Source organism: Halomicronema sp. CCY15110 (assembly GCF_016888165.1).
Classification (GTDB): Bacteria; Cyanobacteriota; Cyanobacteriia; order Phormidesmidales; family Phormidesmidaceae; genus Halomicronema.
Genome location: NZ_JACSWC010000421.1, coordinates 1 through 57,671 on the forward strand (window position 1 = coordinate 1; position 57,671 = coordinate 57,671).

The window sequence follows — 57,671 nt, forward strand, 5'->3', positions numbered from 1 at the left end:
AACCTAGCTGATTGAGCGGAGTCGAAATCAGCGACTGGTTCGACTGATTCGACGTTTAATTCGGCCCAGCTACTTACCACAGCTTTTTTTCGGCTGGAGTCATGTTTTTTCAAAGTTCCTTGGCTCTGGGGATGAGAGCAGGATTATAAGGTAGATGGAAGTCGCTTTCGTTGAGTTGGGTCATGGGATTCCCCGCTGTCGCCGCTCCCTTGAAAAAGGGGCTCTTTCAGATTTCCCCCTAGACAAAGATTCCCCCCTTTGGCTAGCGCAGCTATGCCCGGAGGGCTTTAGGGGGATCAGCAGTCGCTTGACGCTAAACAGATACCTTAAAGCTCCCCAGGCTGTCGCGGAAGATCCGGTTTGCCGCAAAAACTTAAAGGTACGGTGAGAGGAAAGTTGTTGGCCCAGGCTGTCTGTGGTTAGCGTCTAGCGACTGCCGATCGCGCTTTCATCACCGGGCCGCGCACCATGGTCAAAGCCTTGATCTGGGCGGGGCTGATCAGCGGCTGTGCTGCATTCTGCTATTCAGTGCCGTCGGACTTGATGCCCGTGCCTGCGGGGTCGCAGTCGCGATCGCTCGCTCACAGGAGCGATCGCACTTGCGCCATCAAATCGCTGGGCTCATGGCAGAGGCAATCGGCTCCAGCCGCCGTCAGTTCATTCACCGTGCCAAATCCCCAGGTCACGCCAATCGCCCGCACGCCGTTGTGCTTGGCCCCATGGATGTCGTGGCGGCGATCGCCAATCATGACCGCAGCTTCAGGGCTAATGCCCTCGGTGGTTAACAAGTGGGCGATCAGGTCGGCTTTATGGACGCGATCACCGTTCAACTCACTGCCATAGACGCCTTGGAAAAACGATGCCAGTTGAAAGTGCGCCACAATTTTTTTGGCAAAGACTCGTGGTTTGGAGGTACAAACCCAGGTCGTGTGGGGCGATCGCGCCAACTCCGCCAGCATCGCGGCAATGCCTTCATAGACTTCGTTTTCATACAATCCGACGGTCGCAAAGCGATCGCGATAGAGCCTGACCGCCTCAGCCGCTTGTTCTGCATTACCCAACACGGCGACAAAGGAATCCTGTAAGGGAGGGCCGATCCACTCGCTGAGGCTGCTCTCAGCGGGGAGCGGTTGTCCCAATTGCTGCAAGGCATAACCAATGCAGGCGGTGATGCCTTGATAGGGATTTGTCAGAGTACCGTCGAGATCAAACAGCAGATGCATAGAGCAACAAGACAATGAGGCGGCGACATGCGGGCAAGGTTACTGCAAAGGGGCCATGAGCCGGGCGGCCCGCACGGCCAGGCGAAACCCCAGGGAGCGGCGATCGTATTCCCTCAGATCCACCCGATCGGAATTGGCAAAATCGTCTAACAGCATGGCTTCCACCTGGGCTAATAAGGGGCCGTTGAGGGCAAACGCCATTACCTCAAAATTCAAATGAAAGGAGCGGTTGTCAAGATTGACCGTGCCCACCCCAGCGATCGTGTCGTCCACTAGCACCACCTTTTGGTGCATGAACCCTTGGCGGAAGCGGTAAACCTGAATGCCCGCCTGTTGTAGTTCGTTGTAATAGGAAAACGAGCAGAGATAAACCGTTTGATGATCGGGGTGAGCGGGGAGCAGGATCCGCACATCGACCCCCCGCAGGGCCGCCATTTTGAGCGTGGACAGGGTCGTTTCATCCGGCACAAAATAGGGGCTGGCAATCCACAAGCGCTGCCGGGCCAGATTGAACGCGCTGTTGAAAAACAAGGTGCAGGTGGGCAACTCGTCTGCCGGGCCAGAGGGCAAAATCAAGACCGATTCGGCGGTGTGGGGCGCAGGGGTCACTTGCCAGTTGACCTCGGGGATGGTGTCCGTGGCCCAATACCAGTCTTGCAGAAAGGAGATTTGGAGGCCCTGAACGGCGGGGCCTTGCAGGCTTAAGTGGGTATCGCGCCAATAGCCAAAGCGACGATCGCGCCCCAGATATTCATCCCCAATGTTGAGGCCGCCGACAAAGCCGATGCGGCCATCCACGACCATAATTTTGCGGTGGTTGCGAAAGTTGAGTTGAAAGCGGTTGCGGAGGCCTTTGGTGCTGCGAAAGGCGGTGACCTGAATGCCGCTTTGCTGGAGCCGTTGCGGGAGCGATCGCGGCAGCTGATGAGAACCAATTTCGTCATAGCTCAGATAAACCCGAACGCCTTGCTCCGCTTTGGCCCTTAAAGCCGCCATCACCTCCCGACCAATTGCATCATCTTTAATGATGTAAAACTGAAACAAAATATAGCTCTGAGCCGTGGCGATGGCCTGTAGCAGCGCGGCAAATGTCGCCTCGCCGTTGACGAGTAGTTGGGCCTGATTGTGGGACGTAAACGGCACCCTCGCTAGCGTCCGGATGAGCTGTTCTAATGGTTTGACGACCGCTGGCAAAGGCTGGACATAGGGAGCCAGATTTTGCTGAATGTAAGAAATCTTGGCCTGATACTCCGCACTGGCCCGACGAATGGCTTCGGGATAGCCGCGAAAGCGGGTGCGGCCCAAAATCCAATACAGCGGCATCGCCACCCAGGGAAAGGTGATCAGGGCGATGCTCCAGGCGATCGCACTCTGGGAGGATCGCACATTCATCACCGCGTGGGCGGCATTGAGCACCCCCAACAGTTGCACCAAGAGGACGAATACACTGATGACGGCGGTAAGTTGCATAGCAGCTCGGAGTCAGGAACGGGCGATCAAAATCGGGGCGGTGATGGCCGCGCTGTCCCGGTAGGCAACGGACAGAACCCTGGGGACAGTGTCTTCCCCAGCGATCAGCGGGGACTTATCGCGATGACACCGCGTAAAATTCCACCACCATGGGCACATGGTCAGAAGATTTTAACTTGTGCAGAACTTGGGCGCTGCCGGGCCGCACCGCTAACCCGCGATAAAAAATGTGATCCAGCGGGTCAGACCAAAGAAATCGCTTGAGGCGGCGATCGTGCGCTTGGGGAAACAGCACCGGCGCTAAGCCTAACTGCGTCATCAGCGATCGCAGCAACGTCATCCGTTGTCTGTTCCAGGTGTTGAAATCGCCCGCGACAATCATCGGCCCCGGATGGTGCTGAATGTGGTCAGCCAATTGCTGCAACTGGGCTTGAAATTTGCCCGTGTCCACAAAGTTCAGCCCGTGGACATTTACGGTCACCAGGGTTTGCGAACGGGTCACGAGGGGATATTCGGTAATGAGAGCGACCTTGGGCGTATTGAAGACGGGTTCGTAATGTTGAGTATGCAGGTGCTGATGGTCGAGATGCTGCACCTTGGCCGCCGTCAACACGCCAAAGGCATGACGGGTGTGCAAATCACGCAAATTGGGCGCAAAATGCCAGCCGTGATCAGCAAAGGGGACTGGAGCCAGTTCCGGCGAGGCAATGCGCACCTCTTGCAGAAAGAACAGGTCGGGATCGTATCGCTGAGCGATCGCTTCGGCCTCGGCCAACCATTCTGCTTGATGGTTATTTTTAGCAATATTCCAATTCACCACCGCGATCGAGGCGGGATCTAACACCGTGCGCGAAAACTGCTGACACTCGATGACGGCCTCAAAGGAGGGGCTAAAGCGATCGCGCATCGCCGCTGCATCGAAGGGCCATAACTGTGAACACAAATCGCTGAGTGAAGACATGTTAGCTGGGGGCAGTACATACCCACGATTGTGTCATTTTGGCGGCGGGTCAGGCTTCCACGGGCGTCGGCTCGTCCTCAGGGACGGGAGCCGCGATCGCCGCCTTGTCAGGCTTGCAAGTAAAGGCCAGCTTGCCGCCTTGAAGCCCGACCTGAATCGTGCCACTTTCCGGAAACGCTTCTTCCAAAATCTTGGTGGCGATGGGGTTTTCCAGTTCCTTTTGAATAGCGCGTTTCAGCGGGCGGGCACCGTAGACGGGGTCATAGCCGACCTTGGCGATGTGGTCGATCGCCGCCTTCGACAATGACAGCGACAGTTTTTGGGCTGCCAGCCGCTGCTCAATGCGCTGCACTTGAATCGACACGATGGAGCGCAATTGCGCTTGGAGCAAGGGATGGAAGAGGATCAGGTCGTCCACTCGGTTCAGGAACTCGGGCCGGAAGTGGCTACGGAGCGCCTTGAGCACGAGATCCCGCATTTCGTCGTAGCGATCGTCGTCGCCCGCCACCTCTAAAATGTGATCGCTACCGATGTTGCTGGTCATGATCACGATGGTGTTGCTGAAATCCACCAGGTGCCCCTGGGCATCGGTGATGCGGCCATCATCCAGCACTTGCAGCAAAATATTGAACACGTCGGGATGGGCCTTTTCCACTTCGTCGAGCAGGACGACGGAATAGGGGTGACGCCGCACCGCTTCCGAAAGCTGGCCGCCCTCTTCATAACCGACATAGCCAGGAGGCGCACCGACAAGGCGGGCGACGGCGTGCTTTTCCATGTACTCCGACATGTCAATGCGAATCAGGGCTTCTTCGGTGTCGAACATGAAGGCCGCGAGCGCCCGCGCCAGTTCCGTTTTACCCACCCCCGTTGGCCCCATAAAGAGGAAAGAGCCGAGGGGCCGACCGGGATCGTTCATGCCCGCCCGCGCCCGACGAATCGCCGCTGCGACGGCAGTAACGGCTTCTTCTTGACCAATCACCCGCTCGTGCAGGTGGCCTTCCAACCGCAGCAGTTTTTGCCGCTCGGACTCCATCAGGCGGTTGACCGGAATGCCCGTCCATTTGGCGACAATTTCCGCAATGTCCGCTTCCAGCACCTGTTCCCGCAGCAGGGTTTTGCCCTGGGCTTGAATTTCTAGCAGATGGGCCTCTTTAGCTTCCAGTTCCCGCTGCACGGCTTCGAGCTTGCCGTATTTAAGCTGGGCGGCTTTGTTCAGGTCGTAGGCGCGTTCGGCCTGATCCACCTGGAGGCGCAGATGCTCTTCTTCTTCCTTCAAGGCGTTGATGGCTTCCAGGGTTTGCTTCTCCGTCTGCCATTGCCCGCTGAATTGTTCCTGACGCTCTGACAGATCGGTAATTTCTTCTTTGATGCGAGCCAGCCGTTCCTGAGCGGTGCGATAGGCCGCCCCGGAGGAGGCGTCTTCGCTTTCTAGCGACAGTTGCTCCATTTGCAGCTGCATCAGGCGGCGATCAATGACTTCCAGTTCTTCCGGTTTAGAGGTGATTTCCATCTTGAGCTTGGCAGCGGCTTCGTCCACCAGGTCGATCGCTTTATCCGGCAAAAAGCGATCGCTGATGTAGCGATCGGACATCACCGCCGCCGCCACCAGCGCCGAGTCGGCAATTTTCACCCCGTGGTGCACTTCGTAGCGTTCTTTCAAACCGCGCAGAATGGAGATCGTGTCATCGGCAGTGGGCTGCTCAACATACACCTGCTGAAAGCGGCGTTCGAGAGCGGCGTCTTTTTCGATGTGCTTGCGGTACTCATCCAGCGTCGTCGCGCCAATGCAGCGGAGTTCGCCCCGTGCCAACATCGGCTTCAGCAGGTTCCCCGCATCCATGGTGCCTTGCCCCGCCCCCGCCCCGACGACGGTGTGCAGTTCGTCGATAAACAGGACAATTTGTCCGTCGGACTCGGTGACTTCCCGCAGGACAGACCGCAGGCGGTCTTCAAACTCGCCGCGATACTTGGCTCCGGCAATTAGCGCCCCGATGTCGAGGGAAATCAGTTGACGATTTTTCAGCGATTCGGGCACGTCGCCATTGAGGATGCGCTGGGCGAGTCCTTCCGCGATCGCGGTCTTGCCCACACCGGGTTCCCCAATCAGCACTGGATTATTTTTGGTACGGCGAGAGAGGACTTGAATCACTCGGCGAATCTCTTCATCGCGTCCGATCACCGGATCGAGATATCCCTCCCGCGCCAGCTCGGTTAGGTCGCGGCCAAATTTTTCCAACGCTTGGTAGCGATTTTCTGGGTCTTGATCGGTGACTTTTTGGCTACCGCGAATAGTTTTAATCGCCGTGACCAACTCAGCAGTGCTCACCTCAAAGCCCCGCAGCAAGCGCCGCCCGATGCGTTCATCTTCCGCAAAGCCCAACAGCAGGTGCTCCACTGAGATGAACTTGTCGCTCATGTCGAGCCGCGCCGCCTCGGATTGATCGAGCATGCGATCGAGACTTTTGCCCAAATACAAATTGCTATCGGCGGAAACCCGCACCCGCGCCTGCCGTTTGGCAAAGGTGTCCAGCTCTTTCAGCAGCACTTCTGGATTGAGGCTGGCTTTTTGCAGCACCGTGTTCCCCAAGCCATCTTTTTGCTCTAGCAACGCCATGATGACGTGCTCGGCTTCGAGATATTGATGGTTGTAGCGGCGAGCCACCGTTTGGGCTTCGACGATCGCATCCCATGCTTTGGTCGTGAATTTATCCGGGTCGGTGGGCTGCATAACGGGGTAAATATAGCGAGCGGGGATAAGTAGAAATTCCTAAGTACTTCAGTGTATCAGGGTATCTGAAAGGGGGCAGAAGGGTGGCTGGGTATGAGGGTAGCTGGGTGGGTTGGCGTTGGCGAAGCCACTCCTCAGGCGTTAGCCTGCCCAGAGGGCTGGGGTCGCGATGATGCGAGTTAGGCGAGCCGACTGGGCAGGTTAATCGACAGAATGAGCGTTTCTACCGCCGGAACAAGAGCCGAAACCATTGATTTCTCATGCGATCGCGTCGCGCAGATAGTGCCGTTCATCTCTCTGGCTTGAGAATAAGGGGCTTAAGCCCCTTGCCTGTCGGCACCTGACTGCGGATTGCGATAAAAACGGCTAACCTTCCCAGTCGTGTCGGCGAGCCAAAATTCCTGACTCAACATCGACCCTCACACCCTGCCACCCTCACACCCTCACACCCTCCTACCCAACCGCCTGGACTGCTGGCTCCTCCGACTTCTTCACCGAGCCCTGGGTGCCGAGTTGAATCAATTCAATTTTGTAGCCGTCGGGGTCTTGCACAAAGGCGATGACGGTGGAGCCATGCTTCATGGGGCCAGGTTCGCGGACGACGTTGCCCCCCTGCGCTTTGATGGCGTCGCAGGTGCCGTAAATGTCATCCACACCGAGGGCAATGTGACCGTAGGCGTCGCCCAGGTCGTATTGGTCGGTGCCCCAGTTGTAGGTCAGTTCCAACACGGTGTGGTCGGACTCGTCCCCGTAGCCGACGAAGGCCAGGGTGAATTCGCCGCCGGGGTAGTCTTTTTTGCGCAGCAGCTGCATGCCCAAAATGTCGCAGTAAAACTTCAGCGACTCGTCAAGATTGCCGACGCGGAGCATGGTGTGTAGCATTCTCATCAGTTCACCTCTTATGTTTCAACGGCTGTTTAAAAGTATAGGGAGAAGCCTGGGGGAGTGTGAGGGTGGCAGGGTGTGAGGGTGGCAGGGTGTTGTATGAAATCCATACCGATGGCGGCAAATCAGGGGACGGGTCCCTTGGCTGACCTGAACCACATCGGTGAGGCCGACAGGGACCCGTCCCCTAGACCCCCAGGGACCCGTCCCCTGGTGGCAAGCGATCGCGGCGGTTCGTTAGCTTTTACCGAGGCGGAGCCAGTATTTGAGGCCGTAGCCGATGAGGACGAGAAGGGCGATCGCGGCGGCCCCGATGCCGATGGGGCTGGGCACCCAAAAGTCAGCGGTGATGTCGTTCAGTGCTCCAGGCACCAGTGCCCATTGTTCTGAATGGGTCAGCTCACCCGTGGGCGATCGCACCCAGGGCGCGGTCAACCTGACGTTGCTTACCAGTAGCTGCTGCCCCTGCAACAACGGCAGTCGGGTCGCCGCCAGGTCAGGCACAGCGGTGAGATCAACCTGGATATCCACATGGTTGAAAATCACCCCAAACCAGTTGTGCTGCCGCAAAGACAAGTGTGCGGTGATGGTTTCGCCGCTGGGCAGGCTGAGCAGTCCGCTAGTGATCGTTTCAGGCTTAAAGAAGTCGTTGAATTTGCGCTCTAGCTCGGCACCATTGTTGAAGGGAATGGTGATCGTGAGGGTTTGCTCATCCACAAACCGAATGGTGCCATCCACGGCGGCGGTGCGATCGCGCAACTCGTTCAGCCGCTGCGCCCAGTCGGGATGGGTGATCACTTCAGCCCCACGCCAATGCAGTTGCTGCACCAGTTGACCGTGGGTTTGACTGTCGAACTGGATGTTGAGGTCATATTGCAGACACCCCGTCAGCAGCAACATGCAGCCGAGCATGGCTAGCCGCCCAAGGAGTTTGAAGCCGCGCATCATCAATTTATCTAGCTCGCAATGGTCACAGGCATTATCGGTGATGCGGGCTGGCAACACAACAAAGGCTCAGCCTGGGGAAACGTGTCAGGCACGTCCCGCAAACTGAGCCTTGGGCAAAACTGGCGCGAAGCTATGTTTGCCAAAGATGAAATGCTACTTGTTGAAGTGCTGAGTCGCAGTTTCAAAAGATTTTGCCAGCTCGTTCCAAGCGGTTTCAAAACCGGTTTGAAGATCCTGCCAGGCAGCTTCGCCAGCACTATTCATTTCCTCCCACTTGGCGAGCAAGGCATCGCGGCGGCTGGTGAGCTCCTCTAACGTGCTGTGATAGTTGATCTCAGCATTCGCTTTGGCTTGATCGGCCTTCGCCTTAAATTCTTCAATGCGAGCATTCAGCTTATCCAATTCAGCATTAACTTTAGCTTCGTAGGCATCGCGCTGATCAGCACTCGGTAACTTAGGAAGTTGTTCGGGGGTTTGAGTAGCCATATATTTGCTAACTCCATTACGGCAATCATGAATCTTTCCATGCACCGACAAGATTCATTCCAGCAAGTCGCTAACTTAGAAAAACTCATTAACTTAATTATCAGCAAAATAGCTGCTGTGAGCGTCCGCTAATGGGGGTAAATCATGCTCTCGAACTGTCCATCCTGGGATGGATTTCTAAGTAACGCTGGGCATAGAGCAGCAGCACAGCGTTGATATTGCGACATGAGATAAATTCAAAAAGCCGGATAGAATGCCAAGCGAGGCAGGTTTGAGGATCAAGAATGGGGCCATCATCACCGCAATTCAACCCGGAAGAGTTACGTCGATGGCAGTTTGGCCTGCGGCAGGCTGACGATAACAATGTCTTTTGTCATTGCCGCCAGTGCGATCGCGAGTGGGTAGCTTCGGCTCATAACGTGCAATGCACTTGCGGCAGCACCGATGTGGAAACGATTTCTTGTTGGCAATTTCCGGATGGTTAGGGCGGAAAAAACTAACCGCGATCGCTCGTTTTTTCTACTTAAAACGGAGCGATCGCGGCGACCATTGCTTCACCAGGGAGCGACTAAATTTGCTCCCACATGACCCGCAGGCCATCGGGTAAGGTCTTGCTAATTTCTTTGGCTTGCTCATCGGAAATGGATTCCCGCGCGGTCGAAAAGACCGCAATCACCACCGCTTCAGGCGTGACATTTTTGGGCACGCCGCCTTCTTGCTTAATCCGCCGGAGAAACAATTCCGAATCAATTTCGAGCGGCGGGCGAAACCGACTCAGAAACGACACGATCGGATTATCGTCCCGCCAGATATCGGCCATGTCGGCATTTTTGAAGGCCGCTTCCGTCTGTTGGTCGGTGTCGGTCGACATCAAGTCGCGCATCGTCCGAAAGACCACCGTAGTGAGATCCTTGGCGTCGTAAATATCGGGCAAGCTGGCTCGTTGCATAACTTTTTCATAAAAAGCTCGCTCGGTTGCGCTGAAACTTTCGGCCATGACGCTTAAAACCTCCGTTGATTCACAGACGATATAATTGCAGCCCCGTGGGGCTTGTGGCGATGCTATCACGTCCCCACCGGAGCGCCGCCTAACTTTTGTAATAGCCGCTACGAAATTTTTCTCTGGGGCACTGTCACTCAGTTCAAAGGTGGCATCTGGGCCATCGGCTGCCGCAGGGCGATCGCGGCCATGGCCTAGGCCCAGGGCGGAACGGGCCAGGCATCCTGCTACGACTTATCAAAAAACCGCTCAGGTGAATCGGTTGACCACCACAACAGGGTATTTTTGCTTTATTGTGTTGCAGCGTTTGGGGTAACTCGGGGGCGGGCACTGCGATCGCCCCTGTTGCCAAAGGACTCATCTCTATGCTCGATCGCTTTTGGTATGTCATTGGCTATGTGTTTGCCCTGAATAGCGAAGCTTTCCGAGTAGCGGCAACCCTCTCCCAGGGCGTGCAGTTGGCCTTGCTCATCGTGCTGTTTGCGGGGTTGTCGCGCAGCATTGGCCAGTGCGCCATTCTCTTTTTTAATCAGGTTAAACCGCTACGTTTTTTCCTGAGTCTGCTCATCAGTGCGGTGTTATTTGTGGGTGGGTTTTTGGCCCTGGTGGGGGCGACCTGGCTCATTACGCTGCTGCCCTGGTCGGTGCAGCTCTCGTTTAGCACCTTGGTGATTGTGCTGGGGGCCGCCTATGCGCCGCTGCTCTTTAGCTTTTTGGGCGCGCTGCCCTACGCCGGGCAACCCCTTCTCAATATCCTCTCGATTTGGCATCTCCTCGCCATGGTGGTGGGGTTTGGGGCGGTGACGGGGCTCAATCTGCCTGAGTCATTTGGGTATGTCGGATTTGGCTGGGTGCTGCTGCAAATTATTGAGCAAACGATTGGTCGCCCGATCGCCGCTTTTGCGCGCTGGCTGGCTGACACGGTGGCGGGGGTTGATCTCAAAACCGATCGCGACGAACTGACGGCCCATTTTCGCGATCGCGTCGAAGCGTCGACCCAGGAACTCAAAGCCGAAGTGGAATCGCACCTCAACACCCTCAACACCGTCAAACCAGAACTGCAAACAACCGGGCCCGTCACCGTGGCCGACTCCACCGACCCGGTACCGCCAGCGACCGTGGGCTTAGGCGAAGTGGTCACCACCGTGACCGCCCAACCGACCGTGACGAAAGGCGCAGAGCGGAGCCCGCGACAACTCTTGAGAACCCTCTTCGGGGTGGCGCTGATGGTGATCTTGACCCTGGTGGTCTTAGCCTTTTTAAAACCCGTTCGGGTCTGGTGGTTTGGCTGGTTTGGGCAATTGCCGACGCTGCTGCGGTTTGTGCTGCAACTCACGTGGATTGGCATTGTCGCGGTGATTGTAGCGGGTCTGTTGGCCCCGCTAGAGACCCTCGGCTGGTGGGCCGGTTGGTTTGACGATGAGGTCAACACCACGGTGAATACGGGGGATTTGGCACGCCCCGTGGCGGATACGCAGCAGATTCAGCGGTATGTGGTCTATTTAGACGGCATTGGCATCTCCAGCTTTGAATATTTGCCCGATGTGGAAACGTTTTTAGATGCCCTGGCCCCTCAGCTACCGGACGATGTGGCGCTGGTGCGGGGCATCATGCCCTACTCTGTGATGAATCGCCCGTTGGACGAAGACCGCACCCTGTCCTTCTTTTGGCGCTATGCGGACAAACTGCGGTTCGCCAACCCCGCCAGCATCCTGGGGCTGATTGTGAATATCCGCAATATTTTGATCGTCGGGGTGTCGGCGGATAAGCGCTATGGGCCGTTGTATAACCAGGGCATCGCGCAAATTGTCTTCAGCGGTCTGCTCAAAAATGGCTATCGGTTAGGCAGCGGTACCCCGGTCACGTTCATTGGCTACAGCGGCGGCGGCCAAATGTCTGGTGCCAGTGCGCCGTTTCTCAAGCGGGCGATCGCGGCCCCCATCGACGTGATTTCCCTCGGGGGCGTCATGAGTGCCAACAACAACTTTTTGCAGCTGGAGCACTTTCACCATCTCAAGGGCGATCGCGACGTGGTGGAGCCGATGGGAACCATCATGTTTCCCGGTCGGTGGAAACTGTTTTTTCTGTCGTTTTGGAATCGGGCCAAACGATTGGGCAAAATCACCCTGATCTCCCTGGGGCCAGTGGGGCATAACGTCCCCGGTGGCATCCTGGATCCCCAGGTCATCTTGGCGGATGGGCGCAGCTCGCTCCAACAAACCATCGACACGATCAACACCATCCTCAAAGGGGAGTTGACGAGTGATCAGGCGATCGCCCCGGCGAAACCGAGCAACTACACCCTGTATCGGGAGTCGCTGCTGTGTCAGCCCGGTTACTTTCCCATTGCCCAATCCCTTGATCCAGCCTTATATCAACCGGTTGGGCCGTGGCTAGGACGCTTGATTTTGCCCGCAAAAGAGGCGCGATCGCAGGTCAAAGGCACCCTGATCGAATTGCACCATGCGCCGCCCGCTTATGCTCACCTCGTCGGTCAAACAGTGCCCCTGCGGTGGAACCTAGAACAGCCCGAGGTGCAAGATTTCGTCAAAGCTGTGACGCGGGATGTGAACTTTAGCGCCGACGCCGAATACAACAGTAAATTTGGCGGCATGGTGCTGCCCGATCGCATCAATCGTTGGCGACAGGTCGATCCGCTGGAATCCTTAGCTGCCGGACATCCGGTTGATGACATCACCGTGATGTTGGAGGCGATCGCCGTGCGCACCGACTCAGCCGGTCAGACTGCCCTCTACACCCAGGAGCAACCTGTCGAGGTCAGCGGTCGCTACTACGCCCTAGTGCAGTTCATCGCGCCAGTGGGCACCGACCAATATCGGGTGCGCCATTTCAACCGGGCTACACGCCGCTTTGATGGCCCGGAAACGTTAATGGGCACGCCCCCGGTGCTCATCGCCAAAGACTACGGCAGTTACCCTTCCACCACCCACCGTGTCGAACAATCGCCCTGCAATGAACAGGGGTGGTACGTCTACGGTACTCAGGATGTGGCGGGGCAGTTTGTGGTGCAGGCGTGGATGCCGCGATCGCTCATGCGCCTCCAGCCCGATCGCGTCATTTTTGGCCCCAAAGTGACCTATCGCCACATTCGTCGAGAAACCTGGGCCAATGTCGCGGCGCAGAAAGGGCACGTTTCTTCCGTCTTAGGCACGCCGCGCGACAACGGTTCTTCAGCGGCGATTCAAGCCGCCATTGAGGATTGGCGGGAGGGCGATCGCGCCCTGGTGCTACATACCTACGGCGGCATCGGTGGGGCGAAAAAAGAACCCGCTGCGGCCACCCCGATTTTCTTTGGTCACTTCGCCTTTGGCGTGGCTGAAGTAATGCGCGACCCACTGGCGGATGAACTGCGGTTCGATATTCGCTATTACCAGGTCTACACCCAAAATACCGATGGCCTGGTGGCGGGCACCCTGCACTGGTCGCGTTACCTCGGCCACCGTCAACTCGGCTGGCTAGGCAATCGTCCCACCTGCGACATCGTGCTCAAGCTGGCCTGCTTTACCGAAGGGTATGGCTTGGTCGCCGCCGATCAGCGATCGCCCCTGCGCCGGATGGAAGCCTTTTTGATGGCCATGACCGCCCGCTACCGCATCGGTGACGGTACCGGAGCCACCTACGTTGGCCCCGCCAATAACTGTTCCCAGGATTCCAACCAAGCCCTCTTTGCCGCCATTCAGCAAATTGTGGAAGATATTGGCGATAACGAAGCACAGCTGCGGCAGTGGGCGCAAACCCAACCCGAGCAAGCCGCACGCTTTGCCGAACTCGCCCAGTTCGGCCATGACCTCAAAAAAGCCTTGCGACCCTTTGGCAAAACCCGCGCCGATTGGGAAACCAACGCCTTTAACCTAGGCAGCACCATCGAAGACAAGCCCTTGCAAAACCTGATGACGGGCATCACCAGCTGGCGCACCCTGCTACCCCGCAAAGCCAGCGACACCGTTGCCCGCAAGTTTCTCGACTATGGCGCTGCCGCCTGGATTCTGCGCACCAACCAAGTCGGCGGCCACGACCCCGATATCGAACCCATCGCCCCGATGACGCTCTAAAGTTGCTCCCGAGCAATTTCTGCAATCCGAAGAGTCTAAAAAAACGTGAGTTCGCCGAAACGTTGAAAATTTTCGCAGAGTCCTCTGCATTTGCAAGCCTCTCACCAGGGCATCAGGGTTTGAAGCCTTTTTCCCTTTGGGAGAGAGGTTTGGAGAGAGGGCAAAAGGCATCTGTCGAACTGACTTAAAAAACTTCCAGTCACGAAATCATCAGATGATTAAGCAATTTCCAGCAACAAAATCATCAGATGATGAGGTGTGAAATGGTGAAAATACCCCCAATGCGGTACTGCACTGGGGGCACTGTAGTCGACTAATTCAGCCTTCGCAAACCAGGAATCTATGGGCTTGTTCAGAACTCATAGAGTCTGCCTAAAGAATTTCAGCCGCCGTCGCATCTTCCTTTAATTCACGTTTGAACAGCGTCAGCAGCGAAGGCGTTACAAAGAAGCCGAAATAAATACCCAGCAAACCAGTCACACCGTGCAACAAGACATCAAATCCAAACAGTGGAAACAGGCCAAAGACCGTCTTGGTAAATGGAATAGTTCCCAGCAGGCCAAGGGCGGCATAATAGATGCCCAGTTGTCCGGAAAAGAAGCGGGAACTGTCTAGCGAGATCGCAGCCGCAATGCCAATCAGTCCAGTTGCGATATGGATGATGTTAATGGGCGCATTCACTGGCAAAATGCCTAACAAATAACCATATTCTGCCGCAATGCCATACTGCTTAATAGCAGCATCAGTGCCTGGGTGACCCACTAAGGCAGGCACAAACCCCATCGCTCCGATGACGACATAGACAATCCCGATAACTAAGGCAAACTTTTGGGCAGTTTTCATAGGGGTAGTTTTCATAACTTTAACTAACCTCGACAAGTGATGTTTCATCTACTTGAAAATTTAGCAAGCGGCTAGAGAATAAACTTCCCTTGAAAGAAGTAACTGGATCTACGGCTACGGATAGACGACTCTCCTGACTTGACGCTGCCGAGAGGCGTGATTATCTGCTCAAGTGCTTGTTCAGTCAGGGGTTGAAGTAGATGGCGGGAAAGAACTTAGGGATCTGCAACTAAATAAAGTACCGATTCAATCCGGTTTCGACTTCGCTCAACCTACCAGTATCGAGAGTTGAGCGGAGTCGAAACTCGGTTCCTGGGGATCTTTTTTGCGCGCAAGTCCCTTACTCGACGTTTGTGCTGAGGCCAAAGTTAATTTTCTGTGCATAGCCGACAATGCTGAGGTGGTCGTTCTTTTCAAGCGGAGATGACCTTGAAATATTGTGAGCGCCAGGTCTTCCTTGGTTGTGTTTTTTTGCGAGATGTTGGCGATCGCCCTCAAGATTCCCCAAGGCGATCGGGCGTTGCTAAAGACACAGAACCGGCGCGGGAGAGGGGCCAAAAGCGAAACCGGGCGATGCCGATGATGTTGTCTTGGGGGAGGATACCCCACACGTGGGAGTCGTTGCTGTCGTTGCGGTTGTCGCCCATCACGAAGAGGCCACCTGGGGGCACTGTGATGGAGCCCATGAGATAGTCGGGCGGCTCTAGGGTATAGCTTTCTTGCAGGGGCTGCCCATCGACCAGCACTTGATGATCGCTGACGGTGACGGTTTCGCCGGGGGTCGCAATCACCCGTTTGATGAAGGCTTGATCGCCCCGATAGCCATATTCCTGCAGCTGCGGCGGCGGTTGAAAGACGATGATGTCGCCCAGGTGGGGCGGGTGCAGGCGGGTGGAAATTTTGTCGACCAGGAGGCGATCGCCCACGTGCAGCGTCGGCTCCATGGAATTGGAGGGAATAAACCGGGGTTCGGCAATGAAGATGCGCAAAAAAACGGCAATGACGAGGGCGATCGCGAGAATCTGAATATTTTCGCGCTGACCCTTCCACAAACGCCGCCACAGCGGTTGTGGGGGCGGCGTGGCGGCGTCCTCTGAGGATTCAGTTGTCGATAACTCATCGGGCTTAGACTTCATCACACCATCGCTTAAAACCGCGTCTCATACTCTAACAGGACGCCGGTGCGATCGCGGAAGTCCTCATAACTGGTAGTGCCCCGCAGGACAAATTCATCGCTGAGGCGATAGCGAGTGTTGAACTGAAACGGCGTATCATTCGTCAACACCTTCAATACTGAAACCGAGATGGTGGGGCTAATTTCAAACCCCACTTCTGCGCCAATATCAGATCCCTCGTTGACGCCACCCGTCCCGTCTGACACTTGGAATAGACGCACCTCACTGATGGGCACGGTATCGCCCAGAAAATCACGCACCGTATTCAACAGCGCCGACCCGACAAACGTACCAATGCCCGTCAAGGCGTTATCACTGCCGAGGGCATCAATCGCACCAATGACGTTGCCGCTCAGCAACGCGACAATTTCGCCCTCCGAGCGAGGGGGCGAACTGCGGAGGGTTAAATTGCGTGAATCGGTCGTGAGATTGGCGAGTTCACTGGCGGGGCCGGTATAACGAGCGTTAATGCGCACTAACCGATTGCCTTGCTGAGTCAGGCCAATGGCTTCCAGGGTGGTGTTGTCTGGCACTTCATTGCGGGGAAAGGGACTGGTGGTGACCTGCACACCCGATGAGGAGGCTTCCGGTAATGAGGTTTGCAAGGTCACATCGAGTAGCGGATCAAAAGAGCCGCGAAAATCGGCGCGATCGTCATCACCGGCGAGCCGCAGTTCCACCGCAAATAGGCCGATGCGCCCCGATGGCAGCTGAATCGTGCCGGTGGGGCGCAGGGTTGACAGGGTGCCGTCTAGCCGCATCCCACCCTGGGCGTTCACATTGAGATAGTTGCCCTGCACAATATTGATGTCGCGCCGCAGCAAAATGCGCAGATCCGCAAACGCGAACGGCGGAAAAATGCTGTCTCCCCCATTTCTCTCAACCGTCGCCGGGGGCGTGGTGCCCCTCCCTTCGGGAATCGTGATGGTGCCACCCGATAAGTCAATGGCTCCAGTGAGCTGGGGCCCCAGCAGTAAACTGCCGACTAGCTGCATTTCGCCATTCACCTGCCCCTCATAGAGTCCCTGCAAGTCGAGGGCAATATTGTCGAGATTTAACGTCAGGGGCTGGTATTGGGGACTCGCTGCTTCAGCCGTCGTCGGCTCGTCGGGGGCGATCGCGGTGGGCGGCGAGGCGTCCTCATCTTCCTCAGGGGCGGCGGCGTCATCCGCAAAGTCGGCCAACGTATCGAGCGGCAGCAGCAGGGGAAACAGGCCACGAGCTGAGAGTTGCCCTTCGCTAAATTGTCCGGTGAGCTGTTCCACTTCGATCGCTTGAATGCTGGGCACCAGCCGAACGCGCCCGGTGACATTCGTCATGGGCACCGGCAGGGCACTGGCCGAAATGGTGGCATCGTCTAGGGTGATCAGCCCTTGAAATGTCTCAGGCAAACTATTGTTGGTTTGCAAATCGCCCGCAATGTCGAGGATGACTTCACCCTGACCGTCTTCCCAGGCCACTTGCTGGGTAAACAAATTGAGCAATGCCAAGCCTTCGTTTTTGACATTGGCCCGTAGCAAATAGCTTTGGTCGGCGGGCTCAATGTCCACAAATCCTAATCGATAGGGCACCGCCGCCGTCAGCGTCAGGGGATCATCCGCCCCAATTAACGACAGTTGTGCGTCCAGGCCCGCCCGGGCGTTGAGGTAAGAAAAGGTCGCCGTCGTGTTGGAAATGGCGGTGCCATTGAGGGTGCCGTCAATCACTTCCAGTTGCCCGGTGAGCTGGGGGTTGCCCAGGCGACCGCCCAAAGTCGCGGTACTGTTGAGGCGGCCATCGAGGTCAAAGGGCAAATTGGCAAAGTCTTCAAGATTGCTGATCGGGACGTTGGTGATTTCTAGCAGCATTTCTCGTGCGGTCTGATCTTGCGGATCGAGGGAAAAACTGCCAGTGAGGGCCGCTGAGGCCAGGCCGCCCTCCTCATTAGAGTTGAACTGCAAGGGGGCAAAGGTGACCAGCCCATTTTGATAACTCCCTTGGGCGACCATCTGGTCGGCGCTGATGTCCGGGCCCCAGGTCCAGTTTTCGCCCGCCAGGTCAAAGGTGGCGCGGAGATCGGCGGGTAGGGTCGCGGTCACATTAACGCGACCCGCAAAGCTGCCCTCCAACTCGCTCAGCGGTGGAATGGGGGCTTCTTGGGCAGCAATTTCGTCCAGAATTTGGATTTCGATGATTTCCGATAGTCGCCGCAGTTGGTTCAGCAGGGTGTCGTTGGGGCTGCCGACGGGATTGGTCGCCAAAATTTTGGCTGCTTCCAGGGTGGAGGCGGGAATGAAGCCTTCATTGGGTGCCAGTCCCCGGCGAAAGTCTGCGAGTTCCTGAATCTGGAGCATTTTTAAGAGGTCACGCAGTTCGCCCGCTTCCGCCGAGAAGGTGCCGACCAGTTGAGGGGTTTGCCCCAGACTATAGCGACCGGACACATTGTAAGTACGGGTGGCGATCGCCTGCCCGCGTTCATTGCGATCGGCCATGACGATTTGCCCGTTATCGAGCTGGGCTACGCCATCGGCATAGCGAAAGCCGCCATACAGCCGATCCACATTCAAATAGCCAAACCCGAGATATTCCACATCAAACTGACCGATCGCGTCCCCCGTGCGGAGATTGATACTCGCGTTGGCAAAGTCTACCCGCCCCCGCAGTGAGCCGTAGGCCGCCGGTTCAGCGGGGATATTCAGCACTGAAATCGGGAAGTTATAAAGCTGGGCTTGCAGCAGGTCACCTTCGGTGGTGGCGGTGGCGATCGCCTCCCCAGCGCGAATTTCCGCATTCAACTGGCGAGTTTGGGGCACATAGGTCGCGGTAATTTGGTCATTGTTGCCTAACAACTCGACCGCCAAGCCCGCTTGATTGGCGTAAGTCACCGGACCAGATAAGCGCGGGTCAAAGACTAAATCGTTGAGGGCCAGGTTCGCCAGGGCCAAATCGCCGGCAAAATTCAAATTGTTGGGGCTGCCGGTCAACCGTCCCTGCAAGTTGGCAATGCCTGCCAGCGCCAGGGCGGGTGGAAAATTGATGGGCAGGGTCGCCAGGTTATAGTTGTTGGCGGCGAGGTTCAGGTCGATCGCGGCAATGCTGGGCGCGCCCGCCCCCGAGAGCTGCGGCGTGACGGTGCCACTGGCAAACAGGCCGCCGGTTTCTAAACTATCGATGCGTAGTAGACGACCATCCCAAGCCAGACTGGCGTCCAGGGGGGCGGGCGATCGCCCCAACGCCGGATTCAGCACCCGCGCCGTCGCTAAGCCATCGGACAGCCGGACATTGGCCCGGCCTTGGATCGCCGTGGGCGACAGGTTGGCTAAGCTGCCTGCCAGCTGAAAGGTTGCCGACCCGGTGCCGCGCAAATCCGGCGACAGCTGTTGCAGTTGCAAATTGTCGCCCCGACCGTCCGCCTGCCAGGTGCCATTCGCCAGGCTAAAGGTACTGTTCAGCGTGCCGCCAGCCAGCGTCGCGGCTAGGTCGCCATCGCCCCGGAGTCCCGCGAGCGAAAAATTGCGCGTGCTGCCCCCCAGGCGCACCTCCCCCCCCGCCGTCACTCCGCGCAGCGCGGCATTAAAGAAGCCCAATTGCAGCCCTTGCGCCTGCACGTCTGCCGTCCATTGCCCCGGTGTGAGTCGCCCCACCCCCGTGACGGTGCCGCCCGCAATTTCGGCCCGCCGCAGCGTTAGGACGTTGCGTTCAATTTCAGCCGTGCCCCGAGTTGGGTAGGTGCCGTTGGGGGCATCCCACGTGACTACGCCATTGAGATCATTGACGGGACCCGCAATGTCGGCTTCTAGGGCCAGGGTGCCAATGGCAACGTCGTCGGGCAAGCCATAGAGACGGGCGATCGCATCCGCTGGCAGATCCGTGCCGAGGACATCAAACGCGATCGCCACAGGTCGCCCAAACCGCAGCTCACCATTGCCGGTTAATTCGCCCCCCGCGCGGGGATTCGCCACCAGGTCGGCAAACTGGAAGCCGCCGGAACTATAGGTAACCTCAGACGCCACCCGCGCAAACTCCACCTGGTCGATGCGGCCACCGTCCACGGTTTCCACCAGTCCCGTCACGGTGGGTTTTGCCAGCGGCCCCGTGAGTTTTACACTCGGGGCCTGTAGCGTCCCCGCCATCGCCACGGGATACTCAAAGTTAAAGGTGTCGGCAATACTCTCGAGAGTCACCGGCGCGATCGCCCCCGTCAGGTTGTAGCCATTGCGGGGATCGATGGTGCCGCTAGCCTGGGCTCTCAAATCGCCAAAGGTCGCTGTGGTGTCTTCGAGAACCACCCGATTGCCCTGAAATCGGGCTTGGGTGTTGATCTCCGAGAATGGCGTCGCCAGACCATTAATAGACAACTCGCCATCTTCGAGGCTGGCGGTGCCCGTTAGCCGGGGCGCAGCAAACGGGATCAGTTCCGCTTCCACATTGCCGTTGAGCCGCCCCGCCGTCATTACCAGGGGCAGACCTTCCCCAGCCCTGGCAAACACCAAAGGCGACAACGCCGCTAAGTCAATCGCCTGGGCCTGCACGGCCAGGTTAGCCTCCAGGGAGTCGAGCAGATTTGGGGATGCATTTTCTCCGTAATCCAACTGCCGAATCACGCCGCTGAGATCTAAATCCCCAGCATTTTCGGGACGAGAGCTGAAGTCTAGGGTGATTTCCTGGGCATCTAAATGAGGTTTGTCCCCGGCACGGGGATCATCCACCACGACTGTTTGCACCGAGACCGTGCCGTTGATTTCGTTGAGGGTTAATACCTGAGGCGGCTCCTCTGGGCCTAAGTAGGGCAACAGCCGCACTTCGCTGTCGGCAAAGGCCACTGTCGGATTCACCCGGATGAACGGCTCGCCCCCATCGTCGTCTTCATCGTCATCCAGGTTGATCTCAACCTCGACCCAATTACCTTGTTCATCTTGTTCGATGTAAACCTGAACGCCGGTCAAGGTGATTTGTGGGTTGACTTGCCGCCACAGTAGGCTAATCGGGTTAAACCGGACGGCGATGGTCTCGACATACAGCTCATCGGGATCGGTGGCGGTGGGGGGCATGACCGACGGCCCAAACTGCACCCCGGTAATCGAGATGCGCTCCACTTCCCCTAGGGTTACGGGCCGATCAAGCGCCTCGGTCAAATATTCCGATGCCCAAGGGGAAAGCGTTTCGTGGGCAAACTGCCAGACCGCGATCGCCACTCCCCCAAGGCTCAGAGTCGCGATCGCCCCGATCGCCAGTCCTGTCGTCGTCCAGAGGCGACGACGCTGTTGTTGAGGAGTCGATTGTGGCTCTGGGGATGACCCGTTGCTCATGGCCTACACACCTGTGCTGTCTGCTCAGGGCCGCTGTTTGGCCTGGCCGCCCTGAGATGCTCACTCGAATACACCAATCGCCAACATGACATTACCAAGGTTGGGCAAGATTTAGCAGCCTTCTGGATCGACGACTGGATAAATTTGCGGTGGTCCCGCATTGAAATGATCTGGCTGCCCATTAAGATACTTAAAATTAACGCTTATGGATGATCGACGGATTAAAGACTCATGCAAGTCTATGTGCTCTTGTTTAACGCGGGGACTGACAACGAGGGAATTCACTCGTTACAGGCCAACGGCCGAAACACTGTCCTCATGTTTGAAAATGAGGATGATGCGACTCGCTTTGGTCTGATGTTAGAGGCGCAGGATTTTCCGACGCCGGATATCGAAGCGTTTGAGCAAGACGAAATCGAAGAGTTCTGCGAAGAGGCCGGCTTCGATTTGCGGCTGATTCCATCGGGATCATTGATGGTACCGCCCGACAGTGCGGTCGAAGAAATGGCTTGGGATCCTGACGGTGAATATGTGGAAGAAGTGCCCCCCACGGCGGATGAATCGCGATTATCCAATGAAGAACTTGACGATATTCGCCAGCGGTTGGAAAAACTGCTCTAATCCCGTAGCGATCGCGATTGGGGATTGGCGATAACATCACATCCCGATAACGGTCGTGGCTGGATAGCAGTGACAGCCCGCCGGTTGTATCAGTGCTTTAATGAGTCCATCTTTGTGAACCGAGGCATTACCACAAAGAATGACACGGCCATAGGAACGAGCGCGCAGCTATTCACGAGCCTGAATGCCAGAAACCGAGATGTTGGAGGGATTCAGTTCACGTCGTGCGCAAGTGGGTGACGAGAGCTTGTAATCCGAGACGATAGCTCTCAGCGCCAAAACCTGAAATTTGCCCGATCGCGACGGGGGCAATGTAAGAATGGTGACGAAATGCCTCGCGCTGGTGAATATTGCTGAGATGGACTTCGACAGTAGGAATGGCAACTGCTGCAATCGCATCACGGATCGCAACGCTAGTGTGAGTGTAGGCCGCAGGATTAATCAACAAACCATCAAAAACCTCAAAGGTGCTCTGGATTAAATCCACCAGAACACCTTCGTGATTCGATTGTTCTATCGATAAATCAACGCCAAGCTCCTCAGCAAGAGACTGCAGGAGTTGGTTGATACCGCCTAACGTCTTGAGGCCGTAAATGCCAGGCTCACGCTGGCCCAATAAATTAAGGTTAGGCCCGTGTAGAACTAATATGTTGAGTGATTGCTGAGTCACGCCTAGCGAATGCGGCGATCATCAACTGGCACGGGAATGGGCTCGGATTCAGGCTGGGCTTGGGGGCCAAAAAGAGCATCAGCTAATCGGTTTAACCACTCTTTTAGCTTGTCCAAAACCTTTTCAATATCCATGAAGGCGCTCTCCGTCTCGGCTTTAGATGCGCATGTGACGACTACCTAAGCACCAACCAGGCGAGGGATATGGGCCTGATTAGCTATTTAGCCTCAAAAGCATCCTTTAATGATGATAGCCGATATCAGCAAATGATCAACCTTCAGCAAATGTTAAAGCAAATGTTAACTGGCCTGTAGCGATCGCCTCAGGAGATCCAAGGCGGAACAGCAACTCAGATGGCGAATCCAGTCGCGTCCCCGCAAGTTACCAAAGCGAAAGGAATGACTGACTACGCTACGGTCTGGCCCCGCAATGCCGATATAAACCAGGCCAACCGGTTTCTCATCGGTGCCGCCACCGGGGCCAGCGATGCCAGTAATGCTAATGCCCCAGTCGGTACCCAGACGTGCCCGCACCCCTGCCGCCATTTGACAGGCCACCGGATCACTCACGGCCCCTTCTGTTGCCAAGCAATCAGGCTGCACGCCCAGCAGTCCGGTTTTTACCGCATTATCGTAAGAAATAATGCCGCCCATAAAATAGCTGGAACTGCCGGGCACCGCTGTGAGCATCTGGCCTAAGCCGCCGCCTGTGCAAGATTCTGCGACGGCTAAGGTCTGCCCTTTTTGTTGTAAGAGCGCCCCCACAGAGGTCGCTAAAGTTTCGTCATCATCGCCGTAGTAGTGCTCACCAGCAATCTCTAGGATTTCTGCGGCAATGGGGTGGATGAGCTCGGTGGCGGCGTCTGCGGTCGCGGCTCGGGCTGAGACGCGTAATTTCACCGTGCCTTGGCTAGCATAGGGGGCCACGGTGGGATTCTCCAGGTCAAATAGGTGATCGACCTGTTCCGCCAGGTTAGATTCGCCGATGCCCCAAAATTTGAGGGTGCGACTGTAAATCGGGTCAGCCGCCCAGCCCTCAGTTTGCAGGTAGGGCACAGCAGTTTCGCGCCACATGGTGTGCATTTCTTTGGGAACGCCAGGGAAGGTCATCACCACCAGTCCCGGACGCGGCTCCCAGATGATGCCAGGGGCACTGCCGCCGGGATTGGGGAGTACCGCCGCCCCTTGAGGCAACAGCGCTTGTTTGCGGTTGCTGGGCGCGACTTCACGTCCTCGATGGGCATATTTTTGCTGAATATCGGCCCAAATTTCTGGGCGCTCGGCGAGGGGGAAGCCAAAAAAGTCGGCCAGGGTTTCGTGGGTCAAATCATCGGGAGTCGGGCCGAGCCCCCCGGTGAAGATGAGTAAACGGGATCGATCGCAGGCGATCGCCACCGCCCGCTGAATGCGCAACGGATTGTCGCCCACCACCGTTTGGTAGTAGTGCGGAATGCCGAGTTGGGCCAACGCCTGCGCTAAAAACTGGGCGTTGGTGTTGGTGATATCGCCAAGCAGTAATTCACTGCCGATACAAATAATTTCCGCACTTCCCTTCATGGGTTTTGCTATTCCCGATGCCGATAGGTTCACGTCCCAACAGGGTGGTCAAGCCATGTCATGATGTAGGGCACTGAGACGACATTTTATCTGCGATCGCTCAAAAATACCCGCCGCCTCCTGTTTTTCCGCCTCACGATCGCGCTGCCTGATGATTGGGTCTGTACTGTTATGAAACTTCTCGTCCCTCAAGTTTCCCGCGCGGTTTGGTGGTGGCTAGGGGGCGGCTTCGTTTTTCGTCTGATCGTCGCCACGTTTTTACCCGTGGGTTTCGATGAAGCCTATTACTACCTCTATAGTCGTCATCTGGCCTGGAGCTATTTTGATCATCCGCTAATGGTGGCCCTCACCACTGGCGTCGGGTGGTGGCCCATCGGCACCGGGGCCGCTCTGACCATTCGCGTGGGGGCGCTGCTGCTCTATCCCTTGAGTTTGCTGTTGCTGTATGTCGTGGCGCGACATCTGTTTGATGAAAAAACGGGGGTGCTTGCGATCGCCATTGGCTCCATCGCTCCCATCTTTTGGATTGCGTTTGGCGTGCTCACCTCGCCTGACAACGGCCTCATCTTTTTCTGGACGCTGACCTTTTTGCTCGCCGCGTGGGAATTCATTCCCGATCGCTTCTCCTCCGCCTCCTCTTTAAGAAAGGCGACGTATCAACCGACTTATCGAGTCGCGCTGATCGGCCTGACCGTTGGCCTGGCCTGCCTGAGCAAATATCACGGCTTCCTGCTCGGGGCCGGCTTGGTGGGCTTTTGCCTCACGAGCGATCGCACCCGCAAAGTTTTTGGGTCGCCCTGGTTGCTGGTGTCGCTGCTGCTGTTTGGCCTGACGCTCACACCGCTCTGGTGGTGGAACGCGCAAAACGCCTGGTTCTCGTTTCGCTTTCATCTATTTTTGCGGTTTGATGGCAATGGCACCCCGAACCCTTACCGTCCGCTTGATGCGCTCGGCACCTGGGGACTGGGGCTGCTATATTTATTCCCAACCATTGGCCTACCCCTCTGGTGGTGTACCGCCAAGGCGCTGCTAGAGCGGATTCAAAGCATCTTGCAACCCCCCATGAGTGCGGGCGAACGGGTGGCCCGCGATCGCCTCGGTTTAATCCTCTGGTTGTCGCTCCCCATCGCCGTCGGATTCACCTTGCTAGGGGGGAAACAAGCGATTTATCCGGCTTGGCCTGCGCCTGGTTTTTGGGGCATGACGATTTTGTTAGCCCATGCCGCTAGTCACTGGCGATCGCACACTGTAAAGCGCTGGCTGGGCGGCACGGCCATGGTTTTAGGGGCATTGGCCCTGGTGGCACTGCTGCATTTAAACCTAGGTTTTTTACAAAAGCCCAGTAACTATGCCCTATTGGGTGGACTCGTGCCGATCGAACAGGATGGTTCCACAACGCTGCTGAATGTGGGGCAGTTGCGATCGCGGTTTGCCCAAGCCGCCCTTTTGCAAACCGCCCTAGCCGACGCTGACTTCGTTTTCACCGACGAATTCTATCTGTCTGGCTATGTCGATATGGCGCTGTATCCGTTAGCGCAAAAACCCATCACCGCTTTTAGTCAAGATCCCCGGGGCTTTGCCTTCTGGCATGCCCCCGACCAGTGGCGTGGTCAAACTGCCCTCTACATCACCCTTGCGAGTCTGCACCCCGACCGCGATGAGCTGAGGGCGGAATTTCAGCCCTATTTCGCTAATCTAGAACCCATTGGTGAAATAGAGCTCTCTCGGGGGGGCGTCAAAGCTGAAACCATACTGGTTTACCGGGCTGAGAACATGAATACGGCGTATGAATATCCCTATCCATAGCCGCCGCCAAACCCTCGAAACGTAGATCAGCCAAGTAAATGGCCTCTGCGAAGTGCGGCAGAATTACCAGGCCAAAAACCAACTGCGTTGCTCCCAAATCATGACGACGCCGCTGACCGCTACAAAGGCATACACCATCTGCTGAAACTGCTCATTACTAATCCGCTCCAGCACCCACTTGCCCAGGAGATTCGCGGGCACTGCCCCTAAACCAATCAACAAACCGTAACCAATATATTCGGGTCGCAGCACCCCGAGCACGGTGTAACTCAGCAGCTTAAAAATGTGCAGAAAGGCTTTGTTTGAAGCTTTCGTGGCGATCATGGCCTCTTTTTCCAGCCCGTAGGAAAAGTACATCGGGTTCATGATGGGGCCAGTGCTCCCGATGAGGGCAGAACCAATCGAGTTGAGAAAGGCGACTGGAAGAAAGTACCAGGCTGGGATGGGAAAGGGGCGATCGCTCCAGTTCAACACCTTACTGAGCCAATAATTGGCCACCATGCCCAGCAGCGCCACCCCGAGCAAAATTTGGAGCCAATCAACCTGCACCCAAGCAAAGATCCATGCCCCCAGCATGGAACCCGCCAAACACCCCGGCAAATACCAGGCCGTCACTCGCCAATCAATTTCCCGCCAAAAGAATAGGCTCCGCTGCGTGTTGCCAATTAGCAGGCCCGTGGTGATGACCGGAGCCACGGCCTGGGTGCCCAACAACACCGATAACAGGGGAATCAGAATAAACGGACTACCGCCCCCGGCCAACATACTGAAAAACCAGGCGACAAAACTTGCTCCAGAAATTAACAAAGCAATAACTGTCGTGGATAGATCAAGGGAAAGCGGTGGCATAGTTAGCGGCCAAATCCGAGTTGCAGGGTAGTTAAATTGCTTAACTATTCTTTAAGTTAGTTTAGAGTACCCAGCCCAGGATTACCGCCTCAGCTTGGCCCAAGGATTTGATGAGCGTGGGCTGGATGTCTGCACTCGAATAACTTACACCCCAACTCAATCGCAACGAGAGAGCCCTCTGCGCCACAGAACCGGCAAGGTTGTTACAAAGCGAATTTTTTGTTTTGCAAACTGTAGTCAGGGATGGGGCTAAAAGCCGCTAGCTTAAGCATTAAGTCGGTGATTCCACTTGGAAACCTGGCGAATTATTCAATTCAATTCTTTCCTATGACTTCAAACGCGATTCTTGATGCCGCGCCCGAACTGACTGCTTCAGCCTATGTGGTGGTGGGGGTGGCGATCTGCTTTCGCCGCGTTGATGACGAACTCGAAAGTATCAAGGTTTTAGAACCCATCCCCTCGGCTTACTTGGAATCGCTTTTTCTGGGCATTCCCACGGCCTATGAGGTGGTGATGGCGACGACTTTGGGTGACTTGCAAAGTGACCAGTTCATGAACCAAGCCAGTATGGCTGATGTGCGTCTCTGTGAAAACTACCGCGATCGCGTCATTGCGTCGGCCCGTACCTATGACGGTCACCCTGAGGCCAAATCACTGATGGCAGTTGGTACCCAGCACACCGACCTGAACCACTCTACAGAAAAGAAGCGCATCCTCAACTTTAAGAACATTGTCAAGGCCGAAGACAATGTGCGACAGCACGCCCATACCCACAAAAAGCTCTAGTCCCATTAGTTCGTCGTGTGGCCCTGGCAAGGGAAGCGTGCAGCGTCGGTGGCGTGAAAGTGTGATGTCACCAAACTGCATTCAGCCTCCCAGTTCAATAGGGAGTAGGGGCCACAGGGAATCCAGGCGAGGGTATCCCCCAATTGGAATTGGCAACTGGCTGGTAGGCCAGATTGCGACTCTTAACCATGGCTGGGTGACTCTGAGGATGCACCCCAGCCATGGTTTTTATTGACCTGGGTGATTTCAGGCCCAACGCATGTCGCCAGATTGGTGCTGGGTTTGGACTTACTGCAGGCAAAATAGCCGCTATAATAGGCTTCATATGCTTACTCATGAATGTTTATTCGCTATATTGACGCAGTCTGAAAAGTCTACATGGGAAAGTGATTTCGTTATATAAGCTTCGCTAAAGCAAATTTTACTAAGCCTTATATACCCTTTCAGCTACAGCGTGGTTAGTCTCTCTATCCAAGCTGTAAATTTCGTCTTTTAGCCTTTAGCGCTCATGAGGTGCTGCTGCCATCGGTAGGCCCACAAGCCTGCTGAATGGTTTCGTTGACTATTCTATGTGCTTTAGAGCGATCGCTGAAAATATGACTTCATAGTTAATCTGAATCAATAACCCGTGAAATTTTCCCTGTAATCAAACTCCCCAAATTTATGCCCTTATCCGTTGCGACACAACGCCTTTCCGTCTTTGTCGATGGCAATAATATGTTTTATGCTCAGCAAAAGAACGGCTGGTTTTTCGACCCCAGACGGGTGTTAGAACATTTCACCGCAGAAGATGGTGGACTGAGCTTAGTGAATGCCTTTTGGTATACCGGCCTCAAAGATCCGCAGGATCAACGCGGCTTTCGGGATGCGCTGATCAGCCTGGGCTATACGGTGCGGACCAAAATTCTGAAAGAGTACTACGACGATAACTCGGGACGCTATTCCCAAAAGGCCAATCTCGACATCGAAATTGTGGTCGATATGTTTAATACCGTTGAGCAATACGATCGCGTGGTGCTGTTCAGCGGCGATGGCGATTTTGAACGGGCGATCGAACTCCTACGGTCGAAAAATACCCACATTACGGTTGTTTCCACTGAGGGGATGATCGCCCGCGAGTTGCGAAACGCCACCGATCGCTACATCGACTTAAACAGCATTCGCAAAGCCATTGAAAAGCGAGATAGCTATCATTAGGTTGGCCGAAGGGGCCACGTATACCATTAACGGTTTTTGGGTGGCGGTAACCTCATCTCCTGCCAGCGTTTATTCCTGATGACGGGGCTCAGCGTGAGCGGTATTACTAAGGTAGCGACAGCCATCATTGAGAATTGCTGTCGTGCTGTTAAGTCAGTCGCTGTTAGTCGCGGATATTGCGATCAAGCAACGCAATGGGACGCGATCGCTGGGCCACCGAAATCGAATGCTATTCTCAAAGGCGTATATTGACTGAAGTTACGACTGTTAGAAGAGACTGAACTGATGAGAATTTGGCGACGTTGGCTGTCCCCAGTGGCCCTATTTATCTGCGCGGCATTTGTCACTGTCGCTTGCGCAGGCAATACCGGCGGTAACGATGTCATTCGCGTAGGCTCAAAAGATTTTACTGAGCAGCTAATCCTGGGCGAAATGTATGCCCTAGTGCTCGAAGACGCCGGCTATCAGGTTGAACGCAAGCTGAATTTAGGGGGCACACCGGTGGCCCAAGCGGCGCTCGAAAGCGGCGAAATTGATTTGTATCCTGAATATACGGGCACCGGCTTATTGACCGTTCTAAAAGCTGAAGTGGATAGCGATCCGGCAGCGGTGTACGAAACCGTTTCTACCCAGTACAAAGAACAGTTCAATCTGGTTTGGCTAGAGCCGTCGCCGATGAATAACACCCAGGCTCTGGCGATGACCCAGAAGAGATCTAGCGAACTGGGCATTACGACAATTTCGGATTTTGCGGCCCAAGCCAGCGACCTCACCTTGATTGGCCCGCCTGAATTTGAAGTCCGAGAAGACGGCTTGCCTGGCCTCCAGGCGGCTTACGGAGATTTTCAACTCAATAGTTACAAAGCCGTTGATGCTGGGTTGCGTTATAGAGGTTTGGTCGATGGTGAAGCCGATGTCGCGGTGGCGTTTGGGACAGATGGCGAAATTAGTGCCTTTGACCTCGTCGTTTTGGCAGACGATCAGCAACTCTTCCCGCCTTATCAGGTTGCTCCTGTGGTGCGCCAAGAGACGTTAGATGCTAATCCTGAAGTCCAAGATATCTTGAATGGGCTAGCGCCTTTGATTACCGACGCAGTGATGCAGTCGCTTAACTATCAAGTCACTGGCGAAGCCCAAGAGCCCGAGGTTGTGGCGCAGCAATTTTTACAGGAGTCAGGACTGCTGGAAGCCGCAGCGAATGACTCTGAGTAAAGCGTTTGGATAGCTTACTGAACTGTGGTTGACGGGTTCGCACTCCTTTGGGGTCGCTAAATTGACGGCAGCGATCGCGCCAACACCTATAATTCCGGCCATTCTCTAGGTTTGTGATGGGCAATATTTTATTTGAACAGGTCACGCTGAAATTTTCGGGGATGGCGCGCCCAGCTGTCGATCAGGTGACTTGTGAAATTCAGTCCGGGGAGTTAGTGGTCATTTTGGGGCCTTCGGGCTGCGGCAAAACGACGCTGCTGAAAATGGTGAATCGCCTTTATGAGCCCACCAAAGGGCGCATCACCATGGCGGGGAAAAATATCAAAGCACTACGCCCGACTACACTGCGGCAAAAAATTGGCTATGTGATTCAACAATCGGGGTTATTTCCCCACATGACGGTGGCGAATAATGTTGCCGTCGTGCCCAAGTTGCTCAAGTGGCCGGCGCAGAAAATTCAAGCTCGGGTCGATGAGCTCCTACAGTTGGTGAAGCTGCCGCCCGCCGATTATCGCGATCGCTACCCAGCCCAGTTGTCGGGCGGGCAACAACAGCGAGTCGGCATCGCCCGCGCTCTGGCGGGGAATCCGGACTACATGCTGATGGATGAACCCTTTGGAGCCATTGACGCCATTACCCGCAGCGCTCTGCAAGCCGAGATTTTGCGCCTGCATCAACACCTGAAAAAGACCATCCTGTTTGTATCCCACGATGTCGATGAGGCGCTACGGTTGGGCGATCGCATTATTGTGATGAATGCGGGCCGCATCGTTCAATTTGACACGCCCTTCAAGCTCCTCACGCAACCTGCCGATCCCTTTGTCCATCAACTTCTGGGGGCCGATGATATGGTGCGTCAGTTAGGCCAGGTGTCGGTTGATGCGGCGTTACTGCCCCTCCCCGATCCGTTTCATGCCGATCAGCATCCTGCGGTTGAGGCGAATGCGAACTTGCGTGATGCTTTATCCATCATTTTGAAAACGGGCGCTCCAGAACTAGCCGTTGTCGATCAGGGCAAACCCGTCGGGCGACTGACGCTAGATCACATTCGCACCTGCGCGCGGGAGCCGAACTGCTAATGGCCTACTTGCTGAACCATCCCGGTGAAATCGCCACCCTGGTCTGGCAGCATTTACAGATGACGCTCACTGCCCTCGCGATCGCAATTTTGATTGCCGTCCCCATTGCGCTGTTGATCAATCGCGTGCGTTGGCTATCGGTTCCCGTGATGGGACTGTTGGGAATTTTCTACACCATTCCCAGTCTGGCGCTGATTATTTTTCTGGTGCCGGTGTTTGGGCTGAATGCGACTTCGGTCATTGTCGCGATGGTGATCTATACCCAGGTGATTTTGGTGCGCAACCTGACCGTGGGGCTGGAGGGCATTGACCGCTCAGTCCTGGAAGCCGCTCGTGGTATGGGGATGAGCCTCTGGCAACGGTGGTGGTGGGTCCAGGTGCCGTTGGTGCTGCCCGTGTTTGTAGCGGGGGTAAGAATTTCTGCTGTGGTGGCGATCGCGATCGCCACCATTGGGGCCAAGTTTAACGCTGGTGGCTTAGGCCGACTGCTATTCGACGGCATTCAAACGAATCGCATCGACAAAATCTGGGCCGGCTCGATCGCCGTCGCCATCCTTGCTTTTGCCTTAAATGGTCTGCTGCTCTGGCTCGAACAGTGCAGTCAGCCAGCCAATCAGCAGTAGAGAAGCCAGGCGGTGAGTTCACATCTAGTGTACGAATTTGACTTTGGACCATCAGGGTGACTGAAGACTAGGAAAGGGGTAGAAGGGCTGAATCTCTATGCTCTACCCCTGATGCCAACCCATCTGGAAACGTTACGCCAATTTCGCTGAGGCCTTTACGAGAGCTTTCCGTGTCGCTGCGATCGCTTACCAGACTTGCTGGACGCCTTTAGTAGCAATGAGCGAGCCTGCTTTTAGGGGATTAAGCCTTGGGGCCTGCCATGGCAACAACGCCCGATTGCTGCCCGGGCACTGCCAGACTACAGTGGCCTCCTGTGACCATCCGGTTGTTGCCCCTGCTGTGAGGTAACGGCGATCGCGGCAGCCCAGATCCGGGCTTTGCCTATCGCCGTTACTTCCCATCTTCCGTCATGATGGAACGGGCGTTGTTGCAGAGGGACTATGGCCGATCGCTCGAACCGTTTACCGTGGCGCTTTTGGATTATTACGCTCGTCGCGTTTATTAATGCGGTCAGCTTCACCATCATCATTCCGGTGTTGTATCCCTATGCCAAACAGTTTGGCCTGAGCGACTTTCAGGCCAGTTTGCTGACCACTGCGTATGCCGCTTCGCAGTTCATCGGGACACCGATTTTGGGTCGCTTGTCGGATCGGGTCGGGCGTAAACCATTGCTGATTCTGAGTTTGCTGGGTACCGTGCTGGCCAATCTGATGGCGAGTTTGGCTCCCTTTGCTTGGTTTTTATTTCTCGCCAGGGTGCTGGATGGAGTGACTGGGGGGAATAATTCGATCGCGCAAGCCATCATCAGCGACATGACGAATCCCGCTCAGCGGACTCAGGCATTCGGCATTTTTGGCGCAACATTTCGCCTCGGGTTTGTGGCGGGGCCACCGTTGAGTTATTTGGCGCAGGTGGTGCCACCGCTACCCGGCATCTCATCTTTGGGCATGAGTTTTATGGTGTCAGCGGCGATCGCCCTCATGGCAACGATTCTCTGCGCCGTTTGTTTGCCAGAAACTCACGAAGTGTGCGAAAAGTTTGAATTGGCCTGGTCCGATTTTAAGTTGGGCCGCATTGGGCGATCGCTCCAAAATCCCCGCTTTGGCCGCACCTTTCTCGTGACTTTTCTGAGCGGCTTCACCTTCACGATTTTTACCTTCGCGTTTCAGCCCTTTTTCTTGAATATTTTGGAACAAACGCCGGGACGACTCGCCCTCATTTTTGCCGTATTTGGCATTATCGGCTTTATGGCTCAGGTCTTTGGCCTGGAGCCGCTGCGCCAACGCTTCAACATCGTCAATATTTTGGCGTTTATGTTGGCGGCCAGGGGCGTCTGTTTTTTGCTGATTCCGGCGTTTCCGACCATTCAAGCATTTGTCTTAATCACAGTGATTTTTGCCGCGGTCAATTCCTTTCCGCTGCCGTTGATCGAATCCATTTTGTCGCTGCGCAGTGGGCCGCAGGAACAAGGAGAAGTGCTGGGTACCAACGCCTCGTTTCTCAGTTTGTCGAATGCGATCGGCCCCGCGATCGCGGGGGTACTGGTGAGCTTTGGCTACGGTCTCCCCTTTTGGATCACTGGGGTGCTGACCATCGGCGTCGCCTGGTTTGCACTCAGTTTGCGGGAGTCAGTACCAGCCCCCTCCACTAAATAGGCAGCAGTGTCACCCACTCGCCTTCATCTAGTCGTTACGAAAGTGTTTGGCCAAACGCGAGTAGGCCGAGATATTGGCGATCGAGACGCTGGCTTTGTTGGGGTCATCATCAATTTTATTTTCGCCGACGAGGCAATAGCCATCGGGCATGATGGTGTAGCTCATCTTGGCTTCGTCAAGCGGCACGTCTTGAAGATTGGCCCCCATCAAATTGGTGCCAAAGAGTGATGCCCCCGACAAGTTAGCCCCGGTGAGATCGGCCCCGCGCAGGTTAGCGCCATTGAGATTGGCCCCGGCCAATATGGCCTGCTGTAGGTTGGCCCCGCTGAGATCGGCCCCGCACAGGTTGGCTGATGATAACAGGGCATCTTTGAGACAGGCTTGGTGCAGATTGGCTCGAATGAGGTCAGCGGCAATTAAGTTGATTTGGTCGAGTCGCGCGGCTTGTAAGCGGACGCGCATGAGCGATGCCCCGGTCAAAATAGCGTGACGCAAATCAGCATGGTCTAAGTTGGCAGATTCGAGATTGATGAAAGGGAGGTAAACCCCACGCAAATCAGCCGCTTTTAAGACTAAATCGCTAAAGCTTTCCTGGCCTGCCTGGTAAGCATCAAGCAACTGTTGGGGATGGCGAATCGGTGATTTCACGGCAGCCTTGCGGGGGATGTCGGTAATGCTGGGGCGGTTAACCGCCGTTGCGCTGATCTGGGTTCAGAGCTGCGGCTTCCCAGCATTTCATGTCGATGAACCAACTCGAGGGGACGCCGCATTCGTGACGGTAGGATGCAAAGGGGACACCTGACGATCAGGGCACAGAGGCCAACGGCGATCGCCGCCATCAAGGCATCTATCCTTTAATTGTGGCTTAATTTGCGCGAAAAATCGGTCGCTTTCCGTCAAGACTTTACGTTTGTGATGCCCAGCTGCTGTCTGTATCAACACTGAGGTCTGCATCTCACGACGCGGTGATTTCGGTCCGCCAACCTGGGCGGAGCATCTGAGCAAACCAACCCTAAGGCATGAGGGTTGAATAAGTTGGGATAGCCGTCTCGGCTGCCCCAAGGCAGGCAAGATGTCTGCCCGAACCATTTGAATGTGATTTGATCCTCATTTCTAATGAGATATGCGTCAATGGTTAGAACTTGATCGCGATGGGCAAAGCACATGACCTCCTCACCGTCGACAGAGTGGCAGGGGCGTAACCACGACAAGGATCAGTTGCGCCAAACCATCTGGGCCTTATTAACCGAACAACGAGCGGTTCAGCGTGATCCGGTGGGGCATATTCCACACTTTATCGATGCCGCTGTGGCAGCGGCTAAGTTAGCCGAATTGCCGATTTGGCAAGCTGCCCAGGTGGTGAAATGTAATCCTGATGCGCCCCAAAAGTCGGTGCGGTGGCGAGCGCTAGAAGCTGGCAAACTGCTGTATATGGCGGTGCCGCGACTGGCGAAACCGCGTTGTTTTGTCGCGTTACAGCGGCGATCGTTAGCAGCCAAAGGTATTCCATTGTTGCAAGCGGCCAACATGCGCGACGCCTTAATTCATGGCGAATGGGTCACTTTTGAAGAGATGCAGCCGATTGACCTGGTGGTGGTGGGCTGTGTGGCGGTCAGTCGGCAAGGGGGCCGTACGGGCAAAGGGGCGGGGTTCGCCGATTTAGAGTTGGCGATGCTGCGCGAGGCGGGGTTGGTGTACCCCGCTACCCCGATTGTGACCACAGTGCATCGTCTTCAAATTGTGGAGGGCGATCGCCTCCCCATGCAACGCCACGACTGGCCTCTCGATTGGATTGTCACACCGGAGACGGCGATCGCCACCCACTCCACCTGGCCCCGCCCCACCGGTCTCGACTGGGCCACGCTCCAACCCGACCAGCTCCGTAAGATTCCGGCCCTGCAATTGCTACGGCAACAGCGTCAATTGCCCTCTGATGATGAGTGAGGGGGGTGCGGATAGAGCCATTGTTGATCGCCGAGCTCCCCTGAAAAATCATTCCTGGTGCTCAACCTGACCGCCTTGCCTGTGGTAACCGTTTGGACTCGCGATTTCCGCGCTATGTTAGGTAGCAGAAGTAAATCCGTAACCGAGAGTTGTCGATGGTGAGCTGTTCCAAAACGCTGATGATTGTCGCTGGCGCGAGCGCCATCCTGGGCGGAGCGATGAGTTTTCCAGGCCAGGCGGCTACTCCGGAAACAGCCCCCGCCGAACTGATAGATGCCATTACGGCGATTGAAACTGCCGCTAATGCGCAAGATTTAGCCGAGCTCATGACGTTGTATAGCCCTGACTTTGTCGGCCCCGATGGCTTTACGCGCGACCAATATCAAACCACCCTTGAGGAATTTTGGGCGCAACATACTGACCTGGTCTACGACGTCGAGTTGGTGACTTGGGAGCGTGAGGGGACCGCACTCGTTGCTGAAACGCTGACCACCGTTGAGGGTACGCGCTTGATCGCGAGTCGCGCCATGACCATGACCGCCACTGTGCGATCGCAGCAGCGCTATGAAAATGGGCAACTCGCGGCCCAAGAAATTTTGTCAGAAGAAAATCAGTTGATTGCCGGCGTCATGCCCCCCGACATCACGGTGCAACTTCCTGAAACCGTGACTCCCGGAAGTCGATTTGCCTATGACGCGATCGTTAGCGCCCCGTTAGGCGATCGCCTATTGCTGGGTCTCGCCTTTGACGAAGGCGTCACAGCAACTGATTTTTTGACGCCTCGCCCTGTCAACTTGGAAGCACTCACAGCGGGCGGCTTGTTCAAAATTGGCACTGCCCCCAACGAGCCTGACCAGCGTTGGGTTTCAGCGGTCATTGTGAGAGAAGACGGTATCGTCATCGATACGCGAAGACTGAACGTACAGGCAGATTGAGCGTAGTTTTCTTGAACACACCCAGGAGGCATGAGCGATCGCGCTCCAAGCTCACTCTAATTTGACGTCGTGAACAATTGAACTGCATCGGACTGTTCAACCAGCTCCGTCCGTCAGCCGTGAAACGTTGTAAGTATCGTAATTGTGCGTTCTCGTACTCGTATCCTCAAGGGGCATGTTCACCTGGCAATGGATGGCAGCTTGCTGGAATCCATTTTTTCTATGGATCTTGATTGGCCACACCTTCAACCTGTGTACTTTTGCCAAACCTAGTAGCAAACCAGCTTTTGATATCCGGTAGCACCATAAACTCAATACACCCCTGAGATTGACCTAATCGATGAGCAAAACCGGCAGTGAACGCAAATAATCCTGCTCTGCTCCGGATTTTCATCAGTTCCAGCGGGACGGGCCACCAACCGCCGAAAACATAGCTGATTTTTTTCCTGAGGCTAGTCGGCGGCGCATATTTCCTAGGGATTAACATCAGCCACTTGCCCCAACCGCGAAACTGGGAAAAAGTATCGCGCAAGCTCAACTTATACCGATACTCAACAATGGCCCGAGGTGCAAAATACAACCTGTAGCCTTTAAGCTGCGCTCTAATGCAGTAATCCCGATCCTGATCCCGAAGAAAGTCTTCATCAAACCCGCCGATATCCTGGTGGATCGATTTTAGAACCCCCATATTGCACGAAGCTCCAGTCTTAAAGAAACCATCTTCGGGGAAGGGGGGAAACTGGTGCTCGAATAAATCGCTGGCATGGAACAGTTCTTCACCGACTCTGACCGAAACAGGTTCTTGAACGCGCCATTCGGGGTTTAGGGCCGAGACACTCATCGGGCCACAAACAAAGCCATTTTGCTCAATTGCTGCGGCAATTTCAGCCACCCAGTTATCGCGCACAACATCATCAGCATCGCAAAAGGCAATCATTTTAGCCTGAGCGACTTCGACCCCCTGATTCCTGGCATAAGCGGCTCCTTTACGTTGGGAGGCATCAATAATTTTTAAGGTTGGAATTTTAGAGTAAAAACTTTCAGCAATTGCTTTGGTCTGATCTTTTGAAGCATTGTTGACAACGATGAGTTCCCATGGCTCGTCCCATGTTTGTCGAGCTAATGCTGCCAACTGTTCACCGAGGGTGCCTTCTGCATTATAGACGGCAAGCACGACTGAAAGTTTCATCTCTAATCCTTATACAAAAAGCTGATTTACTTCAATTGTTCATTCATTAACTGATGGTTATGGGAAAGTGAACGGTCTTAGAAAACAGGCAAACATTATCGGGAATAGTTCAATTGCAATGGACTATGGACTTGATTTTACGCAGAGGGTAAGAATTTAGGAGATTTGATACGATGAGCAGACTTACATTTATTCGATTGCATCAAACCTATCCTGTAGTAATACTGTCTATTGTGCAATTTGAACCTTGTGACTTCAGCTAAAGAGGAATAACTGGCATTGTCGATGCTGTAGTCATCTATGGCAACTCGACTCTTCATGATTAGACAAAAATGTCCGGTTTATCATAGCAACATAGTTGCTATTCTCCAATGAAGAGAGAATTTGCGTGCGGGCTTAATCCGTGATCTCTAGTGACCTGCCAGTAGGCCGAACGATTTTCTGCGCCAAGTTTCCTGACCCTGTTGGGCTGACGCCGCTGACGATTTGACCAACTAGTAGAGGTCGGCGTAAATATATCCACTATCGGCGATGGCTAGGGCACCGGGTGCAAGGTTTACGGTTACAGGTGGAGTCCTGCCAAGGGGTAGGAAAACTTCCGCCACCAAGTACTAGGCTACATGGTGGCGGCAAGCTGAGGTCTCCAGGCATCATCCAGCATCAAAAAGCTGACCTGTGGTCTCTGGAAACGCGTTTGAGAATGCAATGCCCCTCGTCAAGTTTGGCCTCCGCTCAAGTCTCGACGCCGGCCGGGTAAGCGCAGTCGAAATCGAGATGCTTGGGGATATAGTTTCGGCGCTGCTCTCCTAATCACGTTTGACCTGATGGGTCGTCGGGGCAGTCGCTGAATCTGTCTTTGGATGGCCGAGGTGCCCATTCCAACCGGCCTCCTTTTCCTACCTCCTTTTAACGATGCTTGGGAATCTCTTTGCTAGCAGATTTTCCTCCACGAAGATGTCTGTTCTGCGCAGGTCGGCGGCGGCTCACACCGTACATCTAAGAGAACCGTCTTGACCCAACGGGAATGTGAGCCGCAGGCGGGCACAGGCTTCCCGCGCCACCTTTTATTGAGAGGAGGCAGCGACAGTGAAAGGGGTCGCGATCGCTGCCATCGATTCCCGATCGCGTTGGTTGGAGACGAAGCGAGCAGACTCGTGGGATTCTAATAAATGTGGTGTGGACTGAGTCTTGAGCACATTAAAGCTGGCACAAGACCAAGAACCAGCCATAGAGCCAAGGCGTCAAAACGTCGCCAGCCCCGCCCAGCGTGGGCGCTCAAAAAGGCAGTCATACATCAGAGATGAATATCGTCACGCCAATGACATTGAACTGGTCTTATTCTTTTCCGCCGCTTTACTCTGGCAAGTTACTCAAACGCTACAAACGGTTCCTGGCTGATATTGAACTGGATAGCGGCGAAGTGATTACCGCTCACTGCCCCAATACTGGCCCGATGACGGGGGTCTGCCACGTGGGAGGGCGAGTCATGGTGTCGCGGAGTGATAATCCTAAGCGCAAGCTGGCCTACACCTGGGAACTCACAGAGGTGCACGATAATGAGCCCACTTGGGTGGGAACGAATACGGCTTTGCCCAATCGTGTGATCAAATCGGCCCTGGAGGCTCGTTTATTTCCCGAGTTAGGTGACTACGGCAAGGTGCGATCAGAAGTGAAATATGGCACCGACGGCAAAAGCCGGATTGACTTTTTACTGGAGAGCGAGGGCGATCGCTCCATCTATGTTGAGGTCAAAAACACCACTTGGGCCAAGCAAACCCTGGCCTTGTTTCCTGATACGGTCACCACCCGTGGACAAAAGCATTTGCGGGAAATGACGCAGCTGTTGCCGAGTGCGCGATCGGTCATGCTGTACTTCATCAATCGGGGTGACTGTACGGAATTTGCTCCGGGAGATGATGCGGATCCGGAATATGGACAACTGCTGCGCCAAGCTCAGACGGCAGGCTTGGAAATTTTGCCCTGTCGATTTGAGATTACCCCTGAAAAAATTCAATATCTGGGATTGGCTAAACTCGCCTGGTGAGTGGGATCGAGGTCGGATCGTGGATCCGCTCTCAAGGCTTTTGCACAATGCGATCACCTTCTCGTTAACAAAACGTTACGCTGCTGGTTTTTCTGAGCTCGCCGACTGAAAAAAACGACACTGGGAAGATCTGAGACATGGTTTCCACAGGGTTAATCGACTTTTCCCCAGAATGAAAGATTTTTCCACAAGTCATCGAACAGCATCCTTGAGATCCGTCGTCAGCGTCCTGAGCGAATCTGGAGTTTTCCACAACCTCATACAGCTAGAGCAGCAGTTTGCTATCGCGCAAAAATTCCAAAAAAACGGGGCAAAGTCGCTTGACATGGTAAATCTTAAGAAAAACAAAAGAGCCGACAATACAGATGTTTCGTTGACACATCTACCCCCCCGTAGCGCACAATGTAGCGACCAGCAAATGAGTGCTGGAAACTCCACCTATGTTTAGAGGCAAATTTGTCTCGATGCATAGACAGCGAGCAACAGTTGAATGGTGAGACTCGACAATTTTTTGATGGAATTCTGAGTCTTACTTTTAGAAGCCTTCTGGGACATCTACAGCACAGATCCATGGCCGCGAAAGCTCGTCGCTGCTCTGATTTTTTCTTGTGATTTTCCGTTTCTTAGAGATATCCCCTTTGACAATTAGGAGTTATAGAATGTATCGCCGCATTAGCATGCTTTCCGAAATCCCTGAAGATTTGCATGATTCCCTATCTGTTTTCTTGGAAAAACATCCGGACTGGGATCAGGATCGGGTATTTTCGGCAGCGATTTCTCTGTTTCTCTTGCAGAATGGCAAGCGTGATAGTGCGACTTCTCGAATATATTTGGATACTTTGTTTGATGTTGCTGCGTGATCGGTTTTTAGGGTGATCAATAGTGCTCTCAGTATTTTATCCCGCTAGGTGTGACGTGGTTGGAATGCTGAGAGCTGCACGACATTTGGAAAGTCTGACTGATGCCGTTTATTAGATACTCTGATGTCAAAAATTGTTTGATGATAATGCTGGAGATTGTAGAGACTGCATGATCGCTGTGGCGACTCCGGTCAGGTCGTGAATGGGGTGAAAGTCTTGAGCATTTGGCCCGATCGCAATTAACGGTACCGCATTTAGGGTGTGTCGTTTAGTCGTCAAATTTTCGACGTTGCCGTGGTCACTGGTGATGACTAGGGTGACGTTGGTGGGCAAGTTTTCCACAAGCTTTTCCACACACTGATCGACTCGCTGTAAGACCGCGATCGCGGCTCCCCAATCTTGGCGATGCCCAGCGTAGTCTGGCAGGAAGCATTCAAATAGGGTGAAGGTATGACGTCCTCCCAGGGCCGCTAACCGTTGTCCGGCGACGGCGGGGCTAATCGGCGGAGCGGTAATGATGCCTCGGGCGGCGGCTAGTTCTCCGGTGATGTCCCAAAAGATGGCCTGTTCCTGCTCATACTCGCTTTGCATCCGAAAGGGCAATTGCGCCGTGAGATTCACCAGCGTCCCTACGGCGTAACGAATGCGGCGTTGAGCGATCGCTTCAAAATAGGCGGGCGAGTACAGGTTCGCCAGGGTGGCCGTACCGCCCAACTGCATGACCTGACGAAATAGGCTGTGAGCTTCGATGAGCTGGCGCAAAGAACCATTGGCAAACCCCGATTGATGATGCCCCCGAAATTTTGCGGCATTCATGCCGGTGTAAAGGGTCGTCTGCCCCGTGGCACTCTGCGGTAAGCCGGGAATGCCCAGCCGGGCATCAATGGGTTTTGCCAGTACCTGGGGTTGACGCACCGATAACTCCCGCACCAGTGGACTCCCCAACAATTGACTGAGAAAGGGTGTGTGTTCTGGAATGGCGAGGGGATTATCGGTGGCGCGATCGCCCAACCCCACCCCATCGAGAAAGAGCAGGATAAATTGCGGGCGATCAGGCGGCAGCGACGGCTTCATAGACGGATCAGCTTACAGACAAGATTCGCGACTGTTCCCGCGATCCCAGGCCGAGCCGATTGATCGAGGTGGCCGCAAATCCGGCCTCGGATGAGTCCTGAGTGTAGCAGGCACGCTTGCCTTGCTGGGGGCGGCACCGTCAACTGTCTTCTGGAGTCTGTTCGGGAATCACGCTGGAAAACGATCGCGGCAGCTTGTCTAAGCTCTCCACGGAGTCCAGTTCGTCGCCCGCCGCCGCCCCCAAATCCTTGAACTTGCGGGCGGTGACGAGCACTCGCGATTCTAGCGACCCGACGACTTTGTTAAAGGCATCCACACTGCTATCGAGGCCCCGGCGGAGCTTGGTCATATGGCTGATGAGGGTGTGGGTGCGATCGTACATTTCTTTGCCCAGGTTGCTGATTTGTTGGGCGTTTTCGGCGAGTTTTTCTTGACGCCAGCCATAGGCTACCGCTTTCAGCAGGGCAATCAGCGTGGTGGGCGTGGCGAGAATCACCCGCTGATCGACGCCAAATTCGATCAGGCCGGGGTCTTGTTCTAGCGCGGCGCTAAAGAAGGTTTCGCCGGGCAAAAAGAGCACCACAAATTCCGGTACGGTTTGAAACTGATCCCAATAGCTTTTGCTGCCGAGCTGGGTCAGGTGGGTGCGAATTTGGCGGGCGTGATGCTGCAAGCGATCGCGCTTGGCGGCTCCGTCCGTGACCTCCAGCGCTTCCAAATACGCCTGTAGGGGGGCCTTGGAATCCACAATGATGTGGCGCTGATTCGGCAGTTGAATCACCATGTCGGGCCGCAGCTTGCCGTTTTCCGTATCCACCGATGCCTGCTGGTAGAAGTCGCAGTATTCCACCATGCCCGCCATTTCCACCACCCGCTGGAGCTGAATCTCGCCCCAGCGTCCCCGCACGGTGGGCGATCGCAGCGCTTTGACCAAGTTCGCCGTTTCCCCCTGGAGCTGGGTTTGCGCCACTGCCAGGGATTTCACCTGTTCCGTCAGGGTGCTGTAGGCGGCGGTGCGGGCGGTTTCGAGTTCTTTCAGATGGGTGTTGACCTGTTGCAGTGAGCTTTGTAGCGGATTGACCAAGGACGCGATCGCCGCTTGCCGCTGCCCCAAATCGCCCTGGGCCTGACTCTGGAATTTGGCTAGCAGGGTTTCCGCCAACTGCATAAAGGACTGCGAGTTTTGCTGAAGCGCCTCGGCTGATAACGCCTTGAAGGTGTCGCCTAATCGCTGCTGGGCTTGGTTAAGCAGTGTCTGCTTTTCTTGGGAGAGGGCTTGTTCTTGCTGCAAGCGGGTTTGCACTTCTGACAGGTGCGATCGCGCGGTGACGTATTGCCCCTGGAGCTGCTGGAGTTGGGTTTCGCGTTCCTGGAGCTGCTGTTTGATTTGCGTGACCTGGTCGAGTTGGGCTTCAGCCGTGGCCCGTTGGGTCGCCTCCTGTTGCCACCCGCGCTGCATGGCTTCTAGCTGCCGCTCCCGCTCTTGGAGGCGGGTTTGCAAATCTTGAATTTGGCGGTCTTGCTGTTGCAGGCGTTCGTAGGTGCTGGCGCGATCGGCCACCACATCCGCTTTGGCCTGGGCGCGAATGGTCTGAATGCGCGTTTGCCACCAGAGCGCCGCGATCGCACTCCCAAACCCCACCCCCACGAGCCCCCAAATGAATCCTTGCACTGCCTGCTTCCCAGAATCAAGTGCCCCCAAGGTAGCAACATTTGTACTAATTCTCAATGAGCCCCGACAAAAGTGCTGAGCACTGTCATTGACTCCATGCCTACTGAGCAGTTCTGGAGTGCAGGGTCGAACCGATACTTGCCGAACTCACCAATACCATCGCGACCACCATTCTGAAGCTCAACTGCTCGCCCAAAATAATCAAGCCAATACAGGAGGCGACGGCGGGTTCCACGCTCATTAGCACGCCAAACACCTTGACGGGAAGCTGACGGAGGGCCGACATTTCTAAGGAATAGGGCAGCGCCGACGACAACACGGCAACCAACAGCCCCATCATCAACACGTAGGGATTCAGCAGGTTAGTGCCCTCGGCGGCGATGCCAAAGGGCACGATCGCGATCGCCCCCGCCGTCATCGCCATAGCCACCCCTTCAGAGCCGGGAAAGACTTTCCCCACTCTGGCCGACAGGAGAATGTAAGCAGCCCAACAGCTCCCCGCAATCAATGCCAGCAGCACCCCGATAGGATGTAGCGATGCGCCCCCGACCGGCGCTAGCAACACCACCCCGGTGGCGGCCAGCATGACCCAGAGCCAATCCGCCCCTCGTCGCGAGTGGGCTAAGGCCACGCCCAACGGCCCGATAAACTCCAGCGTGACAGCCGCACCAATGGGAATGTAAGCGATCGCGTGATATAAACACGCATTCATCACCCCCATCGAGAGGCCCAGCAGGGCGAGCAAGCGATATTCTTGCCAGGAGTGATGTCGCCACTGGGGCCGGAACAAAATGACCAACACCAACGCCCCCAGGCCCAATCGCAGACTGACCATGCCAAAGGGACTGACTTGGTCAAACAGGCTTTTGGCGATCGCGGCTCCTGAGTGAATGGATGCCATCGCCAAAAACAGCATCAGAATCGGCGATCGCCAGTTTTGTTGAGTCGTCAGTTGCGCCACACAGTCCTCCGAAATTTGGGTTGAAGCGTCTCTGCACAGTACCGCACCCGTCTGACCAACATCTAGCAAAGAACGATATGGGCTCTATGAGCCGCTTTCATGACGAATGCTCCCGTTTGCCGGAGGCGTCTCAGCAACCAGCAGTGCCGCACTGTAAACTTATTTAAAGAAGGGCGCAGTCTGGCGCTACTGATTTCTCAGGAGGCTGCTTGATGTCTGTTGCGACTGCTGTCACCGTTATGGATTGCACCTGGCCCTGGCAAGGCTTTCCCATTCGCTATCAAAAGGCGGGCATGGCGGGGGCTCCGCTGCTACTGATTCATGGATTTGGTGCTTCCAGCGACCACTGGCGCAAGAATATCCCTGAGCTGGCAGAAACGAACCGCGTTTATGCGATCGACCTGATCGGCTTTGGCAAATCGGTGAAGCCCTATCCCGGCGACCCTGTTCCCTACACGTTTGAAACTTGGGGCCAATTAGTGGTGGATTTCTGCCGCGAGGTGATTGGCGAACCCGCTTTTTTGATCGGCAACTCCATTGGCTGCGTCGTGGCCCTGCAAGCTGCCGTGATGGCCCCCGACCAAGCACGGGGCGTGGCGATGCTCGACTGTTCTCTCCGCCTCCTGCACGATCGCAAACGCGCCACCCTGCCCTGGTATCGCAGTGCCCCGACCCCTCTCTTTCAAGCCCTGTTAGGATTTCGACCCTTCGGACAGTTCTTTTTTTCGCGACTGGCGCGGCCCAAGTTTGTGCGCAATGTGCTGAAGCAGGCCTACGGGCGTGAAGAGGCCGTCACCGATGAACTCGTCAACATTTTGATTGAACCGTCGAAGGACGAAGGGGCAGCGGACGTGTTTCTGGCCTTTGTCCGCTATTCCCAAGGGCCGTTAGCGGAAGATCTGCTGCCGCAAATGCAGTGCCCGGTACTGGTCATCTGGGGCAACGCCGACCCTTGGGAACCGATAGAACTCGGTCGCGCCTACGCTGACTACCCTGCCGTCGAAGAATTCATTGAGTTGGACGGCATCGGTCACTGTCCCCAAGACGAAGCGCCAGAACTGGTGAATCCGGCCCTGAGAGACTGGGTGGCAAAACACTGAGGTTGGCGGCCTGGTGGTTACTGGTCACTGATGTCGCATGAGAGAACTGATTCATTTGCCCACTTGCCGACCGAATGAAGTGCTCACTATGGATGCAAATTCCACTCAACTTGCCCGAAAGTGCCTTTTCGGGGTTACGCAGCATCCCTGATAAGTTTGGGCAAAAATTGCTGATTACTGCTGGGGTGAAATTGCATGAGATGCGCATGATCACGCAATCCAAGGCAGCAGCGATTTTCTCTAGGAATGACAGTTTTCTTCATCGGTTGATTCCCGTTGTTGTGAGGCTAATCGCATAACCGGAACGAGGACGTTAATTAATCCCGCGATCGCTCCAATCACCGTTGCTACCGCCACAATGACACAGGCTGTTGCCAAAATAATCTCGGTCGGACTGGTGCCGTACTGCATCCAAGCCGACGGGGGTTCTACCGGAGGAGGTGACACGATCATCAATTCGGCACGAGTTGTATCTGATTGAGATGGGTTGGTGTTGAAATCGGTTGTGTTCATTAGCGTTTCCTTTTTTCGATTTGCCGATGAACACAAGGTAAGCCAATTGCTTCGGACACTTAAGGACAGAAACGGAGAGATAAAAAGTTTCGCTAACTGTCCGTTCCCTAAGGACTCTTGCGGAAACGTGAGCTAGCTTAGGGGTATCATTTGCAGCTTGACTGAAACATGAGAGAGACTCGCGATCGCGATAGCGTTCTAGCAACGCAAGAAGGAACTCGCTTACTCAGAGAGGCTCAGGCTGACAAACGGAATCATGAAGGTAAACGTTGGACGCAGGGCGATATTGCCACCGCAGCAGGCGTGACAGACCGTACGGTTGGTCGATTTTTCAGGCGTGAGCGACCGATTGACGAAACAGGTGCGAGAGCTATTTGTCAGGTCTTAGGGGTTGAGTTTAATGATGTCGTTGCTGCGCCGCACCCCTTAAAGCCCCTTCAAACGTCTACACAACCCAGTATTTCTCAACCACCTAACCCGCAAGGATATTACTGGGTCGCGCCCAAATTGGCACAGGCTCGCAAACAGGTACAGCGAGGCATTAGCCATCAGTTTTTTGATGGCGCAGAACCCAACTGGCGCGATATCGCCGCCGAGCATGATGCCCAACGGGAGGTAGAAACCGAGATTTTGACGTGGCTCGAACAGTCGATCAAGAACCACATTCAAACCCCTCTTGCGCTTATTACTGGGCGATCCGGTGATGGTAAATCAACTTTGCTTTATCGAGTTGCAGCCGAATTAAGCGATCGCGGCCATGCCGTTCTCTGGCATAAACCAGGCATGGATTCTCTATATGCAGAAGGGTTGGACACGGTTGCGGATGAGCAGCCCGTCATTGTGTGCATTGACGATGCCCCGCTGTTGCCCCCTGAGAAAATTGAGTCAACGTTGCGGTACCTGTATGGCATGTCGTCGCCAGTTACGTTTGTGGTCGCGGCTCGGGAAGATCTTTGGCGCAGCATGGGCTTGGCACTGGGGACGACAGCACACTTGCAGACTTTTTCCATTCGTGAGTTGAGCGATCGCGATATCCATAACTTGTTAGCCAAACTGACCGCAGTGAATGAACTGGGTCAACTCAGTGTGCTCCCTGTAGAACAGCAAGTGACCAGATTGAAAACCGGGGCGAACCGACAACTGCTCGTAGCCTTGTTAGAGGCAAAATATAACGAAAGCCTGACCAACCACGTATTACGTAACCTCAACCATTTGGAACGCACCTTTGGCAAAACGGTTAGGGATGCTTGCTGCCTGGTGAGCGCTGTCCACACCTTTGGGCTAGAAGTTCCTGCTGAGTACCTGAAAGAGATTTTGCAAACGCCATCCTATCGCACTGATATTTTGGCGAATACGGCAGGCTTTTTGTTGCCTCCATCCATTGGTCACTACGGCATTCATACCCGGCACGCGGTCATCGCTAACGTGGTGTTTCAACATGATCCCGGCGGCTATGAGCGTTTACTCTCCTTTGTGGAAGCCGATATCCAACTTCATCAGGGACAGTTTGCGCCTCAGTTGTGCCCCGCCCTGCGACTACAGGTCCGTCTCAAAACCCTGGACCTAGAACAAGTCAGGCAGATTTTCGACGCAGCCCTATCCGTGCCCAGGATTCGTAAATATGTCTACCAAATCTGGGCGATCTTAGAAAAACAGACCGGCAATCTCGAGGAAGCCCGACGGCTGTTTGCCGCGGGGACGCAAGCCGACCCCAAAAACGCTCCTTCTTGGCAAGCGTGGGCGATCATGGAGCGCGATGACGGCAATCTTGAAGAAGCCCGACGGCTGTTTGCTGCGGGGACGCAAGCCGACCCCAATGAATATCAATACCGCTCAACCTGGCACCAGTTAGAAAAAGATCATTTTGACCCCGACCAATTCCGCCGCTTTCATCAGTGCATGGCGCAGTTGTATCCCCATGACGTTCGCACGTGGCAATCTTGGGCCACCTTTGAACGCCGACTCGGGCATGTTGCGCAGGCTCGCCAATTGTTTGGGAAAGCGCTAGAGGTCAATTCTAAAAACGCCCCTTCACTCAATGCCTGGGCACTGCTCGAAAAGCAAGAGGGCAATTATTCCACAGCGCGTGAACTCTTTCAGCGAGCCACCCAAGTTGCCCCCGCTCGTGCGGAAAACTGGCAGGCTTGGGCGCTCCTGGAAAAAGAATTAGGCCACGTTGATGTAGCCCGGAAACTCTTTGAACAAGCCACCCAGGCTAACCAAAACCAATCCGCCGCCTGGCAGGCCTGGTCACTGCTAGAACTAGAGCAAAACAACCTGGAATTCGCGCTGACTCTAGCCAACCGAGCCGCGACTCTCCAGAAAAAAGACTACCATCCTCGCATCGCCAGAGCTCAGATTTATCAGGCTCTAGGCCAATTAGACGCTGCTCAAGAAGATTTACACCAGGCGGAAGATACCTTACAACGGTATTTGCGATCCAAACCACGCGACAATCGTCTGCTGAACTCTCTCGGGCGAGTCCTGACATTGCTAGGTGATTACGTCAATGCCCATGAGATTCTGCAAAGTTCCTTGGACTGTGCCCCTACTCAACAAAAACCTTATGTCTACAACGGTTTAGGTGAGTTGTGCTACGCCCAAGGATTAGTTCAAGAAGCGATTCAACATTGGCAAACGGCCCTCGAACTTTCACCCCACTATCTCGCGGTACAAAATAATCTAAAGCGCATTTAGGGAATCTAATGCATAAGTGCATTAAAGGGCGATCCCCTTCAGCCATACTTTTCAAGCCGGGACTCGGTAACGCGATCGCGGCACTAAGCCCGAGGGCGATCGCTCATTGCCGTCGATGGGGTTTCCTAGCGTCAGCCCAACCGACCGATCATTCAGCGACACAGAATCTCGTTTTCGTCAGCAGCAATCTCAAGCCCCGACCAGAACTGCAATCTTCCTCTTCCCCCTCATTCCCTCGCCCCGCAAGCACATCCCACCATCCCGAAGCCGAACACGGTACAGACCAGTGTGTCGCTGCGGCCAATACTTTGTCACAATCAACGGTGTTGTTTGCGGTTTTCGGTGCGATGGCTTTGACATGTGAAGGTCTGCTCTCTACCTATGCAGAGGCGTGGCAGGCGGCGACGGTACATCCGTTTTTGACGCAGTGCCAGCAGGGCACGATTCGTCCGACCCAGTTCAATACCTGGCTGGTGCAAGATTATTTGTTCGTGACGCAGTTCACGCGGTTTGTGGGGCGCACGTTGGCGGCTGCCCCGGATGGCGACTTGGACATGCTGCTGAGTGGTCTGAATGCGTTGCAGGATGAGCTGAACTGGTTTCGGGTCAAGGCGGCGGAGCGATCGCTCGACTTAGCCACCCCACGTCAGCATACCTGCCAGATTTATTGCGAGTTTATGGGTAGTCTGGTGAATGCGCCCTACGGCGTACAGGCAACCGCGCTGTGGGCGATCGAATATGCCTACAACCAAGGCTGGCAACTCCCCGGCCCGATGCCCGCTCCCTATGGTGAATTTGCCGATCGCTGGGGCAATCCTGGCTTCACGGACTACGTGAAACTACTCGCGAATCAGGCTGATGCGGCCTTAGCGATCGCGCCATTAGGAGAACAACAGGCGGCTGAAGCCGCTTTTCTCCGGGTCGCCGCGTTGGAAAAAGACTTCTGGCAAATGGCCTACAACGCGGCGGTGTAATCGTTTGCGTCGTCAGCCTCCAAGCTGCATGGGATCGGGGTTTGGCGAGTTCTGTTCATTCTTGTATTTTTGTTTCATAATGGGGGCTGGTTACGGGTTTTTCGCCAAAATTAGCCCCATTATCTTGTGTTCAGTGGTGTGAGTAGCGTGTATGCCCTTGCCTCAACCAACTTTAGATGTTGAACCTTCTGAAAAAGTGCTGTCGCTGCGACAAAAACGACAGCAGCAACATCAACGGTCGTTGCGATCGGTGCGCTTTCGGGCCTTGGGGTGGGAACTCACAGGGCAGCTCACCGTGAATTTGGTGTTGACTTTGGTGGCGCTCGCCGCGTTGGTCAAGCTGGTGCCCTATCACCAAACTCAACGGCAAGTTTTACGCGAGTTGGAAGACTCTGTCGCCACCCTGCAAGATCACAATCGCCGACTCCGCACCGACTTCACCCGCTATTTTGACCCGGCGCAAACCAGCCAGATTTTGCAAGAAAACGGTGCGCGCGAATCGGCACAGCACATTCCCATTGTCTGGGTGGAGCAGTTGCCGGAGCAGCTGGGCAACCCCGCCGACTTGACGGATCCAACCCCTGCCACCGAGTCGCCAGAAGCCGGCGCTGAAGCCGCCGCTTTAAGCGACTAATTCGGCCCCGAGTCAGGAATTTGAATATCGGCTTGGTGTTCGCACTGAAACCCTTGGGCGGCCCACTCGGCCAGATCCACTGACGATAGCGGGAAAACCCGGTCACACACGGGACGATAAAGCTGGCTGATGATAGCCCAGGCCAGCGATCGCCCCACATCCAGCACCGTTTTCAGGGGCGTCTCCACATTGGCGGGGATGCCGATTTCTTCCACCAGTTGCATCTCAACCCAGATGCCGTGACTACTGAGCAGAATGCGCGCTAGCCACGCGGCTCGCGGCACGTGGGTGGGAGAAGTCACCACCACGACATGCTGCGTCCCCCACTGTTTGAGGGTTGGCAGACTGTAGCGATAGTTGTCAAAGGTTGATTCGGCACAGCTTTCGAGCCAAACCTGATCGATGGGCGCGGCCACCCGCTCAAATACCAGACGAGTGCAAGGGGGAGCCGCCCCGTGGGAAATCAGAATGGGCAGCGGATTGCCCTGCGCGACGGCATCAGCAACCACAATTTCGCGGCGAATGCTGCCCCCTAGTACCAGCACTGCATCCGGTGGTTGCTGGGCATGGCGATAGAGTTGGGTGGCGAGGCTGCTGCCCCAAATCGTCAGCCCCAACAGGAGCGCCAGCCATAGCCAGCGCTGACAACGCACGCCTTGACGCCACCCGCGGCTCAGACTAAATCCGATTAACCTACTCCCGTTTTCAGCCATGACGCCGTACGGGCTGAGCTAGTCGAAGCCCTGCGACAGGCTCAGGGGCAACGTTGTTAGCCTTTGGGGAGATCGGGAGGGCTAGAAACGAATTCGGGATCACTTGCATAGACGGATATTGAGGCATTCACTATCTCTGGGCGCGATCGCCCCCGGCAACGGGTCAAGGCAGCAGCGCCACCACCTGGTCATTGGTTTTGGGACGATAGGATTTGACGACATATTGATCTAAATGGCGAAAGAGGGCGATCGGCGGCACTACCCGACAGGAGAAAAATTCCACCATGACTATCTTTTCGTCTTTAATTTGCACCTTTGGGGCCAGATTTGTGAGTGGCTTTTGGGTGCGCCATTTCCACGGTTTATTCGGTGCGGCGGTGATCAAGCGATGATGCGACCAGCGACAGTTTTGCCCACTGCGGCCGAACTCCTTAAATTCCCGCAGGAGAATGGAGGCTTCCAGATAGGAAGCGGGGGAGCGATCGCCCGTTACGCCATCCATCACATTCCCCAATGCCCCTTTGGGATGTGGCGGAATGGCTCTGTCTCCAGCCGCCTCAATGGCGGCTTCCAGCTCAGCGGTGGTGCTCATGAGTTCTGGCAAAGCCCAGGTGACGCCCATGCCCCCGGTGGATTGCCGCTGTAAGTACGTCACCAACCGGACTTTATCTTTCAGTTCTAGACCCGGCAGTTTGGCCAGGGCCGCTGCCGGATTAATCGTGCTGATAAACCAGCGCCCCTCGGCATTGGGGGCCACTCCTTCGTCATCGCCAAAGCCCCCCACCCGAAACAAATCGCCCAAGGCATCGAGCGATTCTGGAGCCATGGCTTCGATCGCCATCGCCCGCTCATTCATGTCACTGACCGGCTGTTGCTCTGAGGCTGGCAGCGTTAACTGCAACTGAATATATTTTTGTACCTTTTGTACAACGTCTAATGAAAATTTTTGCAGGGCCATAGGGGCAACATCAGCGATCCTTTAGTTCCTAGTTATCCCGAATGGCGACGGCAAATGCTCATTGTCACGGGCGATCACTACTTTTTGTTAGCTTGTGTCACAGTTTTGCCACAGTATAAATACTGCTAATCGTTAGCATTAAAACTGTCGCCGCCATCAAACTCGTCAGCTCCGATGCCTGGTTACACAGGCTTTACCGACATCCAAAGGCCACGATTATGGGATTCATGGGCGAGATCCATCAACAGTTGTGAATAAACGCCCTCAGCGATCGCTGGCGCGGCGGCCTGACCTTGATCGATGCAGTTAATCCAATGATCGACTACGCGAATAAACGGGGCGAGTCGGCCATCATCATAGGTTTGCGGAAATTCCAGAATTGCGGGAATTGGCAATTCAGCCAGCGCCGCTCCGGCAGGGGCACCCCAGAGCTGAAAGCCGTGAACGTAGTCTTTGAGATTGTCGCTGCCGAGAATTAACGTGCCGCGATCGCCATACACCTCGACCCAGTGCCCCCGACTGGCATAGGTTACCGAACTAATCGTCACCTGACAGGGCGTACCATCCTGCATGTCTAGCATCAGGGTGCAAGTATCATCGGCATCCACGGGCTTCAGTTCCCCCGTTTGGGGATCGGGCCGCTGCGGAATCGCCGTCGTTAAATTGGCGCTGAGCCGCTTTGCCGGGCCAAACAGCCACGCCAAATAGTCAAACGTGTGGGACGCAAACGCCCCCAAAGCTCCGCCCCCCTGGTCTTTGCGGGCATACCAACTCCACCCCCGTTGCGGATCGGCGCGACCGGGCACCATCCAGTCCACTTTGATTAACCGAGGCGTGCCGACATAGCCTTCGATGAGTTTGGCCTTTAACTGCTGCCACGCCGGCACAAAGCGAAATTCAAAATCCAGTCCCACCACTTTTTGCTGCTGCTGAGCCACCGCTTCAATGGCTCGCGCCTCTTCCACGTTCAGAGCCGTGGGCTTTTCCAGCAGGACATGTTTGCCCGCTTGCAGGGCCGCGATCGCCACCTCCTTCCGCAAAAACGGGGGCGTCGCCACACTCACCGCCTCCACCTCCGGCAGCGCGAGCAATTCATCCAGGGAACTGCAACCGTGGGGAATTTGATGCTGGGCCGCGATCGCCTGCGCCTTGTCCGCCTCGCGATGATAAACCGCCATCACTTCCGTCCGATGCTGAATCTGGAACCCCGGAATATGGATTTTCTGCCCAAATCCCGTCCCAATCACGGCGACGCCAATCGTTTTCCCAGTCATCCAGCTCTCCTCCACAACACTGCTCACCCTTCAAGGCAAGGCAGCTTCACCGTACCAAACCCGCTCAGCATCTTCACGATATCCCGAAACGAACTCCCCCCGTCCACATCACCCACTCACCCACATCACCCACATCACCCACTCACCTACCCTGCCACCCTCACACCCATCCACCCTCCCCCTCCTTGCCTCCAACCCCCATTCAGTGTTGAATCAATCTGTGACCCCGCTTGCCAAACCGCCATGAGCCTCGTTCTCTACAACACCCTGACGCGTCAAAAAGAGCCCTTTGAAACCTTGACACCGGGCCAGGTCAAAATGTACTGCTGTGGCGTCACGGTCTACGACTATTCCCATTTGGGCCATGCCCGCTGCTACATCACCTGGGACACCGTGCGGCGCTATCTGATGTGGCGCGGCTACGACGTTCACTATGTGCAAAATTTTACCGACATCGACGACAAAATCCTGAATCGCGCGAAGAATGACGGCTCATCCATGCAGACGGTGGCCGAAACCTATACCCAGGCGTACTTTGAGGATATGGAGCGGCTAAACGTGCTGGAGGCGGACGAATATACCTACGCCACCCAAACCTTAGACGGCATTCAGCGATTAATTTCGGAGCTAGAGCAAAAGGGCTACGCCTATCCGGCTAACGGCGATGTGTATTATGCCGTGCGTAAATTCGACGGCTACGGCAAACTCTCGGGTCGCAAGCTGGAAGACATGCTGGCCGGTGCGGGGGGCCGCGTCGCGACTGATACGGGTATCAAGCGCGATCCCGCTGACTTTGCCCTGTGGAAGGGGGCCAAAGAGGGAGAGCCGTTTTGGGAATCGCCCTGGGGGCCGGGGCGTCCGGGTTGGCATATTGAATGCTCGGCAATGATTCGCGATCGCTTGGGCGACTCGATCGACATTCATATGGGGGGCAGCGACCTGGTCTTTCCCCATCATGAGAATGAAATTGCCCAGTCCGAAGCGGCTACCGGCCATCCCCTGTCGCGCTACTGGATGCACAACGGCATGGTGAATGTGGGCGGCGAAAAGATGTCGAAATCCCTTGGCAATTTCACTACCATTCGCCAACTCTTAGGTGAGCCGGAACAACTCATTGGCGAAGGTGATCCTACTGTACCCATGAGTCCAATGGCTTTGAGGCTCTTTTTTCTACAAGCTTCATATCGCAAGCCAGTAGATTTCACCCAAGGTGCAATAGTGGCTGCACAAGGAAGCTGGGCGACTTTGAATAGTGCTTTACTTTTTGGTTCAAAACACGGTTCGAAACTAGGTTGGTCAGACGTCAAAGATTCCGATTTTCTCAATCCTGCTGCTATGCGCATTGATCGTGAGAGTGCCCAAGTTCAGCAGTTCCAGACTGCCATGGACCAAGATTTCAACACAGCTGGTGCTTTAGCAGTCCTTTTCGAATTGGCTAAAGAGCTAAATCGAGCGGGGAACTTGATCACCCATGCTGGAGAGGCTGATACCTCTAGCAATATTCTGCGACAACAATGGCAAACCCTGGTATGTCTAGCTGAAGTATTGGGTCTTAAGGCATCTCCAGAGAATTCTACTGAAGCAGATGGAAAACTGTCTGATGAGCAAGTTGAGGCGATGATTGAGCAGCGCCAAGCCGCCCGAGCCGCCAAAAACTTTGCCGAGAGCGATCGCCTCCGCGACGAACTGCAAGCCCAAGGCATCACCCTCATCGACAAACCCGGCGGCGTCACCGAGTGGCACCGTTAACCGCAAATACTTCAGCAACCCACCCCCTCTCACCCTATGAAACTTCCCAACTCTCCGCGAAATGCCCGGCGCGAGGTCGATCACGTGGTCGGTAAAGTGTTCAAAACCATTGAGTCCGCCAATGCTAGGGACAAGGAAACTTTTGAGCGGCTGCTAGACGGCATCATTGTGCAAGTCGCGAAAAATCGTCGGCTCGATGTTAATCAGGTGGCCGTAGCCACCGACCAAGTCATTGCGGCCATGCCAGACGAATATGGTCGGTTAGAAGAAGAGCTGAGAGGCTGGGAAACCTTAATTGCCTTCCTGTACATCAAATACCATCAAGTGCTCGGCATCGATCCCTCAATATTTCAGGGTTAATTGGCCCTTACCCTGGCACCGCTAGTGCTATGCCCCCCTGGCCATGCCCTCGGCATTCGCTAGTGCTCATAGATCGCGGCGCTTCACGCCTTGCGGCCCAATAGCCCCCGGCTCAATCGGTTGATGGCGCGCTGGGTCACCGAGGCATAGGTCTGTTTGCCATTGAAAAGTTTGATCAGTTGTTGCGTCGCCTGGGGACGTTTCACCGCCGCCTGATAGGCCACTTTGGGAGCGTTGTAAAAAATCGTGGCGAGGCGTTTGGCCCAGACCATTTCCTGTCCCCATTCGGCTTGCATCGTCTGGGTATAGCGTGGCAGGGCCTCGCCATCGCCGCCGAGGGCATCATGAATGGCATCGGCGGCTTTTAAGCCGCTGAAAATGGCGGGACGAATTCCCTCGGCAGTAAAGGGATCGACAACGCGGGCGGCCTCTCCCGCGATCAATGCCTGCTGCGTGTGCAGCGGGCGATGTTGATCCCAGACCAAGATGGGGTGACCGTAGGCTTTTTCCTGGGCAAATTCGACTCCAAATTGTTCGGTATAGGTGGCAATGGGCGGACGCAGGTCATATCGGCGCTTTTTGTCCGCGAGGAAGACGCCCCCGCCGATGGAGTACCCATCAGCCTTGGGAAAGTTCCAGAGATACCCGTAGGGCACCAGGCCAAATTCCAGATGAATCAGAGCGTCATCGGGCATGGTAACGCGCGGCTCGATTTCTACGGCGGCGGCCATTTTGTCATGGCGCTGGGTCAGCCCCAGCCAGCGGGACATCGCCCCTCGCCCCCCATCGGCGGCAATCAGGTACCGGCCCTCGACTGGGCCTTGGGCGGTCTCGACTCGCCAGCGATCGCGCTCAAACTCGATGCCCTGGGCCTGGGTGGCTTGCCACAGCTCCGCCCCCTGTCGCTGGGCCTGCTGCACCAGAAAGTAGTCAAATTCATCCCGCCGCACCATCCAGAGGGCTTCGTCAGCGGGGACTTCGGCCTCCACCTCATCCCCCAGTTCCCACGTGCAGCGAATGCGGCGGACTCGTTTAGAAATCACAGGGGAGAAGTCGAAGTCAAACCACTCCGCGACTTGCGGCGAAACGCCACCCCCGCAGGGTTTGTAACGGGGCAGGCGTTCCCGCTCAAGGAGCAGCACTGAGTGGCCGCGTTTGGCTAAGTGATAAGCCGCTGTGCTGCCGCTAGGGCCAGCCCCCACAATGATGCAGTCGTACATAAAATTGCCGTCAAAATGTTTCTCAGGCGCAGATGGCCTGGTCATGGCCTAGCTGTTCATCTTAGTACGATACTTTCGCGGTACCAAAATCGGGCGATCGCTGCCCCCTTTCGCCAAGCCCCTGACTGGGCTGCTGCCAGGCCCGTCCGCCGATGGCCTACCCCCCTTCTAGCCAGTTGTCTGGGGAATTTTCCGGCTCCGTCCATTCGGTCTCAGGGTAATTCAAATAAGCGGCTTGGACGGGCTGGGCGTCTTCAATCCAGATTTGGGTACGCAGGGGGCCATACTGCAATCGCAGGGCGGCTTCCACCCGTTCGCCCACAATGTGGGCTACGCCCAAAAATTCGGGATGAATGACCAGATGTAACTCGACCCAAACCTGACGCCCCACCAGCCCTCGGGAGCGAATACGGGTACAGCGAGTGACCCCTTCAATTTGAGTGACGATGTGGGCGATCGCTTCGGGGGCGATCGCCATCGGTCGGAGTAGCGTCGGTAATTGATCGCCCAAGACTTGCCACAGGCTCCGCACCGAAAACACCGTGAGCAATACCGCCAGCAGGGGATCAACCCAGGTCTGCTGCTGCCAGATGGCAATCACCCCCACTAGGGTCACGCCTGAGAGCCACGCATCCCCCAAGACATGCTGGGTGTGCAGCATCAGGGCCAAACTCCCAAAATCTTGGATACGGTAGTAGGCATAGGCCGCGATCGCCAGTGACAGCACCAGCAACCCCACCATGAGGTAAACCACAGGGCGATCAATCGTCACAAGCAACGACGTTTCTGCATTGCCAGTAAGCGCATTGAACGCCTGACGGAACGCGGCAAAAATTAAACTCAGGCCCGTAAAACCCAACAGCGACACCGCCGCCAGGGTGCCCGCGACCTCGGCCCGCCCGTGCCCCCATACTTCGCGCCCCAGCGGTCGCTGTGCCGACGCCACCGCCACCAAACTCAACACCGTACTAAAGGCATCGATAAAGGTGTGGAGCGCCTCGGCAAAGAGTAATAGCGAACGAGTCGCCCACCCGGCGATCGCTTCCACCCCCAGCACCAGCAACGTGACCCAAAGCCAGGTCAGCAGCAACCGATAACAGCGACGGCGTTGAGGGTCAGCGGCAAGATTCACCGAATACGTTACTCCAGCAGGCTTATGAGTTTTTGAGGCAATGAGGGCCGGACTGTTGGGGGCAGCCGCCAGGGGACTGAATGCAGTCTCTCAGACTCCGCTCGATCCGTCCCACCGCCCGTCAGACCGACCATGCTTACCAGATGCCTTGAGTGCGAGAATACCAACGCATCAGAACTTTCGCCAATCGTTGGGGATGATGACGCACCGATCCCGCCGCCGATTCTTCCATCACGTTGGCGAGAATAATCCGCCGTCCCGAAGTCAGCACCGTCTCGCGATCGAGCACCACTGGCGATGCCCCCACCTGAGCGTAGCGCTGTTCGGCCACTTCCGACGGCCCCCGCCGCTGCACCAATACCGCATCAAACAAGGGCCGACCACAGGCCCGATCAATGGCGCGAATGTGGTCAGACACGGCATAGCTCAGGGTTTCCCCCGGTTCAGTCATGACGTTGCAGACGTAAATGCGGGGAATCTTGCGGGCCGCGATCGCATCAGCAATTTCCGGCACCAGCAAATTCGGAATG

General features: G+C 55.4%; 49 protein-coding genes (1 of these 49 running past the window's edge). 21 read left to right on the forward strand and 28 right to left on the reverse strand.

The features are described from left to right. Nucleotides 1-581 precede the first annotated feature (581 nt). From JUK32_RS22275 to JUK32_RS22305, 7 genes are all read right to left on the reverse strand, one after another. The gene (locus JUK32_RS22275) at nt 582-1,223 is read right to left on the reverse strand and encodes an HAD family hydrolase (RefSeq protein ID WP_204141071.1); all 642 of its coding nucleotides are present in this window, start codon (nt 1,221-1,223) and stop codon (nt 582-584) included. Between the two features lie 39 nt (nt 1,224-1,262). Continuing rightward, entirely contained in the window at nt 1,263-2,693 is a 1,431-nt protein-coding gene (gene cls, locus JUK32_RS22280) for a cardiolipin synthase (RefSeq protein ID WP_204141072.1), read from the reverse strand. A gap of 115 nt (nt 2,694-2,808) precedes the next feature. Further along, a complete protein-coding gene (locus JUK32_RS22285) occupies nt 2,809-3,654 on the reverse strand; it encodes an endonuclease/exonuclease/phosphatase family protein (RefSeq protein ID WP_239112952.1) in 846 nt (281 codons plus the stop codon). A gap of 49 nt (nt 3,655-3,703) precedes the next feature. Then, nucleotides 3,704-6,385: an ATP-dependent chaperone ClpB gene (gene clpB / locus JUK32_RS22290; protein WP_204141073.1), complete on the reverse strand. Its 2,682-nt coding sequence runs from the start codon at nt 6,383-6,385 to the stop codon at nt 3,704-3,706. Between the two features lie 453 nt (nt 6,386-6,838). Further along, nucleotides 6,839-7,273, reverse strand: a complete 435-nt coding sequence (gloA, locus tag JUK32_RS22295) for a lactoylglutathione lyase (protein WP_204141074.1) — start codon at nt 7,271-7,273, stop codon at nt 6,839-6,841. 234 nt (nt 7,274-7,507) lie between these two features. Further along, nucleotides 7,508-8,275, reverse strand: a complete 768-nt coding sequence (locus tag JUK32_RS22300) for a DUF3153 domain-containing protein (protein WP_204141075.1) — start codon at nt 8,273-8,275, stop codon at nt 7,508-7,510. 96 nt (nt 8,276-8,371) lie between these two features. After that, complete coding sequence (locus JUK32_RS22305) at nt 8,372-8,749, reverse strand: hypothetical protein (RefSeq protein ID WP_309224609.1); 378 nt, start codon at nt 8,747-8,749, stop codon at nt 8,372-8,374. Between the two features lie 239 nt (nt 8,750-8,988). On the opposite strand from JUK32_RS22305, the gene JUK32_RS22310 reads away from it, so the two are divergent. Beyond that, entirely contained in the window at nt 8,989-9,189 is a 201-nt protein-coding gene (locus JUK32_RS22310; RefSeq protein WP_204141076.1) for a hypothetical protein, read from the forward strand. An 83-nt stretch (nt 9,190-9,272) separates the two neighbouring features. On the opposite strand, the gene JUK32_RS22315 is transcribed toward JUK32_RS22310, so the two are convergent. After that, the gene (locus JUK32_RS22315) at nt 9,273-9,701 is read right to left on the reverse strand and encodes a DUF2267 domain-containing protein (protein WP_204141077.1); all 429 of its coding nucleotides are present in this window, start codon (nt 9,699-9,701) and stop codon (nt 9,273-9,275) included. Nucleotides 9,702-9,755: 54 nt separating this feature from the next. On the opposite strand from JUK32_RS22315, the gene JUK32_RS22320 reads away from it, so the two are divergent. Together JUK32_RS22320 and JUK32_RS22325 are read left to right on the forward strand one after the other, a co-directional pair. After that, entirely contained in the window at nt 9,756-9,902 is a 147-nt protein-coding gene (locus JUK32_RS22320) for a hypothetical protein (RefSeq protein WP_204141078.1), read from the forward strand. Nucleotides 9,903-10,069: 167 nt separating this feature from the next. Continuing rightward, entirely contained in the window at nt 10,070-13,777 is a 3,708-nt protein-coding gene (locus JUK32_RS22325) for a CAAX protease (protein ID WP_204141079.1), read from the forward strand. 372 nt (nt 13,778-14,149) lie between these two features. On the opposite strand, the gene JUK32_RS22330 is transcribed toward JUK32_RS22325, so the two are convergent. From JUK32_RS22330 to JUK32_RS22340, 3 genes are all read right to left on the reverse strand, one after another. Then, nucleotides 14,150-14,635, reverse strand: a complete 486-nt coding sequence (locus tag JUK32_RS22330) for a DUF4383 domain-containing protein (protein ID WP_204141080.1) — start codon at nt 14,633-14,635, stop codon at nt 14,150-14,152. Nucleotides 14,636-15,114: 479 nt separating this feature from the next. Beyond that, nucleotides 15,115-15,756, reverse strand: a complete 642-nt coding sequence (lepB, locus tag JUK32_RS22335) for a signal peptidase I (protein WP_204141081.1) — start codon at nt 15,754-15,756, stop codon at nt 15,115-15,117. 11 nt (nt 15,757-15,767) lie between these two features. After that, nucleotides 15,768-21,083: a translocation/assembly module TamB domain-containing protein gene (locus tag JUK32_RS22340; RefSeq protein WP_204141082.1), complete on the reverse strand. Its 5,316-nt coding sequence runs from the start codon at nt 21,081-21,083 to the stop codon at nt 15,768-15,770. 231 nt (nt 21,084-21,314) lie between these two features. Between JUK32_RS22340 and JUK32_RS22345 the strand changes: the two genes are divergently transcribed. Continuing rightward, nucleotides 21,315-21,704: a DUF3110 domain-containing protein gene (locus JUK32_RS22345; protein ID WP_204141083.1), complete on the forward strand. Its 390-nt coding sequence runs from the start codon at nt 21,315-21,317 to the stop codon at nt 21,702-21,704. A gap of 217 nt (nt 21,705-21,921) precedes the next feature. Here the strand turns inward: JUK32_RS22345 and aroQ are convergent, their stop codons facing one another. The 3 genes from aroQ to JUK32_RS22355 all read right to left on the reverse strand — a co-directional run bounded on the left by aroQ (nt 21,922) and on the right by JUK32_RS22355 (nt 23,930). Then, a complete protein-coding gene (gene aroQ / locus JUK32_RS22350) occupies nt 21,922-22,374 on the reverse strand; it encodes a type II 3-dehydroquinate dehydratase (protein ID WP_204141084.1) in 453 nt (150 codons plus the stop codon). A gap of 2 nt (nt 22,375-22,376) precedes the next feature. Further along, nucleotides 22,377-22,508 (reverse strand): hypothetical protein, encoded by a 132-nt coding sequence (locus JUK32_RS28125; RefSeq protein ID WP_255538347.1) that lies wholly within the window; start codon nt 22,506-22,508, stop codon nt 22,377-22,379. Nucleotides 22,509-22,673: 165 nt separating this feature from the next. Next, nucleotides 22,674-23,930: a competence/damage-inducible protein A gene (locus JUK32_RS22355; protein WP_204141085.1), complete on the reverse strand. Its 1,257-nt coding sequence runs from the start codon at nt 23,928-23,930 to the stop codon at nt 22,674-22,676. A gap of 171 nt (nt 23,931-24,101) precedes the next feature. Between JUK32_RS22355 and JUK32_RS22360 the strand changes: the two genes are divergently transcribed. Beyond that, on the forward strand, nt 24,102-25,736 hold the full coding sequence (locus tag JUK32_RS22360) for a glycosyltransferase family 39 protein (RefSeq protein ID WP_204141086.1): 1,635 nt from the start codon (nt 24,102-24,104) through the stop codon (nt 25,734-25,736). Between the two features lie 63 nt (nt 25,737-25,799). Here the strand turns inward: JUK32_RS22360 and JUK32_RS22365 are convergent, their stop codons facing one another. Continuing rightward, entirely contained in the window at nt 25,800-26,585 is a 786-nt protein-coding gene (locus JUK32_RS22365; RefSeq protein ID WP_204141087.1) for a sulfite exporter TauE/SafE family protein, read from the reverse strand. Between the two features lie 327 nt (nt 26,586-26,912). Between JUK32_RS22365 and JUK32_RS22370 the strand changes: the two genes are divergently transcribed. The 6 genes from JUK32_RS22370 to JUK32_RS22395 all read left to right on the forward strand — a co-directional run bounded on the left by JUK32_RS22370 (nt 26,913) and on the right by JUK32_RS22395 (nt 33,138). Next, the gene (locus JUK32_RS22370; RefSeq protein WP_204141088.1) at nt 26,913-27,371 is read left to right on the forward strand and encodes a hypothetical protein; all 459 of its coding nucleotides are present in this window, start codon (nt 26,913-26,915) and stop codon (nt 27,369-27,371) included. Between the two features lie 663 nt (nt 27,372-28,034). Next, nucleotides 28,035-28,568 (forward strand): NYN domain-containing protein, encoded by a 534-nt coding sequence (locus JUK32_RS22375; protein ID WP_204141089.1) that lies wholly within the window; start codon nt 28,035-28,037, stop codon nt 28,566-28,568. A gap of 285 nt (nt 28,569-28,853) precedes the next feature. Continuing rightward, nucleotides 28,854-29,780 (forward strand): glycine betaine ABC transporter substrate-binding protein, encoded by a 927-nt coding sequence (locus JUK32_RS22380; protein ID WP_204141090.1) that lies wholly within the window; start codon nt 28,854-28,856, stop codon nt 29,778-29,780. Nucleotides 29,781-29,896: 116 nt separating this feature from the next. Then, nucleotides 29,897-30,859, forward strand: coding sequence for an ABC transporter ATP-binding protein (locus JUK32_RS22385; protein ID WP_204141091.1), 963 nt, complete (start codon nt 29,897-29,899; stop codon nt 30,857-30,859). Next, nucleotides 30,859-31,482, forward strand: coding sequence for an ABC transporter permease (locus tag JUK32_RS22390; protein WP_204141092.1), 624 nt, complete (start codon nt 30,859-30,861; stop codon nt 31,480-31,482). Before JUK32_RS22385 ends, JUK32_RS22390 begins: the two co-directional genes overlap by 1 nt. Nucleotides 31,483-31,923: 441 nt before the next feature. Next, nucleotides 31,924-33,138 carry an MFS transporter gene (locus JUK32_RS22395; protein WP_204141093.1) on the forward strand — a complete coding sequence of 405 codons (1,215 nt, stop codon included), beginning with the start codon at nt 31,924-31,926 and terminating at the stop codon, nt 33,136-33,138. A gap of 27 nt (nt 33,139-33,165) precedes the next feature. Here the strand turns inward: JUK32_RS22395 and JUK32_RS22400 are convergent, their stop codons facing one another. Beyond that, nucleotides 33,166-33,786: a pentapeptide repeat-containing protein gene (locus JUK32_RS22400; protein ID WP_309224605.1), complete on the reverse strand. Its 621-nt coding sequence runs from the start codon at nt 33,784-33,786 to the stop codon at nt 33,166-33,168. Nucleotides 33,787-34,302: 516 nt separating this feature from the next. On the opposite strand from JUK32_RS22400, the gene JUK32_RS22405 reads away from it, so the two are divergent. Together JUK32_RS22405 and JUK32_RS22410 are read left to right on the forward strand one after the other, a co-directional pair. Beyond that, nucleotides 34,303-35,082 carry a 5-formyltetrahydrofolate cyclo-ligase gene (locus JUK32_RS22405; RefSeq protein ID WP_204141094.1) on the forward strand — a complete coding sequence of 260 codons (780 nt, stop codon included), beginning with the start codon at nt 34,303-34,305 and terminating at the stop codon, nt 35,080-35,082. 155 nt (nt 35,083-35,237) lie between these two features. Continuing rightward, entirely contained in the window at nt 35,238-36,017 is a 780-nt protein-coding gene (locus JUK32_RS22410) for a nuclear transport factor 2 family protein (RefSeq protein ID WP_204141095.1), read from the forward strand. Between the two features lie 220 nt (nt 36,018-36,237). Here the strand turns inward: JUK32_RS22410 and JUK32_RS22415 are convergent, their stop codons facing one another. Both JUK32_RS22415 and JUK32_RS22420 read right to left on the reverse strand, forming a co-directional pair. Beyond that, a complete protein-coding gene (locus JUK32_RS22415; RefSeq protein WP_204141096.1) occupies nt 36,238-37,206 on the reverse strand; it encodes a glycosyltransferase family 2 protein in 969 nt (322 codons plus the stop codon). Nucleotides 37,207-38,270: 1,064 nt separating this feature from the next. After that, the gene (locus JUK32_RS22420; protein ID WP_204141097.1) at nt 38,271-38,435 is read right to left on the reverse strand and encodes a hypothetical protein; all 165 of its coding nucleotides are present in this window, start codon (nt 38,433-38,435) and stop codon (nt 38,271-38,273) included. An 89-nt stretch (nt 38,436-38,524) separates the two neighbouring features. On the opposite strand from JUK32_RS22420, the gene sfsA reads away from it, so the two are divergent. Together sfsA and JUK32_RS22430 are read left to right on the forward strand one after the other, a co-directional pair. Next, nucleotides 38,525-39,250, forward strand: a complete 726-nt coding sequence (gene sfsA, locus JUK32_RS22425) for a DNA/RNA nuclease SfsA (protein WP_204141139.1) — start codon at nt 38,525-38,527, stop codon at nt 39,248-39,250. Nucleotides 39,251-39,909: 659 nt separating this feature from the next. Continuing rightward, nucleotides 39,910-40,110, forward strand: coding sequence for a DUF2811 domain-containing protein (locus JUK32_RS22430; protein ID WP_204141098.1), 201 nt, complete (start codon nt 39,910-39,912; stop codon nt 40,108-40,110). A gap of 126 nt (nt 40,111-40,236) precedes the next feature. Here JUK32_RS22430 and JUK32_RS22435 read toward each other — a convergent pair whose 3' ends face one another. The 3 genes from JUK32_RS22435 to JUK32_RS22445 all read right to left on the reverse strand — a co-directional run bounded on the left by JUK32_RS22435 (nt 40,237) and on the right by JUK32_RS22445 (nt 43,817). Continuing rightward, a complete protein-coding gene (locus JUK32_RS22435) occupies nt 40,237-41,184 on the reverse strand; it encodes an alkaline phosphatase family protein (protein WP_204141099.1) in 948 nt (315 codons plus the stop codon). Between the two features lie 139 nt (nt 41,185-41,323). Continuing rightward, nucleotides 41,324-42,856: a DNA recombination protein RmuC gene (rmuC, locus tag JUK32_RS22440; RefSeq protein WP_309224606.1), complete on the reverse strand. Its 1,533-nt coding sequence runs from the start codon at nt 42,854-42,856 to the stop codon at nt 41,324-41,326. A gap of 100 nt (nt 42,857-42,956) precedes the next feature. Then, nucleotides 42,957-43,817, reverse strand: a complete 861-nt coding sequence (locus JUK32_RS22445) for a DMT family transporter (protein ID WP_309224607.1) — start codon at nt 43,815-43,817, stop codon at nt 42,957-42,959. A gap of 212 nt (nt 43,818-44,029) precedes the next feature. On the opposite strand from JUK32_RS22445, the gene JUK32_RS22450 reads away from it, so the two are divergent. After that, nucleotides 44,030-44,917 carry an alpha/beta fold hydrolase gene (locus tag JUK32_RS22450; RefSeq protein ID WP_204141100.1) on the forward strand — a complete coding sequence of 296 codons (888 nt, stop codon included), beginning with the start codon at nt 44,030-44,032 and terminating at the stop codon, nt 44,915-44,917. A 240-nt stretch (nt 44,918-45,157) separates the two neighbouring features. Here the strand turns inward: JUK32_RS22450 and JUK32_RS22455 are convergent, their stop codons facing one another. Beyond that, the gene (locus JUK32_RS22455) at nt 45,158-45,430 is read right to left on the reverse strand and encodes a hypothetical protein (protein WP_204141101.1); all 273 of its coding nucleotides are present in this window, start codon (nt 45,428-45,430) and stop codon (nt 45,158-45,160) included. Nucleotides 45,431-45,598: 168 nt separating this feature from the next. On the opposite strand from JUK32_RS22455, the gene JUK32_RS22460 reads away from it, so the two are divergent. The 3 genes from JUK32_RS22460 to JUK32_RS22470 all read left to right on the forward strand — a co-directional run bounded on the left by JUK32_RS22460 (nt 45,599) and on the right by JUK32_RS22470 (nt 49,735). Beyond that, nucleotides 45,599-48,127, forward strand: coding sequence for a tetratricopeptide repeat protein (locus JUK32_RS22460; RefSeq protein ID WP_204141102.1), 2,529 nt, complete (start codon nt 45,599-45,601; stop codon nt 48,125-48,127). Nucleotides 48,128-48,474: 347 nt separating this feature from the next. After that, nucleotides 48,475-49,101 carry a TenA family transcriptional regulator gene (locus JUK32_RS22465; protein ID WP_204141103.1) on the forward strand — a complete coding sequence of 209 codons (627 nt, stop codon included), beginning with the start codon at nt 48,475-48,477 and terminating at the stop codon, nt 49,099-49,101. A 151-nt stretch (nt 49,102-49,252) separates the two neighbouring features. Beyond that, a complete protein-coding gene (locus JUK32_RS22470) occupies nt 49,253-49,735 on the forward strand; it encodes a hypothetical protein (RefSeq protein ID WP_204141104.1) in 483 nt (160 codons plus the stop codon). Here JUK32_RS22470 and JUK32_RS22475 read toward each other — a convergent pair. The 3 genes from JUK32_RS22475 to JUK32_RS22485 form a co-directional block, all read right to left on the reverse strand. Further along, nucleotides 49,732-50,388, reverse strand: coding sequence for a YdcF family protein (locus JUK32_RS22475; RefSeq protein WP_309224608.1), 657 nt, complete (start codon nt 50,386-50,388; stop codon nt 49,732-49,734). The two genes, JUK32_RS22470 and JUK32_RS22475, sit on opposite strands and share 4 nt — an antisense overlap. A 223-nt stretch (nt 50,389-50,611) precedes the next feature. Continuing rightward, on the reverse strand, nt 50,612-51,406 hold the full coding sequence (locus JUK32_RS22480; protein WP_204141106.1) for a hypothetical protein: 795 nt from the start codon (nt 51,404-51,406) through the stop codon (nt 50,612-50,614). A gap of 182 nt (nt 51,407-51,588) precedes the next feature. Beyond that, nucleotides 51,589-52,680, reverse strand: a complete 1,092-nt coding sequence (locus tag JUK32_RS22485; protein WP_204141107.1) for a Gfo/Idh/MocA family protein — start codon at nt 52,678-52,680, stop codon at nt 51,589-51,591. A 243-nt stretch (nt 52,681-52,923) separates the two neighbouring features. On the opposite strand from JUK32_RS22485, the gene cysS reads away from it, so the two are divergent. Then, a complete protein-coding gene (gene cysS / locus JUK32_RS22490; protein WP_204141108.1) occupies nt 52,924-54,429 on the forward strand; it encodes a cysteine--tRNA ligase in 1,506 nt (501 codons plus the stop codon). Between the two features lie 36 nt (nt 54,430-54,465). After that, nucleotides 54,466-54,789: a hypothetical protein gene (locus JUK32_RS22495; RefSeq protein ID WP_204141109.1), complete on the forward strand. Its 324-nt coding sequence runs from the start codon at nt 54,466-54,468 to the stop codon at nt 54,787-54,789. Nucleotides 54,790-54,872: 83 nt separating this feature from the next. On the opposite strand, the gene JUK32_RS22500 is transcribed toward JUK32_RS22495, so the two are convergent. The 3 genes from JUK32_RS22500 to yvcK form a co-directional block, all read right to left on the reverse strand. Beyond that, nucleotides 54,873-56,009 (reverse strand): geranylgeranyl reductase family protein, encoded by a 1,137-nt coding sequence (locus JUK32_RS22500; RefSeq protein ID WP_204141142.1) that lies wholly within the window; start codon nt 56,007-56,009, stop codon nt 54,873-54,875. Between the two features lie 157 nt (nt 56,010-56,166). Beyond that, nucleotides 56,167-57,141: a cation diffusion facilitator family transporter gene (locus JUK32_RS22505; protein ID WP_204141110.1), complete on the reverse strand. Its 975-nt coding sequence runs from the start codon at nt 57,139-57,141 to the stop codon at nt 56,167-56,169. A 136-nt stretch (nt 57,142-57,277) separates the two neighbouring features. After that, nucleotides 57,278-57,671, reverse strand: the final stretch of a protein-coding gene (gene yvcK / locus JUK32_RS22510; protein ID WP_239112968.1) for a gluconeogenesis factor YvcK family protein. It continues 959 nt past the right edge of the window; 394 of the gene's 1,353 nt are visible here — the last part of the coding sequence; its start codon lies off the right edge, out of view — the gene reads right to left on this strand; its stop codon occupies nt 57,278-57,280.

What these genes read in the sequence shown, in the direction of transcription:
- JUK32_RS22480 (WP_204141106.1), bottom strand. Translation starts at nt 51,406, where the DNA reads ATGGCCCTGCAAAAATTTTCATTAGACGTTGTACAAAAGGTACAAAAA.
- JUK32_RS22355 (WP_204141085.1), bottom strand. Translation starts at nt 23,930, where the DNA reads ATGAAGGGAAGTGCGGAAATTATTTGTATCGGCAGTGAATTACTGCTT.
- JUK32_RS22285 (WP_239112952.1), bottom strand. Translation starts at nt 3,654, where the DNA reads ATGTCTTCACTCAGCGATTTGTGTTCACAGTTATGGCCCTTCGATGCA.
- JUK32_RS22370 (WP_204141088.1), top strand. Translation starts at nt 26,913, where the DNA reads ATGACTTCAAACGCGATTCTTGATGCCGCGCCCGAACTGACTGCTTCA.
- JUK32_RS22470 (WP_204141104.1), top strand. Translation starts at nt 49,253, where the DNA reads ATGCCCTTGCCTCAACCAACTTTAGATGTTGAACCTTCTGAAAAAGTG.
- lepB (WP_204141081.1), bottom strand. Translation starts at nt 15,756, where the DNA reads ATGAAGTCTAAGCCCGATGAGTTATCGACAACTGAATCCTCAGAGGAC.
- sfsA (WP_204141139.1), top strand. Translation starts at nt 38,525, where the DNA reads ATGACATTGAACTGGTCTTATTCTTTTCCGCCGCTTTACTCTGGCAAG.
- JUK32_RS22465 (WP_204141103.1), top strand. Translation starts at nt 48,475, where the DNA reads ATGGCTTTGACATGTGAAGGTCTGCTCTCTACCTATGCAGAGGCGTGG.
- JUK32_RS22345 (WP_204141083.1), top strand. Translation starts at nt 21,315, where the DNA reads ATGCAAGTCTATGTGCTCTTGTTTAACGCGGGGACTGACAACGAGGGA.
- JUK32_RS22330 (WP_204141080.1), bottom strand. Translation starts at nt 14,635, where the DNA reads ATGAAAACTACCCCTATGAAAACTGCCCAAAAGTTTGCCTTAGTTATC.
- JUK32_RS22375 (WP_204141089.1), top strand. Translation starts at nt 28,035, where the DNA reads ATGCCCTTATCCGTTGCGACACAACGCCTTTCCGTCTTTGTCGATGGC.
- JUK32_RS22385 (WP_204141091.1), top strand. Translation starts at nt 29,897, where the DNA reads ATGGGCAATATTTTATTTGAACAGGTCACGCTGAAATTTTCGGGGATG.
- JUK32_RS22500 (WP_204141142.1), bottom strand. Translation starts at nt 56,009, where the DNA reads ATGTACGACTGCATCATTGTGGGGGCTGGCCCTAGCGGCAGCACAGCG.
- JUK32_RS22395 (WP_204141093.1), top strand. Translation starts at nt 31,924, where the DNA reads ATGGCCGATCGCTCGAACCGTTTACCGTGGCGCTTTTGGATTATTACG.
- JUK32_RS22340 (WP_204141082.1), bottom strand. Translation starts at nt 21,083, where the DNA reads ATGAGCAACGGGTCATCCCCAGAGCCACAATCGACTCCTCAACAACAG.
- JUK32_RS22435 (WP_204141099.1), bottom strand. Translation starts at nt 41,184, where the DNA reads ATGAAGCCGTCGCTGCCGCCTGATCGCCCGCAATTTATCCTGCTCTTT.
- JUK32_RS22420 (WP_204141097.1), bottom strand. Translation starts at nt 38,435, where the DNA reads ATGGCTGGTTCTTGGTCTTGTGCCAGCTTTAATGTGCTCAAGACTCAG.
- JUK32_RS22325 (WP_204141079.1), top strand. Translation starts at nt 10,070, where the DNA reads ATGCTCGATCGCTTTTGGTATGTCATTGGCTATGTGTTTGCCCTGAAT.
- JUK32_RS22405 (WP_204141094.1), top strand. Translation starts at nt 34,303, where the DNA reads ATGACCTCCTCACCGTCGACAGAGTGGCAGGGGCGTAACCACGACAAG.
- JUK32_RS22315 (WP_204141077.1), bottom strand. Translation starts at nt 9,701, where the DNA reads ATGGCCGAAAGTTTCAGCGCAACCGAGCGAGCTTTTTATGAAAAAGTT.
- JUK32_RS22310 (WP_204141076.1), top strand. Translation starts at nt 8,989, where the DNA reads ATGGGGCCATCATCACCGCAATTCAACCCGGAAGAGTTACGTCGATGG.
- JUK32_RS22275 (WP_204141071.1), bottom strand. Translation starts at nt 1,223, where the DNA reads ATGCATCTGCTGTTTGATCTCGACGGTACTCTGACAAATCCCTATCAA.
- JUK32_RS22360 (WP_204141086.1), top strand. Translation starts at nt 24,102, where the DNA reads ATGAAACTTCTCGTCCCTCAAGTTTCCCGCGCGGTTTGGTGGTGGCTA.
- cls (WP_204141072.1), bottom strand. Translation starts at nt 2,693, where the DNA reads ATGCAACTTACCGCCGTCATCAGTGTATTCGTCCTCTTGGTGCAACTG.
- JUK32_RS28125 (WP_255538347.1), bottom strand. Translation starts at nt 22,508, where the DNA reads ATGGATATTGAAAAGGTTTTGGACAAGCTAAAAGAGTGGTTAAACCGA.
- JUK32_RS22495 (WP_204141109.1), top strand. Translation starts at nt 54,466, where the DNA reads ATGAAACTTCCCAACTCTCCGCGAAATGCCCGGCGCGAGGTCGATCAC.
- JUK32_RS22460 (WP_204141102.1), top strand. Translation starts at nt 45,599, where the DNA reads ATGAGAGAGACTCGCGATCGCGATAGCGTTCTAGCAACGCAAGAAGGA.
- JUK32_RS22415 (WP_204141096.1), bottom strand. Translation starts at nt 37,206, where the DNA reads ATGAAACTTTCAGTCGTGCTTGCCGTCTATAATGCAGAAGGCACCCTC.
- cysS (WP_204141108.1), top strand. Translation starts at nt 52,924, where the DNA reads ATGAGCCTCGTTCTCTACAACACCCTGACGCGTCAAAAAGAGCCCTTT.
- JUK32_RS22380 (WP_204141090.1), top strand. Translation starts at nt 28,854, where the DNA reads ATGAGAATTTGGCGACGTTGGCTGTCCCCAGTGGCCCTATTTATCTGC.
- JUK32_RS22485 (WP_204141107.1), bottom strand. Translation starts at nt 52,680, where the DNA reads ATGACTGGGAAAACGATTGGCGTCGCCGTGATTGGGACGGGATTTGGG.
- JUK32_RS22430 (WP_204141098.1), top strand. Translation starts at nt 39,910, where the DNA reads ATGTATCGCCGCATTAGCATGCTTTCCGAAATCCCTGAAGATTTGCAT.
- JUK32_RS22365 (WP_204141087.1), bottom strand. Translation starts at nt 26,585, where the DNA reads ATGCCACCGCTTTCCCTTGATCTATCCACGACAGTTATTGCTTTGTTA.
- JUK32_RS22410 (WP_204141095.1), top strand. Translation starts at nt 35,238, where the DNA reads ATGGTGAGCTGTTCCAAAACGCTGATGATTGTCGCTGGCGCGAGCGCC.
- JUK32_RS22390 (WP_204141092.1), top strand. Translation starts at nt 30,859, where the DNA reads ATGGCCTACTTGCTGAACCATCCCGGTGAAATCGCCACCCTGGTCTGG.
- JUK32_RS22455 (WP_204141101.1), bottom strand. Translation starts at nt 45,430, where the DNA reads ATGAACACAACCGATTTCAACACCAACCCATCTCAATCAGATACAACT.
- JUK32_RS22450 (WP_204141100.1), top strand. Translation starts at nt 44,030, where the DNA reads ATGTCTGTTGCGACTGCTGTCACCGTTATGGATTGCACCTGGCCCTGG.
- clpB (WP_204141073.1), bottom strand. Translation starts at nt 6,385, where the DNA reads ATGCAGCCCACCGACCCGGATAAATTCACGACCAAAGCATGGGATGCG.
- gloA (WP_204141074.1), bottom strand. Translation starts at nt 7,273, where the DNA reads ATGAGAATGCTACACACCATGCTCCGCGTCGGCAATCTTGACGAGTCG.